The organism is Methylicorpusculum sp. (assembly GCF_030651835.1).
Lineage (GTDB): Bacteria > Pseudomonadota > Gammaproteobacteria > Methylococcales > Methylomonadaceae > Methylicorpusculum.
In genome coordinates, this window is sequence record NZ_JAUSBX010000040.1 from 1 (window position 1) to 54,528 (window position 54,528).

Consider the following 54,528-nt stretch of genomic DNA (forward strand, 5'->3'; position numbering starts at 1 on the left):
TCGCTGGTATGGCGGTGCTCGCATTCCAGCTCGTCGAGTTCTTCTTGTGTTAGATGGTAACGATTTGACATAGGTTGATTATAAACAAATCAGTCGGTTATCGCCTACTCCTAAACCTAATTTTGATTTGCGAGGAGTATATATTAAGTAGCCAAGTACAAGTTGTCCCAATTCCAGCTGCTGTATGGCTGTTTGGGACTGGTTTTTTAGGCTTATTAGGTTTAAAAAAACGTTCTCAAGCTTAATCTCATCGTCAATTAGCAGATCGTCTGTACCGAATCAGATACAAACGATCTGTCTTGAAAGCTTGGCTTGTTGGTTTTAATGGCTCATTTTTTTCATATCAGGTTTGCGTTAACAGGATCGGTCCCCTTATTCAAATTCTTGAGATTTATAGTACTTTAGAAACAAAATTTTGCCTGACAGTCTGGAGCGTAAAGTGTCGAAAGGACTGGTATTTGCCAGCATTAAAAATATAAATAGTGAATGTCGATTTAGGGTTTCTATGTTGAGATTAACATAGAAACCCTGAAGCAATCACACTGTCAATTACGATTGTCTTTGAAGACTGTAGAATCAGGTTCTGTTGACGTTTTACCAATGGTGTAAGGTCACTCAATTTGTTTGGTATGAACAGAGCGGTATTGAGTGAGGGGAATGGAACCGGATATTGGTCTATTTAAGGCGATTTCTTTATGCCTGTTTATGGATATTGCGCTCGAGGCGCAGTGGCGGCTACTCCCGCCAGCCTACGGCAAATGGAACAGTATTTTCAAAAGGTTTTCCCGTTGGTGCGCGAATGGCTCATGGGACAAACTGCTTGGCTTCGTGTCCGAAGGAGCTGATCTGTAAGACATTTCCTTGAATGGATCGAACATTAGGGCGCATGCCTGTGCCGATGGTGCGAAAAAAAGTTCAGCAACCGCGAGAGCCCTTGGGCGGTCAAAAGGTGGATTCGGCACTAAAATACATGCCCTCTGTGATGGCTTGGGGCTTCCCATCAAATTGGCCCTGACTGGCAGGCAGGAGGCCAAATGCAAGCAGGCCATCTCCCTATTGGAAAACGTCGGGGCTTTGGAGGTTTTGGCCGACAAGGGCTATGACACCAACGAGCTGCGGGAATGGCTAAAGGCACGGGGAATAAAAGCGATCATTCCGCCAAAATCGAACCGGACAGAAGAAATTGACTGCAATTATTGGCATTATAAGGAACGGGCATGTGGTCGAGTGCTTGTTCGGCAAGCTCAAGCACTACCGCAGAGTCGCCACCCGTTATGAGAAAAAAGCCATCAATTACATGGGGATGCTTTCGTTTGGGTCGGTTCTTTTATGGCTTCGATGAAACGTCAGAAGAACCTAGCCTTAGTATGTATCAAGATAAGTATCCAAAATGGCTTCTAAGTCGTAAATCATCATCGGCTTGGCGAACAAGTACCCCTGGAAAGCTTTACAGTTAAGGCTTTTTAGTAATTCGAGTGCTGTTTGGTTTCTATACCTTCCGCAACTACGCCCATGCCGAATTGTTGACCCATACTGATCATGATCTGGATCAGAAATGCATCATTGCTATTAGTGGGCGCGCGGTCGATAAAGCTGCGGTCGATCTTGATCTCCGTAAATGGCAATTGTTTTAGATAACTGAGCGACGAGTAGCCTGTGCCAAAATCATCCAGCGACAATGCGAAGCCGAAAGCGTTGAGTTGATCCATTTTGGCAATCGCGTCATCGACATTACGCAGTACAATGCTTTCGGTGAGTTCGAGCTTAAGTTTTGAACCGACAATCCCAGCCTGCTCGACAGCATTTTTCACAAGAGTGACGAAATTGTGCTGAATAAACTGAATAGCGCTGACGTTAACCGCGATTGTTAACTGTTTGCGAAATGGACATTTCTCCCATGCTTTAATCTGGGTACAGGCCGTTTCCAGCACCCACTGACCGATGGGTTCGATCAACCCGGTTTCTTCTGCTAAGGGAATGAAATCGGCTGGGGAAATCAAGCCTTTGTCCGGATGGATCCACCGAATCAACGCTTCAACACCCAAAGGACGGCTTTGACTGTCAACTTGCAGTTGATAATAAAGCTGAAATTGCTGCTTGCAGATGGCTTGTCGTAACGCATTTTCCATCGCAACTCGCTCTTCGAGGGCTTGTTGCATGGTGGGATCGAAGAACCTTAGCGTGTTACGACCGGATTTCTTCGCCTCATACATTGATGTATCGGCTTGAGTTAGCAAGTTATCCAGTTGACTTTTTTCGCCATGGAACAAGGCGATGCCGATACTGCAAGATGAAAAGTACTCATGCTCGTTCAAGCTGTATGGCTGACTGAGCGCAGTGACAATTTTGTCCCCGACCAGTTTGGCCTGGATCGCCGCATGGTCAGGGCATTGATCCTGATTTTCCAGAATCACCACAAACTCGTCACCTCCCAACCGGGCGACAGTGTCCTCTTCCCGCACGCTGGTCTTCAATCGTGTTGCCACCTGTTTGAGCAAAATATCACCGTAATGATGACCTTTAGTGTCATTAATGTTCTTGAAATGATCCATGTCCAGGTAGAGCAAAGCGCCGTATTGTTTACTGCGTGCACTGGTTAGTAATGCGTGCTCCAGCCGGTCTATCAACAAGCGGCGATTAGGGAGCTGTGTCAGTGGATCATAAAAGGCCAAGTGGCGAATGGTCTTTTCAGCTTCGCGTTGCTGGCGACGAACTACGGCATCGCGTAATTCCCGCTCAATGGCTGGAGACAAGCGCGCCATATTGTCTTTCATGATGTAATCGCTGGCGCCGGCTTTCATGGCTTTAACCGCTGCTTCCTCACCGATACTGCCGGATACGATGATGATCGGAATGTCGAGTTCGGTTTCGCGCACCATACGCAAGGCTAATTCGGAACCGAAACCCGGTAAGCTATGGTCGGTGATGATCACGTCCCATTCGTTGTGCTTTAGTGCGTTGCACAGCCCTTCGATGGTGTCGACCCGATTGATATCGGGCTGATAACCGCCTCGCTGTAGCTCCAGGCTTAATAAGATGGCATCGTCTTCAGAATCCTCGATTAACAAGACCGATAAAGGCTTTGTCATTAGTTTCTCCCTGATGTAGGTGGAGGCGTATTGACGACCAACCAATACAAGCCTAACTGGCGCACTGCTTCCATGAACTGCTGAAAATCAACTGGCTTGCGGATGAAACTATTTGCGCCGAGTTGATAGCTGGACAAGATGTCGCGATCTTCGCTGGAGGTGGTAAGAATAACCACTGGCTGCAGTTGGGTGCGAGGGTCGGAACGGATGCGTTTCAATACTTCCAAACCGTCCAGTTTCGGCAGCTTTAAATCCAGTAATACTACTTGCGGCTGGATATCGATATTGCGGTCGCTGTAAGCGCCGGTTCCGAACAAATAGTCCAGAGCCTCAACGCCGTCACGTGCAACCACTACATCGTTAAGAATATTGTTTTTACGCAATGCTCTTAGGGTCAGCGCTTCGTCATCCGGGTTGTCCTCGACCAGAAGGATAATTTTGTCATGGGTATTCATGCTTCACTCCTCGGAGGCACGTCGGTTAGGGATTCCCCGATTCGGGATCTTCGTTTGGCACAGTGAAATAAAATGTGGTTTTCTTGTCCAGTTCGCTCTCAGCCCAGATTCGGCCACCGTGACGGTGAATAATACGTTTTACTGTGGCAAGACCAATGCCGTTGCCCTCAAATTGTTCACGATGATGCAGGCGTTGGAAGGCGCCAAATAATTTATCGGCGTATTGCATATCAAAGCCGACACCATTGTCGCTGACAAAATAAATCGTCTCACCGTCTTGCTCAAAACTACCAAACTCAAGCCTTGGACAAGCTTGTTTGGCACTATATTTCCAGGCATTGCTTAACAAATTTTCCAGCGCGACCTTAAGTAATCCGCCATCGCCAGTGACTTGCAGACCGGTTTGCACAACGGTTTCAACATGGTGTTCAGGCGCGGCCTCCTGTAACTGTCGCAAAACCAGCAGCGCTAAATCGCTCAAGTTGATCCGTGAGCGCTTCAGCATGGCCCGGGTAATACGCGATAGTTTTAGCAATTCGTCAATCAGATCACCCATCCGCTGACTAGAGGCCCGCACGCGATTGAGATAGTCGCGACCCGTATTATCCAGTTTGTCTTGATAATCTTCGAGCAGTGCCTGACTAAAACCGTCTATACCCCGCAGTGGCGCCCGTAAATCATGCGATACCGAATACGCAAACGCTTCCAGTTCCTGGTTAACGGCCTCCAATTCGGCGGTACGTCTTTTTACCATAGATTCTAGATGATTTCGATACAGCAAGAGCTCATCCTCGATCAACTTGGCCTCTGTGATGTCCTGAACAGTACCTATTGAAAGAACCGGCATATTCGATTGATATAGCGTCTTGCCGCGTTCTCGAACATATTTGATAGCTCCATCGGCCATAAGCAAACGATGCACCATGTTGTAGGCCGAATGATTGTTGACTGACTCGGTGTACGTGGCATTGACCATTGCTCGATCATCGGGGTGAACGGCATCCAGAAAACCTTCGTAAGAAGCGGCAAATCGTGCAGGGTCGATTTCGAAAATACGGAAAACCTCGTCTGACCACACTAATTGGTTCTGGATTAAGTCAAGTTCCCAACTTCCAATTTGGGCCAGCCGCTGCGCCTCCTTCAACGAAGCCTCGCTGGCGCGAAGTTTATCTTCCACCCGTTTACGCTCACTGATATCGCGAATAAATGAAAAGAAACGTCCGCCTGAAACTGGCATATACACTGTACTGACTTCCACCGGCCATACAGAACCGTCTTTTGCACGATGTTGGGTCTCAAAAACAGCCTGTTTAGCCTCAATTAATTTCTGGATACGAGCCGCGATGTCCGATGGTGACATGGTGACATGGTGGCATCGACATCCCTGAGGCTCATGGACGTCAACTCTTTTTGAGTGTAACCGGAGCGCTGGCAATAGTTGTCACTGACTTGAAGCAGACAGCCGTTGCTGTCAAACAACCAGAAACTGTCAGAGGAGGCTTCGATGACGCCACGATAAAATGCCTCCCGCTCGATCAATTTTTGTTCTGCCAGCTTGCGTTGAGTAATGTCCCGGACAATGGCAATGAAACGTGGTGATTCATTGGCGGGTGCCACATACTGCAAGGCAATTTCCACATTGATGTCGTGGCCGTCTTTGTGTCTATGTACCGTCTCGAAATGATGGCCGGAGATTTCGCCGGCCAACATCGGGGCAATCATGGTCCTGAAACGGGTTTCGTCAAATTCGGGTTTGATATCCAGTGGCGTCATATCCATCATTTCATCGACTGTGTATCCGACTTGGTCGAATGCGCCTTTGTTGACGAAGAAAAACTTCAAGGTTAGCGGGTCGAACATAAACACGCAGTCCTGGGTCAGATCCAGTGTGGTTTTAAAACGCTGTAATTCTGCTTGGATTTGCTTATTCTCGCTAATATCCAGACACGAACCTATGTAACCTACGAACACACCATCCGCGTCATAACGCGGCAAACCTTGGTCGATGATCCACCGATATTCACCGTCATGGCGACTCAGGCGGTATTCCATAGAAAAAGGCTGCCGGGCATCAAAGGCATTAAAATAAATTGAAAGGCAGCGTTCTAAATCGTCCGGATGTACTCCTTCAGTCCAGCCGTTGCCCGTTTCCTGTTCGATCGTACGCCCGGTAAACTCCAGCCAGCGCCTATTAAACCAATCACAGCACTTATCGAGACCGGAGTGCCATAGCAAAGCCGGTGAGGCGTTGGCAATCGTATCGAGTCTATGCAGCATTTGACGTTGTAGTTCTTCACTCCGTTTACGTTCGCTAATATCCAGAAATGACGCCATCATGGCGATGGGCTTGTCATTTGCGTCAAAGGCAAGGCTTGCCGAAATATCGACATCGAACAACTCACCCTTTTTATTTAGTCCTGTGAACTCCCCACGCCAAGACCGGCCGCTGTTTACCAGGGCCACCATGATTGCTTGTGCTTTGTTGGGATCCTGCCAAAAGACCGTCGCGGATTTACCCAGGATTTCCTCGGCGTTTTGATAGCCCCAAAGTGCTACGAAACTGTCATTAACGTAAGTCAGGTTACCTTGCAAATCAGCCATGGCAATGGCATTTAGCGACGTCCGGATGGCATTATCACGAATACGCAAAGCCTTCTCGGCGTCTTTGCGTTCACTGATGTCGGTAACACTACCGCGGATCAGTTGGCGGCCGTCTGATGGCATACGCAATAGCCTAACTTCTGTAGGAAACGGTTGTCCGGCCGCATTGACATGGACAAATTCGAAAATAGGCATGCCTCCAGCCAGCGCCTCGTGAATTTTTTCAGAGGCAAAATCCATTGTCTGGCGGTCGTTGGATTGGGTAAGCGGCATGACATCTTTGAGTCCGCAGCGTAAAAATTCAGCGCGGGACATACCAAACATTTTCAGTGCTTCACTGTTGGCATCCACAAATAAACAGGAGTCAGTATCCAGAACCACGATGCCCTCCGGGGCATATTCAACTTGAAGACGGTAGCGCTGTTCGCTTTCAGCCAAGGCTTTTTGTGCGCTCCTCAGTTCGCTGATATCACGCATCAACGTGGACAGGAATTGGATGTTACCCTCTTCGTCACGGTGCACCAAGATAACCTGAGAAACGGGGATTTCACGCCCATCCGCGGCTAACAGCGCAGTTTCCCCCTGCCATGAGCCATAAAGTTTGGCGCTAGGTATCCCTTGTTCCAGGATCAATTCGTAAGCCCAGTTGGGATGGACATCGGGAATATTCAGTTCGGCAACAGACCGGTCACCAAGCCCCAGCAAGGCGCGACCAGCGCGGTTTATATAAGAGATGTTGTTGTTTAGATCAGCGGTGCTGATAAAGTCAGTGGTTGTCTCCAGGATGGCAATCAAACGGCTGCGCTCAGTTTCGGCCATTTTACGCTGGTTTGCTTGCCGTCTCGATTCGGCCATTACCAGTACTAGCAAACCAAGACCGGTTACCAGTGTAAATGACAAAGCGATTAACGTAGTCTTTTGGTTAGTATAAGCCTGGTTCTGTAGTTGCTCGACCATTTTCGTTTCGGATCGGATGAAATCATCAATTTGTGTCCGGATCTGTTGATTTAAGTGTTCACCTTGGCCAGCCGCAACGGCTTTTGCCGCGTCCTCAAGTCCACGGTCTTTGCGTAACTGAATTTTCTCATCGCACAATTGGATACGATGCTTGATCAAGTATTTTAGTTTAGACAGCTTTTCCTGTTGATTTTCACTGCCAATCAATTGCCGAATTTCCGCAAGATTTGAATCTAATCGGTTTCGAGATGATTCAAGCGGAGCGATAAATTTTTCTTGGCCGGTCAGCACAAAGCCACGGTAAGCGGAAATGTTGAATTCGATCTCGGTAGCAATATTTTCCAGTCTCAATACGATCTCGTGCGTTCGGATGTGACGGGCATTAACCTGAGACATATGCCTCCAGTTGGCGACTGTGGCTGCGACGCACAGTAACAGCAATATCAGCGCAAAACCGAAAATGATGCTCGGCAGTTTTTTGCGTAATTTAGCTAATACGCCCACGTCGATTGTGGCCGCTAATATGCCAGTCGACACAACCAGAAATCCCAGGACGGTATGGATTGCCATGGGTTTATATGCGGGAACAAACGGCACTGAATCAAAGCCTAACAGATAACCGAGGATAGTTATAAACGGCACTATGGCGAACACCAGCGTCAAATATTGGGCGATTGCCAGGGTTTGACGAGACCTGAGCAGCAAAAGCATACTGCCTAAAATTGAAAAGCCTAAGGCGGATTGCGGGGTCATCCGTGCCGGATGCAAATCATCAAAAGAAGCGCCGGGCGCTACCCGGAATAACAGTTGATCGACGCCAAGATCTTGGTCAAAAAGATATTGGCTGAGAGTAATGACTCCCAAGAGCAGCAGCAAAAAGGCTGCAGTTCTACTTAGCCGTTGAGGAATCCACCCGAATTGAGTGGCAGGCGAAATACTCAAGGCAATGCCGCTTAGCAAAAAACCGGCAGCGGTATTGGGTTTCATGGAAATTAATCCAGGCATTACGCTTTTTAGCGCAACGATATTAAACACCCAACCGCTTAAAACTATGAGCCCCAGGCCTGCGCTAAAAATCCCGGCTGCGCGGCTGATGAACAATGGAGAAGTGAAATGCATGTTACGACGCCGTTATCTGAAGAATATGAAATTCCTTGGCCAAGAACCGATTAAATCCTCAGGCAAGCATGCATCATCTGACAACACGAAGCAAGCGGTTATGGGTTTATTAATCCGGCGGTTAATTGCCCTCTTCCCCTTCGAAGACATTGCCCTTTAAAGCTTAGCCGAGTTTAGTCGGAACGGGATGCCGGGAAAAAATAGGATCCGGTTAATAGTCGTATTTTCCATTACACGGGCTCCTTACCCTCCTGTTGCCGCCTAATAAATGTTGACTTGAGTTTAAATGACTTTTTTGGTTCCGGCTTAGTGAGTGCATGTCCGCATTGGCGCCACTCCCCTTTGTGAAGCAATACCGCGATTCTTTGGGCATCACCTACATTTTTCCTTCACGCAGAACAATATCAATGGCTGGGTTTCCTCTAGCTAGCTGAATACCGCGCCTTTCGCCCCCCACCGCTGCAAGCGAAAAGCTGAGCTGTAAGTTGTTGAATGACACCTTCCAGCATTGCACCCGACATTAGGCGTAAATCCTTGAATGACTCTTTTGGATCGTAACAAGACGTTCTAGTCCTATCCAACCTAGCCATGAAATATCCGAAAGTCAAATTCCAACCACTTGATCAAGTTCAAGGATCAAGCTTGTCGGCCTTCATTCCAACCTCATTTTGCAAATAGCCGTAATAAGAATGGCCGCCATGCATACACATGCTCTTCCCTAACCGATTTATCCAATACTGCTTTAAAAGCGATATCGGCGAGCTGATAGGGAACAATTTTCGTCAATCCGTTCAGAGATACCGCTTTTAACGTTATCATGCACGCGGATATTTACATTTTGTGATTATTCAGCGATGCAACAAAACAAAGGTAATGCGATGTGTTGGTTGGATTGGCGATAGTCAAGCCAACATTTCAAGGCCGTGGGGTTAATTGTTGGGTTGCGAAAAACATGCGACCTATGCTGAATAATTACTACATTTTTTCTGATCTAAGGTTTATTTATGCAGATATGGGTTGATGCGGACGCTTGTCCGAAAGCGGTCAAAGACATTTTGTTCAGGGCTGCCGAGCGCACTACGATCATAACGACCCTGGTCGCCAATCAGTTTATTCAAACGCCGCCCTCGCGCTATATCAAATTCATGCAGGTCAGATCCGGCTACGATGAAGCTGATAACGAAATTGTCAAAAGTTTAAGCGCGGGCGACCTGGTTATTACGGGCGACATTCCGTTAGCGCACGATGTCATTGGCAAGGGCGGTCACGCAATCAATCCTCGTGGAGAACGTTACACCCTGGACAACATCAAGGAGCGCTTGAACATGCGTGACTTCATGGATACGCTGCGGGGCAGCGGAATCGATACCGGTGGACCGTCTGCATTAAATTCGCGCGATATACAGGCATTTGCCAATCAACTGGATAAGTTTCTGGCTCAATTCGGCAAAAATTAAAGGAATCCAGCAATTCCCAGTTTGAACTTTTAATATGGCTTTAAGGAGTGACGTAAGCCTTGCGAGGAACGCCAAAGACTCATCCATGAGGGCTTGACGGCAGCATCCCTGATGCCGACATCCTCGCAAAGCTTATGCCACCCCTTTTTTATCGTCAAACTGGGAATTGCTGCTAGCCTAGCCTTCTGTACAAGGTGCTGCGATCGACACCTAGCAATTTGGCCGTCTGTATTTTGTTGCCGGCGGTTTTCTCCAGCACATAATTGATATAAGCGCGTTCAACATCGTGTAAAGTCCACCCTTGCTGCAACGCATTTTGCAAAAAGCCTTCGGATTCCGGAAGCTGTGAAGCTTGCGCCAAATCTTCCAATAACAACGTATCGTGCTCTGTCAGTGCGATAGCGCGTTCCAGAATATTAGCCAGTTCCCGTACGTTACCCGGCCAATGATAAGCTCGAATCCAGCGTAAAACTTCAGTTGAAATAAGAACCGGCGAATTTTTTCCCATCCGCAAACTGATGCGCTGGTTCAAGGAATTAACCAACTCATCAAGATCTTCCTTGCGTTCCCGCAGGGGTGGAATGGTGAGATTGATCACATTCAGACGATGATAAAGATCCGCGCGGAATAAGCGCTCGTTAATCCTCTGCTCCAGAGGTTGGTGTGTAGCAGCAATCAATCTGACATTGATAGCTTTTTCTCGGGTATCTCCCAAAGCACGCACTTTTCCTGTTTCTAGTACTTGCAGCAATTTGGGTTGAACTTCCAAAGACAATTCGGCAATTTCATCAAGAAACAATGTTCCTGAATCGGCTTGCTCGAACAATCCAGCCCGGTCCTCCCGGGCATCGGTATAAGCCCCCTTACGGGCGCCGAACAACTCACTTTCCACCAGCGCATGCGGCAGCGCAGCACAGTTGATTGCTATAAACGGGCCGTGACTACGAGGACTTAAATCATGAATCCAACGCGCTATCGCACTCTTTCCTGTGCCGCTCTCGCCGGTTAACATCACCGTTGAATCGACCGCTGCAGCACGTTCGGCTAACTTCAGCATCTGCCGCATGCCCAGGCTTCTGGCAATAAACACGGAACCACTACTGTTGCCTTGATTAGATCCTAATCTCACCGCGGTTCTGCGCATTTGCCTATCCTGTAAGGCTCGCTCAATAGCCTTTAACAACTCCTCTATACGAAAAGGTTTAGCGATAAATTCGCAGGCACCGGCTCTGACACTCTGCATGGCCAAATCGACGCTGCCAAAGGCTGTTATTAATAAAACCAATTGTTCAGGGCGACGCTGATGAATCGCGGCCATTAAATCCAGCCCTCGCATTCCAGGCATTTCCACATCGGAAATGACCAGATCAAACGGCTGTGCGGCTATGGCATCCAGGGCCGCTTGGGTTTCAGTAAAGCCCGCTACTTTATATTTCGCAAGTAGCAACATGTCCACCAGATAATCAACCATGGCGGCATCGTCGTCGATGACTAACAAGCGGATTTGTTGATCACTCATGGATAAGCCTTTAATGGAATGTCAACTGTAAAACAACTTCCTAAACCTAAATTTGACTCCGCAGCCACTGATCCACCCATTTCAGTCACAATCGTTTTAACCACGGCCAAACCCAAACCGGTTCCTCCACAATCAGCTCGAGTCGTAAAAAAAGGCTCAAAAAGCTGGGTCAAATGTTCGGGAGTTATGCCTTTACCGGTATCGCTCACCTTGAGTTGTAAGGAGGGAATAGTCGACCCGGCTTTAAACATTAAGTCTTGATGTAAATCAACCCTGATGCTCCCGCCCGGAGCTCCAGCGGCCAAAGCGTTACTGACCAGATTCAGCACGATTTGCTGAATGCCATCTTTATCGATCTTAACCCTTGGCAAATCATCGGCTTGATTGAATTTCAACGCGATGTCTTTGTTACGCGCTTCATAAGTCAACATGTCCAACACTTCGGTTATTACCATCGCCACATCGCAAGGAGCCGGATCAAGAGGACGATGACGCACAAAATCCAAAAGGCGTTTCACGATCCTGGTCATCCGATCAGTTTGAGCAACCAATATCTGCGCAATACGGCGAACATCGTCAGGTGTTGTATCGGATTCAACCAGCGCCCGGGCTCTTCCGTTGATAATTTGCAGCGGCGTACCGATTTCATGAGCCAAACCGGCCGATAACTGTCCAATGGTAATCAATTTATCAGCATTCTGCAGCGCTCTCTGCAAACTGCGTTTATGTTGAGTTTCGACCTCTAATTGCCGATAGGCCTCACTGAGCTCAGCAATCATCCGGTTAAATTCTCGAATCACACGGGTAAGTTCATCATTACCGGCCACTGGCAAAGGTAACGGCGGCAGATTGCCGTCTCTAAAATCACGCATTCCCTGCCCAAGCCGCTCTAAAGGCCTTGCAACAGTCAGCCGCACCAGCACAAAACAAAACCCTGACGTCACCAATACAAAACTTGCCAGCGTAATCAAAATAGTGCGCTCTGTAGCTTGTAAATCCTCATTCATGGGATCCAATGAACGAACGACCGTCAGATTACCGAGCGTCACGTTTTTCCGGTCGATAAAAGGCTGGGAAAGAAACAACAGATTGGGTTTATCAACAGGAAAATACAACAAGCGCGTTTCACCATTCCGTGCAATCTCTAACAAAGTCTGTTCAAGGCTATCAGGCCAGTCCCGGATTTCGGCATCGGAATGAAGCACTTCGCTATCACTGATATAAACGCGAATATGAATGGCCGGATCTATGCGTTCCAATTGTTGAAGTAATTTCTGTACATCCTCTATCTGCTGGTCGCGCAAGGCATTTTCTACCGACACCTGAATACTGGATGCTAAAATTTGCGTTTCTTGTTCCATCGCTATCCGCAAATCCTGGCGCTCAGCACGCAAATGAATTGCGCCGTAGATGCCGAACACAAAGAAACTCAGTGCGACCAGGGAGAGTGTCAGTTTTTGAACGATGGACATGCGTAACGCCGGAAACCATTAAAGTGATGTATTTTGAAACAGGCATGTTGCAAAATACAACAGTCTTTTACAAGTTATTTTTCGTTACCCGCCTATTCAACGATCACAAAAGCCCATTTCTTTATGGCATAAACTTTGCCTTTATTTGATTACTTTATGAACACATCAAAAAATATTTCCTTCTCTTATGCCATTTGCTTTTAAACGTCCAGCCGTTTTAGCAGGATACTTTTTGCTGATAAAACGAGCCCTGATGATTTTCTTTTTTTTCCTTTCATCGGCGGCCAGTCATGCTAATACACCGGCTAATGATCCAGGCGATGCTGCCATTAGCAGTGGAGCCCCTCATATTCCGGAACCCATGGTGTTTGACCTGGTAAGGCCACTTGGCGTCAAGCAAGGTGAAGCTGAAGCAAACGTTCTGGTCAGTCATTCGCTCAGAAACGGCTTTACCGAGTGGGCCCCTGAATTTGAATTCAGTTTTTTGGACGATTATGCAATTGAATTTGAATTACCCTTCGACAACTTGTCGTTGAGCGAATACAAACTCGGCTTGCAGGGAACAATAGGCACACTATTTAGTAATCATTTTATTCATGGGTGGCAGATTCTTTTTTACCACGACCGGCACCAACAAAAATACAGTGCTGATTGGCTCTATCTGGCCGGCTACCGCTGGAGCACAGGCATCAGCACATTTAATATGCTAGGTTTACGGCGCGATGATTTTGAGAAAAACGGTAAGTATGTCGGCGTCTTTAACACCAGTGTGTTTTATGACTATTCTGAAAAACTGACATTGGGTATTGAATTAAACACCGAGTTTGAAGAACACTCACATTGGAAATATCTACTGACACCCCAAATACATTGGGATTTCAACCAGAATGCGACACTGCAATTTGGCTTAGGCGCCAGCCAAACTGACGGCAAAAATACCGAATGGTCAGGCACTTGGCGCATGGTTTATGCTTTTTAAAGCGGTGCTGTTTAAATGGATCTTCTGTAATATTTGATGACTCACTGAAATATGCCCCCTGCGGATGAAAAGCGCCATTCAGCCCCCACATCACCATTACTTTGCCATCGACTCGTAGAGAAACGGCCTCACAACAACCCGCCCACTGTTTTCCATCCTTTTTCGAAATTTTCGTGAACCTTGACAGTGAGTAATGTCATTTGATAATAAGAAAATAATGTGTTTATCCTGATATCCTAAGAGACAGTTACATGAAATGAAACTGAACCGTTTTAATAATTTCCTTTAGCAATTTACAGAATTGATTAGGCACTCAGGACTTTTCACACTTAAAAACTGAAGCTTACAAAATATTTTTCAGCTATAAGCAACTGATTTTAAATCCATAAATACTCCTTGAGAACACTTCGAAACAAAGTTAAATCACTTCTTTTACACCTTTTAGCAGCGCGAAGATTCGACACCATTTGAGTATATTTATTCTGCGATATCGCCTAAACTGACTACCAAGTTTTATTTATAACAGGACTTTTTACCGCTATGACTACACGTCGTTTGATTCACAAACCAATCCTAACGTCAATCAGTGCCGTATTTTTAGCTGCATTACTCAACGGTTGCAGTTCCAATCCAACTAATCCGGATGACCCATGGGAAGGCTGGAACCGTGGCACACATGACTTTAACGATGGCGTCGACCGGTACGTATTGAAACCGGTTGCCAAAGGCTATGAAACAATTACACCGGATATTGTCAGTCAGGGTGTAACCAACTTTTTCAGCAACATCGATGATATCGGTGTTTTCATCAATGATGTGTTTCAGCTAAAAATGCTGCAAGCGGGCAAGGATTTCAGCCGCTTCCTGATCAACACATCTGCCGGCGTAGCCGGTTTTGTCGATGTCGCCAGCATGGTCGATTTACCTAAAAACAATGAAGACTTTGATCAGACCTTAGGTTATTGGGGCGTTCCATCAGGTCCTTACCTGGTACTGCCGTTTTTTGGTCCCAGCTCACCGCGTGGCGTGGCCGGCCTTATGGGCGATGCATTGATGGATCCGCTTAACTATGCCATGTTTGCCGGTGCGGCAGTCAGCGCAGCCTCATCAGCCGCCAATGCATTAGAGGTCACTGATCAACGCGCAGGATTGCTTTCTACTGAAAAAATGGTGAATGAAGCATCCGTCGATCGCTACGATTTTATTCGTTCCTCTTATCTGCAACGCCGCAACTATCTGATACATGACGGCAATGTGCCGGATGAAGAAGGCGATTTATTGAGCGCTGATGATCTGAATGGCGACTTTGGTGAGGGGGATGACGATGACAGCGCCCCGCACCATCTCGAATTGAGCAGCCCGCCTCAAGAATAATGGGAAACTATGCCCCAAACCTCCTATCCTCTTGACTGGTTTGATATAGACCCGGCGGTTTACGAAAGAACAGCATCGCTATTCGGGTCAGTCAAAAGCATGCTCGGCGTAAAAATGAAACTGCACGCGCAGAATCAAGCCGAGCGAGGGGATATTTTTTTATTCAACCATTTTTCTCGTTTTGAAACATTCATTCCGCAAATCCTGATTCACGAAAAAACCGGCGCATACAGTTGCGCCGTAGCTTCGGGCGAATTTTTCAAAGAAGACACTCTCCTGTCCCGCTACTTAAAATCAGCGGGCGTTTTTCCCCATGATCACCCCCGTCTCTTTCCTCTGCTGGCAAGTCAGATTTTTCGTGGCCGCAAAGTCATTATCTTTCCGGAAGGCGGCATGGTTAAAGACCGGCGTGTTATGGACAAGGAAGGCCGTTATAGTATTTTTTCTCGGATAACCGGGGCTCATCGTAAACATCACACCGGCGCGGCCGTATTGGCTCAGGGTATTGAAGCGTTTAAAGCCACCATCCGCAATGCCTATTCGAACAAGGACTATGCTCAGTTACAGCGCTGGAAAGACGAACTGAGACTCGACAGCCTGGAACAACTTTTGATTGCCGCAATCAAGCCCACATTGATTGTTCCGTCCAATATCACTTTTTACCCTATCCGTGCTTCGGAAAATTTATTACAAAAAGGCGTGGAGTTGATATCCAACGGCCTGAGCCTACGCCAAACCGAGGAGCTTTTGGTCGAGGGCAACATTCTGCTGAAAGATACTGACATGGATATTCGCATGGGCACGCCGGTTGATCCTTATGAGGATTGGCATTGGTGGAACCGCCATCTGCTGACAATGGTCAAGTCCGAGTTCAAATCCTTGGACGATGTATTCAAACTACACACTGCCCCCAAAAACTGGAAACAAAGACTGCTGGGGTTTTACTTTAAAAAAAGCGCCAGCAACACACGCAACCGGTATATGGTTAACATCTACGCCAATGTGACGATCAACTTAAGTCATATTGCCGCAAGCCTGATTATGCATTGCGTCAGAACCGGCCAGCAAAAAATCGACAAGGACCGCTTTTACAAAACGCTTTACATTGCGGTTAAACACCTACAAAACAACACGCGTATCAACCTGCACAGAAGCCTTCTTAATCCTGACGACTATATTGACCTGACGCAGGGACTCAGCAAACGTTTTAAACAGTTTATTTGCGTCGCCAAAGAGAGCAAACTGATCACTGAAGATGAAACAAACTATCATTTTCTCCCGAAATTATGTCAGGCGTATGATATCGATACCATACGCATGGAAAACCTGATCGCTGTCTATAACAACGAAGTCTGGCCGATTTACGATGTCCGAAAAACCGCTATTCAAGCATTGACTGAATATCCTCATACTTCTGCCCGGCAAATGGCCAGTTGGCAGTTTGAAGATGAACTTCGGGCTTTGCTGTGGGAACAAAAGACCTACCGAAAAGCGCGTTACGACGATATCAACCGGAAAGAATCAGCAACAGCCGATGCATCCCCTTATTTGCTGCATCCCGCCCATTCAAATGGCAAAGGGGTGCTTCTTATTCATGGTTTGCTGGCAAGACCTGCAGAACTGCGGAATTACGGCGAACATCTGGCCCAGCAGGGCTATACGGTAATGGGCGTTCGCCTGAAAGGTCATGGCACCTCGCCTTATGCGCTTAGGGCACAGGCGATGGAAGACTGGTTTGCGTCCGTCGTTCGCGGTTTTAAAATTCTCAGCGCTTATACAGACCGGATAGCCGTGGCCGGTTTTTCTACCGGAGGTGCGCTCGCACTTAAACTGGCGGCGCACTATCCGGAGCACATCATCGGTGTGATTGCATCCTCTGTCCCGATCAAATTCATGCGCAAATCTTTTATGCTGGTGCCTTTTTTACACGGCACCAATAAACTGGTCGAATGGGTTTCAAGCTATGAAGGCGTAAAGCCTTTTATCGAGAACGATACTGAACACCCGGATATTAACTACCGTAACACACCGATTAAAAGCCTTTACGAATTAAGACGTTTGATTTTTGACATGTATGAACTGCTTGATGCGGTTACCGCGCCAACGCTCATCATTCAAGCCGATGAAGACCCCATTGTTGCAGCCTCCGGGGCCAAGGAACTATTTTCTCTAATCGGGTCAAAAGAGAAAGAAATGGAAGTGATTCAAGCACACCACCACGGGATTTTAATGGACAACACCGCCGGCACATGGGCATTAACAGACCGTTTTCTTAATCAATTATAAAGCCACAGCCCAATTTCAGTTCGTTACAGCCCATCCTTTGCTAGCAATACTTCATAAATTAACGTTTTTCCAGGAATTTAATTATAAAAATCAGGAGACGGATCATGAAACAGGTTGTTATTGCAGGTTACTGCCGCTCACCTTTTACCCCTGCCCACAAAGGCCAACTTTCCCAAATCAGGCCGGATGATTTAATTGCACAGGTCATCACTGCACTCGTTAAACGGACCGGTGTTAATCCTGATGATCTCGAAGACCTGATTCTAGGCTGCGCATTTCCCGAAGGCGAACAAGGCCTCAACCTTGCCCGACTGGTCGTTCATTTGGCTGATCTTCCGGTTTCAGTAGCCGGTATGACGCTGAACCGGTTTTGCGGATCGTCCATGCAGGCTATACATATAGCAGCCGGTGCCATTCAAATGAATGCCGGTGAAGCTTTTATTTGCGCCGGTGTGGAATCGATGACACGCATTCCGATGGGCGGATTTAACATGATGCCTAATCCTGATCTTTATCAACGATTTCCCCAAGCGTATATCAGCATGGGTGATACTGCTGAAAATCTGGCTAAACACTATCAAATCGACCGGATAGACCAGGAAACCTTTGCACTGGCCAGTCATCAAAAAGCCTTTACCGCTCAACAGAACGGCGGTTTTTCAGACGAAATGGTGTCCATTTCTCTACCCAACGGTTTGCATATCGCTCAAGATGGCTGTATTCGTCCTGACACCTCGCTGGCCGCTTTGGCAAGTTTAAAACCCGCGTTCTTTAGCCATGGCAGTATTACAGCGGGTACAGCGTCACCGGTCACCGATGGCGCTGCCGCTCTGCTGGTTTGCAGCGAAGATTACGCCGACAGGCACAAACTCAGTAAACTAGCCCGTATCAAGGCCATTGCCGTATCCGGCTGTCTGCCCGAAATCATGGGCATAGGCCCTATCAAAGCGACTCATAAAGCACTCCAACGCGCCGGACTGACGCTTGACGATATCGATATCGTCGAACTGAATGAGGCTTTTTCGGCTCAAGTGCTGGCAGTGCTCAAAGAACTGCCTATCCCTCTGCAAAAACTAAACATCGATGGCGGCGCCATTGCCTTGGGGCATCCTTTAGGCGCAAGCGGCGCACGGATTACCGGCAAGGCGGCCAGTCTGTTGACAAGGGAAAACCGCCGTTATGCATTGGCAACCCAGTGCATCGGCGGAGGCCAAGGCATTGCCACTATTTTGGAGGCTATCTCATGATTATCGAAAAAGCCGCGGTGATTGGTGCCGGCGTCATGGGTGCAAGCATCGCCGCTCATCTCAGTAACGCCGGCGTTCCTGTCCTGCTCTTAGATATTGTGCCGGAAGGCGCTTCACAGCGAAATCAACTGGCCGAATCAGCCATCGCCAAACTACTCAAAACCGAGCCTGCCGCCTTTATGCTGGCAAAAAATGCAAGACTGATCACGCCCGGCAATCTGGATGATGATCTTGAAAAGCTGGCTACGGTCGATTGGGTTATTGAAGCGGTCATTGAAAATCTGTCCATCAAACAAAAGCTCTACCAGCAATTGGAGGGCATTTGCCCCGAAACTACCTTAATTTCGTCTAATACGTCCACTTTGCCACTCAAATTGCTGATGGCAGATGCGCCGGAAAGTCTTAAACGAAGATTCATGATTACTCATTTTTTTAATCCGCCTCGCTATATGAGGTTACTTGAACTGGTTTCCGGCGCGGAAACCTTGCCCGAATTCCAGCAGGCAGTGACCGAATTTGCCGATTTACGCCTGGGAAAAGGTTGTGTGATATGTAACGACACGCCCGGTTTTATTGCCAACCGCATAGGTACTTTCTGGATTTTATGCGGATTACAGGAAGCCCGCAAACTGGGCCTTAGCGTTGAAGAAGCCGATTTGGCTATCGCCAAACCTTTCGGCATTCCCAAAACCGGCATTTTTGGCTTGCTGGATCTGGTCGGTATCGACCTTATCCCTTTCATAGTCAAAGGCTTCAACACGATGTTGCCGGAAAACGATGCATTTCGGAAACTGGCTCCTCTGCCTGATTTAATCCCTAAAATGATAGAGGCCGGCTACACAGGCAGAAAAGGGAAAGGCGGATTTTACCGCTTGCTGCAGATCGAGGGGCAACGCATCAAGGAATCCATCAATCTTAAAACCGGCGATTATGCTATCAGCATTAAACCGCAGATGGACTTAGCCCACGATCTGAAGATACTGCTGTCCGGTAACGATAAAATCGCCACGTTCTGCTGGAACGTCATCTCTCAAACGCTTTGTTATGCCGCCTCCCTGCTGCCTGAAATTGCAGAGGATCCCGTTGCCGTGGATACGGCAATGAAACTGGGCTTCAATTGGACTTACGGACCGTTTGAATTGATTGATCGCATCGGAGCCACCGGATTTTGCGATCGCCTGATTCTGGAAAACAAATCGCTTCCTGCCTTGCTCGCAGATCGCAAACCGTTTTATACCGCTGACAATGGCAGGCTTTACTGCAAGGATTTAGCGCGACAGTATCAGCCGGTTAGACGACCGGACGGGGCTTTGCTGTTGTCGGACTGTAAATTAACAAACTCACCGGTTTTACAAAACCGGTCAGCCAGCCTCTGGGATTTGGGCGACGGCATTGCCTGTCTGGAGTTCCACAGCAAAATGAACACGCTGGACATGGACACCATGACCATGATCCGAAAAACCATCGACAAAATCGGTAAAGAATTTGCTGGCTTAGTGATTTACAACGAAGCCGAACATTTTTCTGCCGGTGCGAATCTGTCATTATTGGTCAACGCCATCAAGGAAAAAAACACTGTCGCTGTTGCCGATCTGATCCGCGTCGGCCAACAAACCTATCAAGCCTTAAAATACGCCCCTTTTCCTGTGGTGGGTGCGCCTTCCGGGCTGGCATTGGGCGGTGGCTGTGAAATTCTGCTGCATTGCGATGCGATTCAAGCTCATGCGGAACTTTATATGGGTCTCGTCGAAGCGGGTGTCGGTTTACTACCCGGATGGGGTGGCTGCAAGGAATATTTGCGCAGACAGTTAGACAACAAAAAACGATTCGGAGGTCCGATTCCTCCAGTCAGTCAGGCATTTGAAACCATAGGCATGGCAAAAGTCTCCAAATCGGCATTCGAAGCGAAAACGTTGCTGTTTTTATCACCCAGCGACGGCATTACAATGAATCGCAACCGCCTTTTAGCCGACGCAAAAGCCAAGTCATTAGCCATGTCCTCCGAATATCAGCCGCCAGAGCCTTATCACTACAATCTTCCGGGTAAAACCGCAGCCATTTTATTGAATATGGCAACTCGGGCGATGCATCTCGTTGGAAAGATCACTGCCTACGATACCGTCATCGCGGATCATTTGGCCCAGGTTTTGAGTGGCGGCGACTGCGATATCACCCTGCCATTAACTGAAGAAGACCTGTTGTCTCTGGAGCTGAATGCTTTTTTGGCACTCACTCAAAATCCTGAATCGCTGGCAAGATTGGAACATATGCTGCAAACCGGCAAACCGCTCAGAAATTAGCTGATAAATCAGTGATGCAAAAGCCTGGGGTACACCCGATTAAGGAACTCACATGAAATGGTTATTTACATTACCCGCTGTTCACTTAAGCACCGCATGGATACCTGCCCTGCGTCGCTCGTTGATCAGCAAGCCGGTTTACAAGGCAATGAAAAAGGCCTTGCCGCCCCTATCGCAAACCGAGTTGGAAGCCCTGGAAGCTGGCAATACCTGGTGGGATGCAGAACTCTTTTCAGGCAGGCCCAACTGGCAGGTCTTGCAAAATCTACCCGCTGCCAAATTGACGACCGAAGAACAGGCCTTTATTGAAGGTCCAGTAGAAACCTTATGCCGGATGCTTGATGACTGGGATATTACTTTCAACCGGAGGGTTCTTCCGCCTGAAGTATGGGATTTCATCAAACGCAACAGATTCTGCGGCATGATAATCCCCAAAACCTACGGAGGTCTGGAATTTTCTGACTATGCTCATTCGCAAGTCGTCATGAAAATCGCCAGCCGCAGCATCAGTGCCGCAGTCACGGTCATGGTGCCCAACTCATTGGGCCCTGCCAAACTATTACTTGATTACGGCACTGACGCGCAAAAAAAGCATTATTTATACAAACTCGCGGCTGGTGAAGAAATACCCGCTTTTGCATTGACGGGGCCTTACGCCGGAAGCGATGCCGGGGCGATGCGCGATACGGGTATTGTTTGTTATGGTACGTTCGAAGGTCAGGATAAGGTTCTGGGTATTCGTCTCAATTGGGAAAAACGTTACATTACTCTGGGGCCGATCGCCACCGTTTTAGGGCTGGCGTTTAAATTGTATGACCCTGATCATCTGTTAGGCGAGAAGGAAAACTTAGGCATCACCGTTGCTCTGATTCCAACCCATACACCGGGAATTTCAATCGGACGCCGACATTATCCTTTGGACTCGGCTTTTCAAAACGGACCCAACTGGGGCAAAGACGTCTTCATTCCCTTGGATTGGATTATCGGTGGCGTTGAACAGGTGGGTAAAGGCTGGAAAATGCTGATGCAAAGCCTGTCGACGGGGCGTGCCATTTCTTTGCCTGCGCTAAGTACCGGTGGCGCTAAATTTGCCTGCCGCAACAGCGGCGCTTATGCGCGTATCCGTAAGCAATTTAACCTGCCCATCGGTGAATTTGAAGGCGTAGAGGAGCCTTTGGCGCGCATGGCTGGTGAAGCCTATATTCTGGATGCCGCGCGCTCTGTAACGGCTGCGGCGATTGATCACGGCGAAAAACCCTCAGTTATCTCCGCCATCATCAAATATGAACTGACCGAACGCATGCGCCGCGTTATCAATGATGCGATGGACATCCAAGGCGGCTCAGGCATCTGTTTGGGGCCGCGCAACTTCATGGGCCGTTTGTATCAGGTGATTCCGGTCAGCATTACAGTGGAGGGCGCGAATATATTAACCCGCACGATGATGATTTTCGGCCAAGGCTCGGTAAGATGCCACCCGTTGATTCAGCAGGAAATGGCCGCGTTGCATTTAGCCGATAACGGGCAGGGCTTGCTTGAGTTTGATAAATTGTTGGCTCAGCACATCCATTTAACACTGCGCAACCTGATTTACAGCGCTTGGTACGGTTTCAGCAATGCCTGGTTTTCAGAAGTTCCCGGCGATAAAAATACTCGCCGTTATTATCGCCAGATTGCCAGACTCAGCGCCGGTTTTGCCGTATTAGCCGACTATGCATTACTGACATTGGGCGGTGCTTTAAAACGGAAAGAACGTTTATCCGGACAATTTGCCGATGCATTGAGCCATTTATATTTATGTTCCGCTGTACTTAAGCATTACCAGAATCAGGGCAACCGGGTTGAAGATTTGCCATTAGTCGATTGGGCCTGTCAGACAACGTTATACAGTGTCCAACAATCCTTGTTGGCCATTTTACGAATAGTACCTTACCGAACCTTATCCTGGTCTCTCAAAATCTTGATGTTTCCATTAGGCACTCCCAATGAACCACCTGACGATGAACTCATTCATAGAACGGCCTCTATTTTATTATCGGACTCTTCAAGCCGTGATCGACTGACGCAGGGCATTTATATCAATACCCAAGAAGACGACCCTACCGGCCGTATCGAAATCGCGTTCCAAGCTGTTCTTGCTGCCGCTCCCGTAGAAATCAAAATTCGCCGAGCACAAAAAAATCGCCAGCTAACAAAAGGCGCAATCGAGGATGTAATGCTAGATGCAATAGATAAGCATATCATCAGCCGGGAAGAGGCTGAATTACTTCATCAAGCAGAAAGAGCCCGGTTTAAAGCCATCAGTGTCGATGATTTTGCCAGAAACGATCTGGAGCACCCATAGCGCTTCCAGGTGAATGACGAAATGTCCGGGAGGGAAGCAGCAATTCTCAATTTGAAGGGAAAAAAGGGCGGGGGGAAGCTTTTTGAGGATGTCGACAGCAGGGATGCTGCCGTCAAGCACCCATGGAAGGGTTTATGGCGTTCCTCAAAAGGCTTTTCCCAGCCCAAAATGACGCCGAAAAGATCAAACTGAGAATTGCTGGGAGGGAAGCTCAAATCCCATTCCCTAATTTTGATGTACTTAGATGTCATTAAACCAGCCACGCTCTTTATCGGAAGCGTGGCTGGTTTAAGAAGCTTTCCTGTGGCGAACTTCAATCTACCAGTTGTTCGTTGTTCAGACCGCTTAACTGAGACAACTCTTCCAACGATAAAACATGGTTTATCGCCAACAGAATAATGAACACATCACCCACACGAGCCATAGCTTGAATAAAGTCAGTACGAATGTCGGTACCAAAATCAGGAGCGGGCTGGATATTGGTTGGCGGGATTTCCAGAATTTCCCTTACTTCATCCACCAGCATTCCTATCATCTGCGGGCCTTCCAGCACGTCCACTTCGACCAGAACAATGCAACTGCGCTTGTTGACCTCCGCGCTATGATGTTTAAGCCGCGCAGATAAATCGATTACCGGCACAACATTACCTCTTAAGTTAATGACACCATGAATATAGTCAGGCGTCAGAGGCACATGTGTAACGTTGGCTATCTCTATGATTTCCTTGACATCGAGTATATTGATAGCAAAATTCTCCTTGTCAACCAGAAACGTAAGGAATTGTCCAATTTGTTCCTGTACCGCTACTGCATTTTTGCCATTTTCTTTTCGGATCAGATTACTCATGGTCTGTTCTCCAGGAACTAGAAACGCTCAAAATCCGAATCATTAAACTCAAGCGAGGTATCAGCAACGGCATTTTTTACCTCCGGCTTAGTACTGTAATTTGCTTTGGCAGGAGACCGGCTTTGACGATAAGGAGGATTATTTCGAGCACCGCCTTGAGGTTTGGCGCCGCTTGAATCGAGCTTGAAGAACGCTACTGCGTGTTGTAATTGTGTCGCCTGCCCGTTTAATTCTTCGGCAGTAGCCGCCAATTCCTCGGAGCTGGCCGCATTTTGCTGGGTGGCTTTATCCAGTTGCCGCATTGCATCATTGATTTGATTGATACCACTGGATTGTTCAATTGACGCCGCATTGATTTCCTGAACCAGATCGGCCGTTTTAACAATATTGGGAACAACTGCAGCAATTAAAGCACCGGCCTTCTCGGCTATAGCCACACTATTGGTTGCCAGTTCATTGATTTCTTCTGCAGTAACCCGGCTGCTTTCCGCCAACTTACGCACTTCGGCAGCAACCACGGCAAAACCTTTACCATGCTCACCGGCAGATGCGGCTTCAATTGCAGCATTGAGTGATAGCAGATTGGTTTTGTAGGCAATATCTTCGATGAGACCGATTTTTTTGGCTATATTTTTCATCGCTTTAACAGTCTCATTTACGGCTTCACCGCCTTCTCGGGACTCATTGGCTGACTTGGTCGCCATTTGTTCCGTGACATGGGCATTTTCGGTGTTCTGTTGCACTGAAGCATTGAGTTGCTCGATGGCCGAAGTGGTTTCCTCAACACTTGAGGCCTGCTCAGTAGCCGCCTGACTCATGCCCTGGGCTGTAGAACTGACCTGCTGCGAAGCACTGGATAAGGTGTCTGAGTTGGACCGGACCTGCTCAACAACATGACTCAACTGGTCGCGCATGTCACGTAAAGCCTGCGCCAACTGACCAATTTCGTCTTTACCGTTTACTTCCAGTTTTGCGGTCAAATCGCCCTTGGATAAAGATTGCGCAAATTTAACACCGACAGTTATAGGTACTGTGATGAGATTGGCAAGGAACATCGCAATTAAAATGCCCAAAATCAATGCAACGATAATGGTGCCGATGATGATTTTATTGGCTTCGCTGACTAATTCTTCAGCTTTATTGCGCGCTACTTCCAACTGTGTGTATCCGGATTCTTCTGCAGTTTGTGCCTGTTTAATGACATCAGCGCCGAGATCGGCCATTTCCTTCAGAATATTCTTAAGCTCGTCATCATTTTTTATCCAGGCCTGTGCCGAAAGCTGATAATCGCGAGTTGCTTTTCGTGCCGCATCAATCAAGCGTAAAGCCTCATCACTATAAACGATTTTTTGCAGGTTATCATACAGTTGCATCAATTCGGGAAGCCAGATTTCCATTTTCTTCCAGGCAACTCGATTCTTGTAGTTAACTTCCTCCTTTTCAGCCCGCATGATTTCCATGGCTTTAACATAGATGTTGGTAGCTATGATGTAGCGCTGCACATAAGGATCAAGCTCTTGTGCACTCGCGCCTTTCTTCATTGCTTCCTGATAAAGACTTACTTGTCGATTTAAAAAGTCATCGGCGGCAGAGGCAACGGTTGCGCCACGCTCGACCATTTCATCAACCGCTCTTTTGTTGGCCTTTAATGCCTCGACACCAGCACGGTATTTGTCCGCATATTTTAAAGTACCCTCACGAGCAGTCTTTGACTGATTCAGTAATTCAGTATTGTTATATTTTTTTCCAACCTGATCAACTTGGTCCAGGTAGCCCATCAATTTCTTAACATTCTCTTCAGCGCGCTGGTAAATTTCATCCTTTTCATATAATAAATAATTTTTTTCTTCCATGATGGTTGCGAAGGCCATTCTTTCAACGCCGGTGGCGTATTCCACCGATTTGCCGTTATTGTCTGTAATACCGAACAATGCATCGGAGACATCACCTATATAAATTTTGGCCAATAGACCAAAACCAATAGTAATCGCCACCAACAACATTGCCCCAGTAAGAATTTTTGTTTTTATCTTGAGGTCATTAATGTTCATTGAGTTTTTCCTGTATAACAAAAGTTATGTCTGAAACCGTTTTAATCTTTATTGCGTGCGCTGTGAGCTTAAAAAGTTTGCCGATCGGGTTTTGTTTTTGATCGCCGCTTGAATAAGCCCTTGAACATCGAGGATCAGCGCAACATTTCCATCACCCAATACCGTCGCACCGGTAATCCCTTTGAGATTTTCAAATACCTTACCCATAGGCTTGATAACGGTCTGATGCTCGCCGTGTAATTCATCGACGACAAAACCGGCTTTGTTTTGGCCCGATTTAACGACGACGACACTCTCACGGCGCTTGACGGTATCGCTCTTCCGGCTATTAAAATAATCGCCCAATCGTAAATAGGGCAGAACCTGACCGCGCAGATTAATGTAGTGTTGCACTTCATCGATCTGACATTCATGGGGATCCATTTCAATACATTCGTCGACCATGCTTAGTGGAATGATGTAGCGCTCTAGCTCTGTACCTACCATAAAACCGTCAATGATCGCCAGTGTCAGCGGCAGATTGATAGTGATTGTCGTTCCCTGCCCTTCTTCACTATCAATACCTACCGAGCCACGGAGTGCTTCGATGTTTTTCTTGACCACATCCATCCCAACGCCGCGCCCCGATAAATTGGTAGCGGCCTCTTTTGTGCTGAGACCGGCAGCGAAGATCAGGTCGAATATTTCCTGCTGAGATAAGCCATGATCAGGCTTGATAAGTCCATTTGCGACGGCCTTGGCGACTATTTTTTCGCAGTTCAAGCCCGCACCATCATCGGCAATCTGAATAACAATATGTCCTGATTCGTGATAGGCGTTGAGCTGAACGATACCCTCTGCGGGTTTGCCAACGGCTAGGCGCTGTTCCGGGCTTTCGATGCCATGGTCCAATGAATTACGAATCAAGTGCATGAGAGGATCGTTGATTTTCTCAACAACCGTTTTGTCCAGTTCCGTTTCGCCTCCGCTTATTTGAAGCTCGATGGTTTTACCCAGTTCATTGCTCACATCGCGCACGATCCTGCGAAAACGTGAAAAAGTTTCTCCGATCTGCACCATCCGTAATTCCAATGCGGTGTCTCGGATACTGCTGACCAAAGTATTCATGCTGGCGGCAACATCGCCTGCATCGGTCAAGCCATGCCGTTCGACGATCAGATTCATGGCCGCGCTGGAAATCACCAGCTCGCCAACCAGGTTAATTAGCTGCCCCAGTTTAGTGGCATCGACACGAATATAATTAGCTTCAGCCGCCAATTTTTGCTTGGTTTGTTCCTGCTTTTTCAAGGCTTGTTCAACAACGGGTTCCTGAACCACTTGCTGTTCAACCAAAATTTTTCCTAACGGTTTGCCCGGTTGATCTTCACTCTCCCGCGATTCATTTTGTTTTTGCAGTGCACGATTGACATCGTTTTGTGTCAGCGCACCGACTTGCACCAGCATTTCGCCAATGCGTTTGACATGACTCTCATCCTGAGCGTCCAGCAGGTTAAGGTATTCTTCAACTTTGGAATTGGGCGGTAAAATATTGATATCGCAGTCATCGGAGGCAAACTCGAACACACTCTCTATGTTTTGCTTACTGGCATCGCTTTGAAAGGCAATCTTGAAATGCAGGTAACAGCTTTCCGGGTCCATCTCATCACCGCCCGGCATGTCGGGCGTCAGCGTAATGATTTCCTTAATTTCGCCCAATGTTTGCAGATAACGGATAAAGGACAGCGGATCCATGCCATTTCTCAACGCATCTGACTGAAATTTCAAAGAAATAAGCCAACTTCCATCAACGGAAATGTCACCGCCACCTTCACTTTCCAGTTTTGAAGTTTCTGTCTCATTGGCCTGAATAGCGGTTTCCTTTTTTCCAGAAAGCTGCTTTATTAATCTCATGCTTGCCGCTTCCAGTTCCGGCGGTAAGGGAGCATCCTTTTGTGTCAGGCAGTGTTCTATCAATCGCGCAGTTAAATCTTTGCTGTCCAACAAAACAGAAATCAATTCAGCATCAATAGCTCGCTCGCCATTACGGACTTTATCAAGTACCGATTCAGCTTCGTGAGTAAAAGCGACTATGGCATTAAAACCAAACAATCCGGCGCTGCCCTTTATCGTATGCATCGCTCTAAATACGCTGTTAATGGTCTCGCTATCATCCGGCGATGACTCCAGAGACAGCAGCGCATCTTCCATAGAGATCAAAAGCTCTTCTGATTCCTGGGCAAATGTAGTTAACGCGGCATCAAATTCACTCATGAGGATTTCCTGTCTGCAGAGATCACAATGGGATCGCCGAAATATTTACTGAGATTAAGCAGTTCCATCACATCCAGCACAGCCTGACTATGCTGAATCAAACTCAGTTTAATCTCGTGATGACCTGCTTCACGCTTTAGAAACAACAATAACTGTAAGCCTGCACTGTCGATTTCACTGACACCTGCCAAATCGATTTGTAATGTTTTTGCAGAAATGAGATGACTGAAAAGTAATTTTTTTTGCTGAAGGGCCGTGTAGATGGTCATTTCATCTTGAATAGCCAGGCGAACGGTGCCTTTTTTGTCTTGCTTTACTTCAATGGACATGTACACATCCTATTTGCGTTTCGTATGGATTAGGGCAACACCAGTTTGGATACTGCATCCAATAGTGTCGGCGCCTGAAATGGCTTGGTCAGCCAGGCTTTAGCGCCGGCCGCTTTACCCGCCTGCTTTTTATCGTCGGCGGATTCTGTGGTCAGCATCATCATTGGTGTAAATTTATAAGCCGGTAATTTTTTGGCCTCCTGCACAAAGGTAATTCCATCCATATTAGGCATATTGACATCTGTAATGATCAGATTGATTTTTTGCCCCGTCAGTTTTTTAAGCGCATCCTTGCCGTCACACGCTTCAATTACTTCGTATCCTGCGCCTTTTAGTGCAATAGTGACTACCTGACGAATGGAAGCAGAGTCATCAATAATCATGATGGTTTTTGCCATAGTTTTAATCCTGGTTGATGTTTAGAAAAATGTTAAATCGTTATCTTGGGCGGCACTTTGGTGAGAAACAGCGCTATTAGCCTGGTGATTAAGCAATTCCTCGGGCATCGTGTAATTAAGCTCCATTCCGGAAAGCGTTTGGTCGACATTGATCATATTGGCGTGACGCTGGGCACCTGCATTGGTGGCACTTTCCACCGTACCCTGAAGACTGTTAAGGTTATGCTCGACATGCGACAGCATTTGACTGACTCGATCCTGAAATTGGAACGCTGTCAGTACTGTGAATATTTCATCCCGTATTTCAGAACTGCTGGTTCTCAGCGTCTCAGCATCATTTTTAAAAACATTCAGCGCGCCCTGCAAATCAGTCAGCGTGTTTTGGATTGCCTGTTCGGCCTCATGGATCGTTTGGTCATCATTCGTTCCCGAAGCAACCGACATCTTTAATGTGTTGGTCATTGCAGAATTGATATCTTCTATCGCGGCACTGATCTTTTCACCCGTCAAAGATGAAAAACCGGCCAACTTACGGACTTCATCGGCCACCACGGCAAAACCACGGCCATTTTCTCCGGCTCTAGCAGCTTCAATTGCAGCATTTAATGCCAATAAATTGATTTGTTCGGCGACTTTTCGCACTTCCTGAGCCATTGAATCCAATTGATGCGTATGTAAAGAGAGTTTACGAACTTCATCGACAACCGCATGCTCAACATTCTGAATCTCGGCAAGTGCTTTCAATACCTGATTCAAAGCTTTGTGCGTATCTGAAAACAAGGTATCGATTCCGCGGCCATCCTCAGCATGACCTGTACCGTTAATGATATTGCTCAACTGATCAACCATCACGCCAAATCGCTTTGTTAGTACCGTGATTTCCTGCTCAGTATGGCTACGGGAGGTTTGCACTTGTCGCAGCAGAATTGGCGCCACATGGATGAATAACCGTTCCAGCTCGGTAGCGTAAGCGTTGACATCATCAAGCTTATCCATTTCATCCTGTTGCCAGCGCTCATTGTTTAGCCGGAGCAGAGTTTGCTGTTGATTTAATAAGAGGTGACCAATCGAAAAGCCGGCCAGGATTAACACCAGTGTCACGGCAAAACTCAACAAACCAAACCCCGATAAGAACAACAACAGCAAACCAGACATCAATCCCAATCCGGCCGGGAGCAAATAGAAACTGGCTTTCCCTACACCGGCTTCAGCAGCTTGGTAATTAGCTGTGCTTGACATGAAATTTCCTCTAGAATTTGCTCAATAACAGCGTTGATAGTAGTTGCTTTTCCGTTCCATACAACCACCTACCACGCTAGGAAATAGAAAAATGCTAACCGGTCGACTCTTTTTTAATTTGCTTGTTTCTTTTTACACTGTGAGGACTGTTTGAGTATTTCGCCGATTACACCTGAAGAATTTGATCGGTTCAGGCGCTTGATTTACGACCATGCCGGTATTTCACTGATACCGGAAAAAAAAGTAATGGTGGCCAGCAGGCTTGCTAAAAGACTGGATTACTATGGCGTTTCGACTTATGGAGAATATTTCCAATTAGCCACACAACGTGACCATCCTCACGAGTTTCAAACGATGGTCAATATTTTGACCACCAACGAAACCTATTTCTTCCGTGAACCGAAGCACTTTGACTTTTTCCGCGAAGAGATTATGAAAAACTGGCGGGGCGAGCAGTTCAGGCTCTGGAGCGCAGCCAGTTCATCCGGTGAAGAAGCCTACAGCCTGGCCATGGTGATGGCTCAGGAACTGGGGATGAGGCGCTGGGAAATTTTAGGCTCCGATTTAAGTACGCGCGTATTGGATATCGCCAAACAAGGCGTCTATACAATGGATAGACTGGAACAAATGGACATGTCACTGATGGCGAAATATTGTCTGAAAGGCGTGCGATCGCAAGCCGGTTTATTTAAAGTTGACCAAAAGCTGCGAGCCAGGGTGAACTTTCAACAAGTTAATCTGATGCAGCCGTTGCCGACCGGCATCGGCAAATTTGATGTTATTTTTTTACGTAATGTGTTGATTTACTTTGACCAGGATACTAAAAAGCAGGTAGTTGAGCGGCTCGCAACCGCGCTAAAACCCGGTGGATATTTCTTTGTCAGCCATTCCGAAAGTCTGCATCGTATTACTGACAAATTACAAAGCATCAAACCTTCGATTTATCGGAAACCATGAAAGTCCAGCCTTTCAAAAACACGCAGCGGATCATTATCGACCCGGGCGAATATTATGTAACACGCCGTAAAGAAGTCATTTCTACACTGTTAGGCTCCTGCGTATCAGCCTGCCTGTTCGATCCGGTCAATCAGGTGTTTGGTATGAATCATTTTTTGCTGGCGTATCGGTTTCACGCGCATAACATGCCGATCATTCAGTCTGAAGAAGGCCGTTATGGCGTATATGCGATGGAATTACTGATCAACGATATGATGAAATTGGGCGCGAACAAGCTACACTTAAAAGCCAAATGTTTCGGCGGCGGCAATGTTTTGAAATTGCGTGAGGACAGGGAAAATAAAGATACGGTCGGCGATGTCAATGTCATGTTTATTAAGGAATTTCTAAAAAATGAAAGAATTCCGATAGTCGGCTCCTGTTTAGGAGGTAATCACGGCAGGAATGTTCATTTTGTCGGCACCGATTATTCGGTCTTCATAAAAAAAATCGGTGGTCAACAAGTACGGCTGTTGGAAAATGAAGAGCGGCGATACTGGAAACAAAGTATTGACGAGCATGAAAAGACAAAAAGCACAACCGATTTCTGGTAACGTTTCTCGTTATTTAAACGGCTGACACTTTTATAAAACACATCAATACAACAGGTTTTATGGCGGACATCAAAGTATTCATCGTCGACGATTCAGCCGTGGTCAGGCAGGTCTTGACTGCCCTGATGAGCAGCATAGCGGGTATCACAGTGATTGGCGCCGCACCCGATCCGCTATTTGCACTGAAACGAATGGAAACGGACTGGCCTGACGTCATTGTCCTGGACATTGAGATGCCTCGCATGGATGGTATCATGTTTCTAAAAAAACTGATGCAGGAACATCCGACGCCCGTGGTGATTTGCTCAACACTCACGGCAAAAGGGGCGGAAGTCACCATGCAGGCGATGAGTGCTGGTGCAGTTGACATCATTACCAAACCGACTGTCAATCTGAAAGGTTTTCTCCAGGACTCAAAAACCCTGCTGGCCGATGCAATAAAAGGCGCGTCCCACGCCAGAGTCGGACGAATGAGCGCCGACAGTCCGAAAAAATCAATCATGGAATCACAGCCTAAACTCAACGCCGATGCGATCATCGCTCCCCATGCAAGCAGCATTCACGAAACGACCGATAGAGTGGTTTCCATAGGAACGTCTACAGGCGGGACCCAGGCATTGGAATATGTGCTGACCCGTTTGCCGCGCTCTGTCCCTGGAATTATCATCGTCCAGCATATGCCGGAAGCCTTTACCGCAGCCTTTGCCAAACGTCTGGACAGTCTTTGCCAAGTCACCGTTAAAGAAGCCGAGCAAAACGACAGGGTCATTCCCGGTTTGGTTTTAATCGCTCCGGGCGGCAAACACATGCTGTTAAGACGCAGCGGCGCGCAGTACCGGGTAGAAATTAAAGACGGCCCCTTGGTCAGCCGTCATCGCCCGTCCGTGGATGTCCTTTTTCGATCTACCGCTCAAGCCGCCGGTCAAAACGCGCTGGGCATCATTATGACCGGCATGGGAGATGACGGTGCGCGCGGCATGAAAGAGCTACACGATACCGGCGCATTGACGGTCGCTCAAGATGAAAACAGCTGTGTCGTCTACGGCATGCCTAAAGAGGCCGTCAAACATGGCGGTACCGATGGCGAACTGCCCTTATCGGCAATCCCCAACCTGATTATCCAATCTCCCAACCGGGTTCGTTTTCTCAAAGGATCTTAGTCAACCACTCCCAGTTTGATGATAAAAAAGGTTAGGCTTAAGCTTTGCTGGGATGGGTTTACGGCGTTCCTCGCAAGGCTTACAACTACTTTCAAAATCACATTATAAGTTCAAACTGGGAATTGCTGGGTTTTAGCCCCACACTAAGATAGCGAATCAATACCAGTTTGACAAATTAACGGAATAGGATTAAAACATTCAATAGTTTCGTTTCGAAACTATTGAATCAATCCACCTGATGGGAGATAACATCATGAAAAACAGCATTTTGATCCTCATCTCATGCGCCCTATTTTCTCTTTCAACCGCCGCATCTGCCCAGGAGCAAAGCGTTCCATTTCCGGATGGCTACAGAAACTGGCTACACGCCAAATCCATGCTGATACAACCGGGCCATGCCCTGGAAAATCCCTTTCAAGGTATTCACCACATCTATGCCAACGCATTGGCTGAAGCCGGACTAAAAACAGGTAAATACGAAGATGGCGCAGTACTCGTATTCGATCTGCTCAATTACCAGGAAAAAGATAAGTCTATTCACGAAGGCGAAAGAAAGCTGGTCGGCGTCATGCATAAGGATTCCAAAAAACATGCCGCAACTGGAGGCTGGGGATTTGAAGGATTCTCTGGTGACAGTAAAACAGAGCGTCTGGTTAAAGATGGCGGCGCCTCATGCTTTGCTTGCCACACCTCAGAAAAAGACAAGGACTATGTCTTTTCCGAATATCGTAAATAACGGATTACATTTTTATTATCAAGAGTTTGATAAGCCGCTCGTGCGAAGCCCCCCTCAAGGCTTGAGCGGCTTGTCACCTGTCTAATAGCTCTGAAAGCCATGAAGCACTATACGTTCTTCACAAAAACAGAGCGAATCGTTCGCGCACCGAAACCCTCTTCCCCAATGGCAATATGTCCGAAACTCTCAGCATTAAAAACTGTTAGAGTATTAATCAGTGACCCTGTTATTGCCATCAATTGTTAGCGGCATAAAAACTGGTCATTGGATAATATAAGCATTGTTTTTCTGGCTAGATGACGCCTTCGTTCCCAACCAGATTCAATCCGGATCAAATAGAATTTAGTTTAAAACCAACGTGGAGAAAAAATGAAACTGCGTGAGAAATTTTCAAATTTGGAATATGCCGGAACGGATTGGCGCAGGCTGCTGTTTCGGGGAATAGTCATGTTAATTGCCGGAACATTATTGGTTTTCTCCACCTTATTTAAACCTGATGTCATCATCATGCAGATACGGGATTTCTCCTGGCTGCCTGTTTGTGGCGTAGTTATTTTTATTGTCGGTTGCCTGGAATGTTTCGATGCGGCTATCACGACGGATTTGAGAAGCTTTTTTCTTAACCTGCAAAACGGTGTTTTGGATGTCGTCGTTTCTGGTTTGATCATTTTCAGCATCGGGGACGATCCCATCAGGCTGAGTCTTTTGATTGCGGCATTTTTAATTATCAAAGGGATTTTTCGACTGACTCTGACCTATGCCACACAGTTGCCGAATAGTGTATCGACTTCAGTAGGCGCGGTAATATCTATTTTCCTAGGCCTGCTCATCTGGCTGGAATGGCCGTCGCAAGCCACCTGGTTTCTTGCCTTATGTCTTAGTGTCGAAATCGGGTTAAGAGGATGGGCCGGCATGATGTTTGCTTATTGGGTTAAAGCTCATAAAAACCAGGAGTCCGTAAACTCCTGATCGTTATGCTTCTTGGATACCCCGCACCTTGGCGGTTGTGGACATTGCTCATGTAAGTCGATTACCGTCAAGAAACAGCTTAACCTTTCAACTTCGCCATCAGCATCTTATTGACTTCGGCAGGATTAGCCTTACCCTGGGTCTCCTTCATCACCTGCCCGACGAAAAACCCAAACACCTTATCCTTGCCGCTGCGGAATTGTTCGACCTGACCCTGGTTATTGGCAATGATGGTATCGATGATAGCTTCGATCGCCCCCATGTCGGTGATTTGCACCAGACCTTCCTGCTCGATGATCTCATCGGCTGTGGCGGTGCCGTTCCACAATTTGTCGAATACCTGTTTGGCAATTTTGCCTGAAATGGTGTTATCGGCAATACGTTTGATCAAACCTGACAAGCGCTCAGGGCTGACCGGACAATGGCTGATATCCAAACCGGCTTTGTTGAGCGCGCCCAACACATCACCTGTCATCCAGTTGGTAGCCAGTTTGGCTTCCCCTGCTGATAGCTGAACTACTTGTTCGTAAAAATCGGCTAACTCGCGCGATGAGGTCAACGTGGTGGCACTTTCATCATCCTGACCGTATTGCTCGATAAAACGCTGCTTTTTAGCGCCCGGTAATTCCGGCAGAGTGGCTTTGATTTGTGCTTTCAATGCTTCGGAAATAAACACCGGCAGTAAATCGGGATCCGGAAAATAACGGTAATCATTAGCTTCTTCCTTGCTGCGCATGGACCGCGTTTCATCTTTATTGGCATCGTATAGCCGGGTTTCCTGGACGACTCTGCCGCCCGCATCAATCAAATCAACCTGCCTTTCAATTTCATGGTTGATGGCTTTTTCGACAAATTTAAACGAATTGATGTTTTTAATTTCGGCGCGGGTTCCGAATTCTTTTTGACCTTTGGGGCGTACCGAGACATTGGCATCGCAGCGGAAAGAGCCTTCCTGCATATTGCCGTCGCAAATTTCCAGATAACGCACCAGCTCATGCAATTGACGCATATAAGCCACAGCCTCTTTGGCTGAGCGCATGTCCGGCTCGGAAACGATTTCCAACAGCGGTGTGCCGGCGCGATTCAAATCGATCCCGGTCAAACCATGAAAATCCTCATGCAGAGATTTACCGGCATCTTCCTCCAAATGCGCTCGGGTTACGCCAATGCGCTTTTTGACGCCATCCACCTCTATATCCAGATAGCCCTTGCCGACAATCGGCAGTTCGAACTGACTGATCTGATAGCCTTTGGGTAAATCCGGGTAAAAATAATTTTTTCGCGCGAAAACTGAATAAGGCGCGATCTCGGCTTCAATGGCCAGACCGAATTTAACGGCCATTCTGACGGCTTCTTCATTTAAAACAGGCAGCACACCCGGCAAGCCCAAATCAACGGCACAAGCTTGGATATTGGGCTCGGCACCATAAGCAGTAGATGCTCCTGAAAAAATTTTGGATTGGGTGGCCAACTGGGTATGAATTTCCAGGCCGATCACAACTTCCCATTTTTGATTGTCCATGTGTTCTCCTTACTCAAAACCTTTAGGGGACCGCTGATGCCAATCGGTGACTTGCTGATACTGATGTGCAACATTAAGCAAGCGGTCTTCAGCGAAATACTGGCCGATGATTTGCAAACCCACCGGCATGGCATTTAAAAAACCGGCCGGGATCGAAATAGCCGGAAGACCGGCCAAGTTAATCGCAATGGTGTAAATGTCAGACAAATACATCTGAATGGGATCGCCCGTTTTTTCGCCTAAGCCGAACGCGGTAGACGGGGTAACCGGCCCCATGATGACGTCGACGTCTGACAAGGCCTTTTTAAAATCTTCGCTGATGAGACGCCGCACCTTTTGGGCTTTTAGATAATAAGCATCGTAATAACCGGCCGACAGCGCATAAGTGCCTATTAATATCCGCCGCTTGACTTCCTTGCCAAAGCCTTCGCCTCGTGAACGGGTGTAAAGATCGGTCAGATCTGCCGGATTTTCACAGCGATAACCGAATCTGACTCCGTCAAAACGGGATAAATTAGCCGAGCACTCGGCAGGCGCAATAATGTAATAAGCCGGAATCGCATATTTCAGGTTGGGCATGGACACTTCCTTGACTGTTGCCCCAAGCCGACGGTATTCATCGACAGCAGATTCGATAATAGCCGCAATACCGGCATCTAATCCTTCGCCAAAAAACTCTTTAGGCAAACCTATGGTCAGTCCGTCCAGTTTCTGAGCAATACTTGCCAGATAATCAGGTACCGGCTTATCAACGCTGGTGGAGTCTTTTTCGTCAAATCCGGCCATGGTTTGCAGCAGAATGGCCGCATCTTCAGCGGTTCTGGTCATAGGACCGCCCTGATCCAGACTGGATGCATAGGCGATCATGCCGTAGCGTGACACCCGGCCATAGGTTGGTTTCAATCCGGTAATCCCGCATAATGCCGCAGGTTGCCGGATCGAACCTCCGGTATCGGTGCCTGTTACACCAGGGACCAGACGAGCGGCCACAGCAGCGGCAGAGCCACCCGATGAACCCCCCGGCACTGCATTGGTGTCCCAGGGATTTAAGACAGGACCGTAAAAACTCGTTTCATTGGAGGACCCCATCGCAAACTCATCCATGTTTAATTTGCCCAGCATCACTGCCCCGGCATCATTGAATTTGGTTACAACGGTCGCGTCGTAAGGAGCGATAAAGTTATCCAGCATTTTTGAACCGCAACTGGTTTTCACCCCGTCAGTGCAAAATATATCTTTTTGCGCGATGGGAATACCTGTCATCAAACCAGTGGAACCTGCCGCTAACTTTTTATCAGCCGCTTCCGCTTGCGCCAAAGCTTGATCCGCAGTTACGGTGATAAACGCATTGAGATTTTGATATTGGGTAATTCTGTCAAGAAAATTCCGGGTCAGTTCGACGCTCGAAAATTCGCCGCTGCGTAACCCTCTAGCCAGTTCGGCGATGGTTTTAGTATGCATGGTCAAGATAATCTCGGTTAATTTGGATTAATTTTGTAACTGTTCAGCGTATAGGTTTCAGAGCCCTGTCCGTAGGGAAAGAAACGGCTTCCGCGTTGAATGCAAGTTAGATTATTTTTGAAATGGATATAAATCGTCCCGTCCAAGCGACTTCAGACAACACTTTTTAATCCTTTTATTCAATGACTTTGGGAACCAGGTAAAGACCTTCCTCAACCTGAGGCGCAATGGCCTGAAACTTTTCCCTTTGATTTTGTTCGGTCACCTTATCAGGACGCAAACGTTGTGATTGATCCATCGGGTGCGCCATGGGCAGTACCTCGCTGGTATCAAGCGAGCCCATTTGCACCATCAAATCCAGAATACCCGACAGATCCTGGGCATAGTTGTCTTCATCTTGAGGATTAATCCCCAAACGCGCCAAATGCGCGATTTTTTTTACATCATCAGCCGTTAACGACACTTTCTCACTCCATTAACAATTAATGACGATATGATACTTTATATCTTGCTCAAATACCCGCTTGATTGATAAAGTAATGCAATTTACTCGCTAAGGAAACCGGTTAAGATGTTCAAAAGAATTCGCGGTCTTTTCTCAAATGATCTATCGATTGATTTAGGCACCGCAAACACATTGATATACGTGCCTGGCAAAGGGATCGTATTGAACGAACCCTCCGTAGTCGCTATCAAGGAAGACAAGATTCGCGGCCATAAAACCATCGCAGCCGTAGGTACTGAAGCGAAAATGATGTTGGGCCGGACACCAGGCAACATCACCGCAATTCGCCCTTTAAAAGACGGCGTTATTGCCGACTTTGCAGTGACCGAGCGCATGTTGCGCTATTTCATAGAAAAAGTGCATGAAAACAAATTATTAAGACCCAGCCCTCGCATTTTAATCTGCGTACCTTGCGGATCAACGCAAGTGGAACGCCGGGCTATTCGCGAGTCCGCCTCGATGGCTGGAGCACGGGAAGTATACTTGATTGAAGAACCCATGTCGGCAGCGGTTGGCGCGGGATTACCGGTAGATGAAGCGCAAGGCTCAATGGTTTTGGACATTGGCGGCGGCACTTCCGAAGTGGCTGTTATTTCATTGAACGGCATTGTTTACTCGGCATCGGTCCGAATTGGCGGAGATCGTTTCGATGAAGCCATCATTAATTATGTTCGCCGTAATTACGGCACCCTGATTGGTGAAGCAACTGCCGAAAGAATTAAGCACGAGATAGGCGCAGCCTACCCCGGCAGCGAAGTAAGGGAGATTGAAGTCAAAGGTCGTAATCTGGCTGAAGGCGTACCCAGAAGTTTCTCATTAAACAGCAATGAAATTTTAGAAGCATTACAAGATCCGTTAGCGGGCATCGTAGGCTCGGTCAAAGTCGCGCTGGAACAAACACCCCCTGAGTTAGGTGCGGATGTCGCGAATCGCGGCATCGTCCTCACTGGCGGCGGCGCATTGCTTAAAGATATCGATAGATTGATTGCTGAAGAAACAGGTTTGCCGGTTTATATCGCTGACGATCCGCTGACTTGCGTGGCCAGAGGCGGCGGCATGGTTCTGGAAATGCTCGATAAAAAAGGCGCGTCGGCATTCTCTTTGGAATAATCGGCGTCCCGGCAATTAAACAAAAGGATGGTTACACATCAAAATCCGGCTTATATATCGCTCGCTACGGCAGATTACGGAGCGGAAAAATAAGTTGCCGGATTTAGAAATGACTATTCTAATAGGTGTTTTTTGTAACTACTCGCTCGCTTGGAATAGAGGATGTAGATGATTGAAAAGGCTTCTGCAACAGGGATGCTGCAGAAACAAATTCATCCCACCCTTGAAATAAAGCACCTGCGTCCAATAAAATGGAAGGGGTGAGTAGCTACTGTTTTTTCTAATAAATAATTGAAGCGGCCTTTTAGGGCTTGCTTGCTGTCCTGTTTTTGCTCCCAGAGGCATATCGCTATCAATCCATTATTTGCCACCGGCCCATCGCTTAACACACGCCTGCTGGTCGCTGTATTGTTCTCATTGACCCTCTTGATTACAGAGCACAGAGGAACGCGACTTGAGAGCGCTCGTGCCGCTCTTTCGGTCCTGGTTTACCCTATCCACAATCTGGTTGACGCGCCTGTCCATCTGGTTTCTTCTACAGTTGAAACCGTGAAAAACATGCACAAGCTAAAAGAGGAGAACGAAAAACTCAAACAGGATGAGTTGATTTATAAAACCCAGTTATTGAAATTTGCGGCACTGGAACGTGAAAATATCCGCTTGCGCGCTTTACTCGAAAAATCTTTCAAACTGGGCGAACAGGTATTGGTAGCCGAACTGCTCTCGGTCAATCTGGCCCCTTATGAACATGTGGTTCTGGTCAATAAAGGTTCTCGCTTTGGTGTCCATCCGGAACAACCGGTGCTCGATGCCTACGGGGTTGTGGGCCAAATCATTCGGGCCTTACCCTTTAGCTCTGAAGTCATGCTCATCACCGATCCCAGCCATGCAATACCGGTTCAAGTCAATCGTAACGGACTGCGAACCATTGCCGTGGGCAGCGGTCAGATCAACCGCATCAAGTTGCCTTTTTTACCCAACAATTCAGATATTAAAAAAGGCGACCTACTCATAACCTCAGGATTAGGCGGGGCGTTTCCTCAAGGCTATCCTGTAGCTGTTGTTGATGAAATTAATTATCAACCCAATAAACCGTTCGCAGAAATTTATGCAACCCCTAAGGCGCAACTCAACAAAAGCCGTGAATTACTGATTGTATGGAGCAACAGAGAACCCGTGCCCTTGTTCAGCCAGGAAACGCCCGAAATAAGCATCGAGCCAAACCATGAATAACCCATCCAGCCTACTCCGGTTTGCTCTCTCCATTATTCTCGCGATGTGCCTAAGGATTGCGCCTTGGCAGGAACCCTTAACGGCCTATAATCCTGACTGGATTCTTCTGACCGTCATTTACTGGTCACTAGCTTCGCCTGAACGGCGCGGCATATTCACAGGACTGACGGTTGGCATCCTCACCGATGTATTAACCGGGCGAATGCTGGGATTACATGCATTGACTTATTCACTGGCGGCCTTTTTTAGCCTTAAACTGCACAAACGGTTACGCCAATACCCTCTGCCGCAGCAAGGTTTGTTTATTATGTTATGCCTGCTCTGTTCACAGTTCCTGTCCTTTTGGCTGGAAAATCTGCATGCACCACTCAGATTTCAGGCATCATTCTGGCTACCCGTAATAACCGGGACCGTTTGCTGGCCATTGGTTTACTCCTTTCTTCGGGTAGTCAGACTGCATAATCGCTCCCGATAAGCGCCATGTCGAGATCGCACACCATAAAAAACACCCATGAAGAAAATCGCATTTTTGTGCGCCGAGCGGCAATTGCGTTAATTTTTATCGGCTTGTTAAGTACCGGACTCATCGTCAGATTAATCTACCTGCAAATCATCGGCCACGATCATTACTCGACACTGGCCAATAACAACCATATCAAGATAGCGCCGCTTCCCCCCACTCGCGGCATTATTTTCGATAGAAAAGGAAGAGTGCTTGCCGAAAACACGCCGACCTTCAGCCTGGAATTGATTCCGGAACAAATAAAAGACATGGATGACACGCTCGCCCGTCTTCAGAAGTTGCTTGAAATCCCGGACGAAAAGATTGAGCTTTACCAGAAACTCAGAAAACGTGAAAAGCGCTTCACCAGCATACCCTTATTGCTGCGCATGTCCGAAGAGGAAATAGCCCGGTTTGCAACCGTCAGACCTTATTTTCCCGGCGTTGATATACAAGCGCGACTGGTCAGAAATTACCCTTACGATGTCTTGACATCCCATGTGATTGGTTATGTCGGGCGCATCAACGAAGAAGAACTGAAAAGCTTGCCTGCTTCGGAATACAGAGGTAGTCACCACATCGGTAAAGCAGGCATTGAACTGGCCTACGAAACTGCCTTGCATGGCAAATCAGGCTATGCTGAAATTGAAACCAACGCCCAATCACGGCCCATAAGCACAATTAAAACAATCGATCCGATAGCCGGGTCCAATCTGTATTTAAGCCTGGATATAGATTTACAAAAAACGGCTTATGATGCGCTGGACATATACAACGGTGCAGTGGTTGCCATTGAGATCAAAACAGGTGGTGTGCTGGTGTTTGCCAGCCGCCCCGGATTCGACCCCAACCCCTTTGTTTACGGCATAGACAGCAACAGCTATAACGAACTGCAAACCTCAGACGCAAGACCCATGTTCAACCGGGCACTGCGGGGGCAATATCCGCCAGGCTCAACCATCAAGCCCTTTATGGCGCTGGCCGGCCTTGAATACCAGGCAATCACACCGACACAAAGAAAGTTCTGCCCGGGTTACTTTCAATTACCGAATGTTAAGCATAAATACCGTGACTGGAAAAAAGGCGGCCATGGCACGATAGATATGAACGCCGCAATTGTTCAATCCTGCGACGTTTATTTTTATGAACTTGCGTTGGCCCTGAGCATAGACAAGATTCATTCGTTTCTGACTGAATTTGGTTTTGGGGAATTGTCCGGCATTGATCTGGTTGGAGAAAAACCCGGCCTGCTCCCTTCCAAACAATGGAAACGCAAAGCCCGGAATCAGTCCTGGTACCCCGGCGAAACCGTCATCACCGGAATAGGCCAAGGCTATACACAATTTACACCACTGCAACTGGCCAGAGGAACAGCAACGCTTGCCAACAAAGGTAATGTCGTCAATCCCCATTTAGTCGAACATTTGGTGACAAACGGCATCACTTCGCTGCCCCCTGCTGCTGAGCCCAAAATGCTGCAGTTGAAACCGCAAAATGTAGACACAGTCACTTCAGCCATGGTCAGCGTTGTGCATAGCGCCAGAGGCACAGCCAAAGTCATCAGCCGAGGCATAGACTATCAAATCGCCGGAAAAACAGGGACCGCTCAGGTTTTTACCGTTAAACAGGACGCCAAATACAATGAAAATCAAATCGACTTTAAGCTACGCGACCACGCCTTGTTCATATCGTTTGCACCCGCCCACGACCCCCAGATTGCTGTCGCCGTTGTTGTTGAAAATGGCGGTCACGGAGGCACCGTTGCCGCCCCGATTGCCGGACAAGTGATTCGCCAGTATTTGAAGGACAAAGCCAATGAAAACTGAACTACGCAGCGAACAACTGGATCCGCCTTCTCTGATCGGCGATATTCTTAGAAAGCTTCATATTGACGTGCCTTTACTCGCCGGACTTTTGATGGTCACCGGTCTGAGTTTTCTGGTGCTTTACAGCGCCAGCGGACAAGATATTCAGGTGCTCGTCCGTCAAGGCGCCCGCATCGGCGCAGCCTTTGTGCTGATGACGGTTCTGGCTCACATTAATCCTTATCAATTCAAACGTCATTCGCTCTTGCTCTACGGTATTGGAGTAGCTCTTCTGATCGCCGTTTTGATAATGGGCGAGATAGGCAAAGGCGCACAACGCTGGCTGGATCTGGGATTTTTCCGATTTCAGCCATCGGAAATGTTAAAAATCACAACGCCCATGATGATCGCCTGGTATCTTTCCGAAACGGCACTGCCACCTAAATGGAAACAACTGGGCATAGCCGGTTTGTATATTCTTATTCCAACATTGCTGATAGCCAAACAACCCGATCTTGGCACGTCCATTTTGGTCGCCAGTTCCGGCGCTGCCGTCATTTATTTTGCCGGCCTTTCCTGGAAGTTCATCATCTCTGTGACCATAGTAATGGCATCGTTAACACCGGTGCTTTGGCATTTCATGAGGGACTACCAGCGGGATCGTGTTTTGACGTTTCTAAACCCTGAAGCGGATCCTATGGGCAGAGGCTATCATATCATCCAGTCAAAAATTGCAATCGGCTCCGGCGGCCTCTATGGCAAGGGCTGGCAGGGAAGCACACAATCCCAGCTTGATTTTCTGCCCGAAAGTTCCACCGACTTTATTTTTGCCGTCTTTGCCGAAGAATTCGGCTTAATCGGCTGTATCGTTTTGCTGCTGATCTACCTCGCGATTATCTGCCGCTGTCTTTATATCGCCTTGCAAGCTCAGGACACCTATTGCCGGCTGTTAGCAGGGAGTTTGTCATTTACCTTTTTTGTCTATGTTTTCGTTAATATGGGCATGGTAATCGGCATATTGCCTGTTGTCGGCGTCCCCCTCCCGCTCGTCAGTTACGGCGGCACATCAATGATTACATTGCTGGCCGGATTTGGTATTCTCATGTCCATTCATACTCATAAAAAATTTTTAGCCTCTTGACCATGATAAATAAAATAAAAGCATCCTCTCTGATAGGTATTACCGGTTTAATTCTATGCAGCTGCTCAACACTTCCTGACCGCACTAAAACTGCGGCAGCAACGCCCGCTCAGGAACCGGCGACGATTGAACAAAATGCCCGCATTGCCAGACCTCAGGCAAACCAGCCCGAACAGGCCGTGGTTACTCCTCTTGGAAAGCCGGAGCTAGTCAATGCCTTTATCAAAAAAATGGTCACTAAACATCACTTTGATGAACCGACTTTAAATCAATTGTTTAACTCCGTGTCTATGCAATCCAAGATTATCGATTCCATGAACCGGCCAGCCGAAGCGATGCCCTGGCACAAATACCGCAAGATTTTTATGACCGAAGCACGCATTGATGGTGGTTTGAAATTTTGGCAGGCAAATAGCGAGACACTAAGAAAAGTTGAACAACAAACCGGAGTACCGGCAGAAATCATAGTGTCCATTATCGGTGTCGAAACCCAATACGGCAGCAACAAAGGCAGCTACCGTGTTATTGATGCGCTATCAACCCTGGCTTTTCACTACCCAAAGCGCAGCCCCTTTTTTACCGGCGAGCTGGAACAGTTTTTACTGCTGTGCCGCGAAGAAAACATGGATCCGCTAAAGCCAGTGGGCTCTTACGCCGGTGCAATGGGCTTACCCCAATTCATGCCCAGCAGTTACCGGTCTTTTGCAGCCGACTTTGAAAATGACCGTCGGAGGGATATATGGAGTAATCCGGCTGACGCAATTGCCAGCGTCGCTAATTACTTAGCCAAGCACAAATGGAAACAAGGTCAGGCTATTGCCTATCAGGCAACCGCTATTGGTAACAAACACAAAACCTTGTTAAACAGCGCGCTTAAAACCGACACTACAATTGGTAAACTTAAAGCGTATCAAGTTCAGCCTCTAGCTACTTTGCCAGCTAATCTTCCGGTTAAACTCATGGCGTTTGAGCAAACTCATGGCGATGACTTATGGCTGGGCCTTGAAAATTTCTTTGTCATTACCCGCTACAATCACAGTCCGCTTTATGCCATGGCCGTATTTCAACTGAGTCAGGCGCTGACCAATCGCCAAGAGGTGACCCGGTCTAAACCACTCTGATGAATGAGGGGGTTAAGGCGCGTGAATTGATACCGTCACGACCTTTAGCCTTTAACTGAAATGAAAAACACCGCTCAATTAAGTGAATATTGAGCGCGTCAAAACGCCGCATCAGCTAAGCAAAATGAAACACGACCCGTCATTTTAGGTCAATCACTGGTACAATAACGCAACCATTCCAATAGCTTAAGTTTTTAAAAAGATGACACTTTTACAGATTTACCGAACCCTGTATTTTTTTATCGTTGTCGCCTTCATGATGACCTTGCCGCCTCTGACATTAGCCGCAGCCGGAGGGCAAGGTGAAGATAAAATTCTGATCCCGCCTCCCCCGACTATTGCAGCGTCCTCGCATATTCTCATTGATGCCAACAGTGGACGTGTTCTAGCCGAAAATAACGCAGACAGCAGACTGCCGCCGGCAAGCCTGACCAAAATCATGGCCGTCTATGTTGCGTTCAATGAGCTGAGTAAGGGCCATCTGCAGTTGGATGAGAATGTTAATGTCAGCCCCAATGCCTGGCGCACACCCGGGTCACGCATGTTTATTGAAGTCAATAAACAAGTCACGGTCAGCGAACTGCTGCATGGCGTGATCATTCAATCCGGTAATGATGCCAGCGTGGCGCTGGCTGAACATATCGCCGGAGATGAGTCCACCTTTGCGGAAATGATGAACCAGCAAGCTGCTAGACTCGGCTTGACTAACACTCATTTTACCAACAGCATGGGCTTACCCAATCCGGAGCACTATACCAGTGCTCGTGACCTAGGAATCTTAACCCGCGCGCTGATCAAAGAATATCCTGAATATTACAAATGGTTCTCTTTGAAAGAATTTACCTATAACAAAATTACGCAACGTAACCGGAACAAACTGCTGTGGTCCGATGAAACGGTTGATGGCGTCAAAACAGGCCATACCGAAGAGGCAGGATTTTGTTTGGTCGCATCTGCTGTCCGCGACAATATGCGGTTGATATCCGTCGCAATGGGCACTAAAAGTGAGCGCGCACGTACAGCTGAAAACCGCACATTACTGAATTACGGTTTTCGGTTTTATGAAACTCATCATCTGTACAAAGGCCGCGAACCGCTTAAAGAGACCCGCATCTGGAAAGGTGACGAAAAATTACTGCAACTTGGACTGGCTGATGATTTGTATGTCACCATTCCGCGTCGTCAATACAAAGACCTGAAAGCCGTCATGAACTTCGATCAGAAGATTTTCGCACCGGTAAAAGCTGGAGACGCACTGGGATCAGTCAACGTGAGCCTGGCAGGCGAAGTGATAGCAGACCAAAAACTGATCGCATTGTCTACAATCGAAAAAGGCAACCTGTTCCGCAGAATTTATGATGCTGCTATTTTATTGGTAAAAAAATGATCATTGATACTAAAACTGTCTATCTGAACGGTGAATATCTGCCGCTGAACGAAGCAAAAGTCTCTGTTCTTGACCGTGGATTTTTATTCGGCGACGGTATATACGAAGTCATCCCTGCCTATTCCGGCCGATTGTTCCGCTTGCAGGAACATCTCGAACGCCTGGAAAACAGCCTTGACAGCATCCGTCTGGTCAACCCGCATAGCCGTGAGCAATGGTCAGAACTATTGCAGCCGTTACTGACACCGGATCAGGACCAATACATTTACCTGCAGATTACCCGGGGTGTAGCGCCCAAACGCGATCATGCGTTCCCCATTCCCACTGTCCCTACCGTTTTTGCGATGAGCTCTCCGATTGTGCCATTGCCTGATCTGGACCAAGGCGTTAAAGCAATCACGGTGAAAGATAATCGCTGGGGCCACTGCAACATCAAAGCAATTACTTTACTGGCCAACATTCTGCAAAGACAGGCCGCTATCGATCAAGGCTGCGCCGAAGCGATCCTGGTCAAAGAAGATTATGTGACTGAGGGTGCGGCCAGTAATATTTTTGTCGTACTGGACGGCGTGTTAATCACCCCACCCAAAGGCCCTGAAATTTTACCCGGCATCACCCGTGATTTGATTCTTGAAATTGCCGAAGCCAACGCCATATCCTATTGTGAAGATATCATTGCATTCGAAGCCTTGAAATCAGCCTCTGAAATTTGGCTCACCAGTTCGACCCGGGAAATTATTCCTGTCGTCAATCTGGATGGCGCTGATATTGCCGACGGCAAACCGGGGCCGCTGTGGCACAAAATGCATCAACTTTATCAAGCATTCAAAAAAGCACAATAATGAGTGAACAAGAGTCCGTATTACAGTTTCCCTGCCAATTTCCCATTAAAGCGATGGGAACCAGCACGATTGAACTGGATTTGCATGTCGTGGAAATTGTCCGCAGACATGTCGAAAATATTCACGAAAATTCGGTTCAATCCCGTCCGAGTAAAGGCGGAAAATACACCGCTGTCACGGTCACGATTACCGCAACCAGCAAGCAACAACTGGATGCGATCTATCAAGACTTGACTGACTCGCCTCATGTACTGATGGCGCTCTGATTCGCGGCCCTGCTCATGCAGCCCATACTCCGTTTTCTGGGTCAACAGCCTTATGACGAGGTTTTTAAGGCCATGCAGGCATTCGCTTTGAACCGTAATCCGGAAGCAACTGATGAGCTCTGGGTTGTAGAGCATGCGCCCGTTTTTACCTTGGGTCTTAACGGCAAACAGGAGCATGTGCTGGACCCTGGGGATATTCCAGTGATCCGCACTGACCGCGGCGGCCAAGTCACTTATCATGGACCCGGCCAGCTGGTTCTTTACGCGCTGCTTGATACAAAACACCATTCAATGACCGCACGCCAAATGGTGACGCTGTTAGAGCAGGCAATCATCCATACCTTATCTCAATACGGCATAGGCGCTAAAGCAAAACCCGAAGCGCCGGGCGTCTATATTGATGACAAAAAAATCGGCTCAATTGGCCTGCGCATCAAAAACAATTGCAGTTACCACGGACTCAGCCTGAACAATCGGATGGACTTAAGTCCATTTACACGGATCAACCCCTGCGGCTATGCCGGTTTGACCGTAACCCAGTTAGCAGATTTCGGCGTAGACATAACAACGCAGGAACTTGCCATACCCGTTGCCCACTTCATTTCAGAGGCACTGACATCATGACTTATCAAGCCCCCTCCCGGCTCACTCCGGAATCTCATCAACGCAATGTCGAAAAGTTATCGAGAATCCCGATTAAAGTCGAACCGGCTGAAACAACCTTGCGCAAACCTGACTGGATCAGAGTTTCGTTATCGGCTGGCGAAGAAGTCAATCGCATCAAGCAATTGCTCAGAGAGAACAATCTGCATACGGTTTGCGAAGAAGCCGCCTGCCCGAATCTTGCCGAATGCTTTAAACACGGCACGGCTACGTTCATGATCATGGGCGATCTGTGCACTCGCCGCTGCCCGTTCTGCGATGTCGCGCACGGCAAGCCTTTGCCGCTGGATCAGGACGAACCGCAGCATCTGGCCAAAACAATCAAAGCCATGGCCTTAAAATATGTGGTTATTACGTCCGTGGACAGAGATGATTTACGTGACGGCGGCGCAGGCCATTTTGCGGACTGCATCAAAGCCATAAGAGAACAGACCCCACATACCAAAATTGAAATTCTGGTACCGGATTTTCGCGGACGCATTGCCAAAGCCATCGGCATCTTAAGCGAACAACCCTGCGATGTGTTTAACCATAATCTGGAAACCGTACCCCGACTTTACAAACAAGCACGTCCCGGTGCCGACTATGCCGGCTCCTTGCAATTGCTGAAAGATTACAGACAATTAGCACCCAATACGCCTACCAAATCGGGACTGATGTTGGGCATTGGTGAAACCAAGGAAGAGGTAATTCAAGTCATGCAGGACTTGATCGATCACAACTGTAGTATGCTGACACTGGGCCAATACTTGCCGCCCAGCAAGTCGCATCTTCCTGTACAACGTTATTTGACTCCTCAGGAATTCGATGAACTGGGCGAGCATGCAAAATCGCTGGGATTTAAAAATGTCGCCAGCGCGCCATTGGTCCGTTCGTCTTATCATGCGGACCAGCAGGCAAAAACTATTGTCGAGAATTCTGTCTAGCGCTAAGCTTGTCGTTCTTTAACGATAAATCTGATGCGTTTTATTTATTGTTGAAATTTCCTTTCAAACACGGAGTAGATTATGAAAAAACTAGCCCTGGTAACTATATTAATAAGCGCTTCTTCATCCGCATTCGCTGACGCGCCCGGCGGACCCAACTGCGGTTGGGGCAATATGCTTTTTGAAGGCAAAGCCGGCGCAGGCTATCATTTTATGGCCTCGACTTTTAACAGTTCGTTTGGTAACAACACCTTTGGCATGACCAGCGGAACGAACGGCTGTTCAACTCGTGGAAGGCTCACCTATTCCGGCAAGAATGCGATGACCGTGTCGCAAATCATGACCGAATTTTCCGAAGATGTCGCCAAAGGCAATGGTGAAGCACTGGATACAGTAGCGGTCGTATTCGGCATAGAAAAACAGGACCGGTCTGTTTTTGCTGAAATTGCTCACGCTAATTTTGAAAAATTATTCCCTTCTGAAAACGTAAGCGCTGAGCACGTTGTAGACACCCTTTTTGTTCTGATGAAAAACGATGCCCGTTTAGCCAAATACGCGGTTTAAGCTGAGATCACCGGCACTCAGGATTTAGTCATATCCTCATTTAGACAGACTACTGAACAAAAGCCGGGCTATTCAATGAATAACCCGGCCTTCTATACCCATCGTAGATCGAAATTCGGCACCGGGGTGCCCGTCAAAGGACGCCGTAAATACATCCCTATAGGCTCTATGCCGAACAACCCGTTGACGCCTTAGGCACTGCCGAAATTTGAAGTGCGAAAGGTATAACTCAAGACTTGGGCTTCATGAAGTCAATTTCCAACCCAGCGTTGACTGAGATGCGGTGACGCCTGACATGTCTCATCATTTAAACCGCCTTGTCTTATCTGCTGCTGTATGTCTGTTTTTCAGCGCTGGCTCGCTAGCAGACGCCAAAACAATTGCCCCCTCATTCCTAAAACAATTGGCCGAGAGCCACGAATGGCTGTCGCTCATCCATTACCAACATAAAGCTTTGAGCGGCCAATGGCAAAGTTATGTCGATGATACCAAATTTTTTTTGGCACCAGACGGCCAACAGAACCCCTTAGCTGAACTAAGGGCAACCCTTTCTGCATTGACCGATCCAGCCCTGCAAGGCGATCAACACGCCAGCTGCCGCTTTCCGGCCCGATTGCAATGGTTATCAAAAGTGCTGCCGCAGGATGCTCAAGAATTCGTAAGACCCGCCTGCCCAACTTATGAAAAGTGGCGTAAGGAAATGAATACTGAAAGCATCAGCCTGATCTTTGCTTCAGCCTATTTGAACAGTCCCTCCTCAATGTTCGGTCATACCTTGATGAGACTGGACCCGCCAAAAGATGAAAACGATACCGATTGGCTGGCCTATGCACTGAACTTTGGCGCCATTGTCGATGAAAACGATAATTCTCTTTTTTATGCCTTCAAAGGTTTGGCGGGGGGTTACACCGGCTTATTCCAGCTGATGCCTTTTTATCAAAAAATCAAGGAATACAGCTTCATGGAAAACAGGGACTTATGGGAATACCATCTGAATTTAACCCCGGACGAAACCCATCGTTTACTCAATCATCTCTGGGAATTACAAGACATCGAATTCGATTATTTTTATATCTCAGAAAACTGTTCCTTTCGCTTGCTGGAATTACTGGAAGTCGCAAGGCCAGGCAGTCAGCTGACCGAATCATTCTCATTGACGGCGATTCCTTCCGAAATTGTGCAGGCCATTCATGACCAGGGCTTTATTCAATCCGTTCATTATCGGCCATCACAAACCGGAAAACTGAAAAGCCTCTTGGCTTCCATACCCCAGCATTACCAACCTCTTGTTGAGCAGCTATCGCATGATATGACTGTTGCCGATACCGTTACTTTTAAACAAGCACCCATTAGCCTTCAAAAACAAATGGTCTCGGCCGCTTATCAATTGATGAGTCAACGCGCCATTGGCAAAGAAAGAACGGCGGAATCAGCCAAACGCCGTTACCGCATGTTGAATCTATTGAACCGCTATCCCCAAGAAATCCAGACGGAGCCGGAAATAGCGACCCCAAGCGCCCCGCAAACCGGCCATAACTCCCAGCGTTTAACACTGGGAGGCGGATTTGACGACGGCAAAGGATATGCTGAACTCGGTTACCGGCTTAATTATCATGATCTGCTCGATAACCCGGACGGCTATTTTAAGGGCGCAGCCATCAACTTTTTTGACCTGACCGCGCGCGCTTACGAAGACAACCGGTATCGCTTACAAAAACTGGAACTGCTCAACATAACTTCACTCAGCCCTCGCGATCTTTTTTTTCAGCCCATCTCCTGGCGCCTGGCAACTGGCCTGGCTTATCAAAATTACGGTGAGGATAAATTGTCAGGCTATCTTAACGGTGGTGCCGGCTTGAGTTATGCCTGGATAGATAACAACCTGAGCTACAGCTTTATCAATGCCCACCTGGAACACAATGAGCACTTCGATCATCATCTACAACCGGGCACAGGCATCAGTCTGGGCCACTTGTATTATTCAAAATGGGGTACCAGCCAAGTGGAAATTGATTCAAAAATTTTTATCGATGGTTCCTATCTCTATCATGCCGGCTTTGAACACAACTTTGTGCTGAGCCAAAATCAGGCTTTACGGTTCTCGGTAAAACACTTTTGGAATAATCATGACGACTTCAACCAGGCGGAATTCAGCTATCGGCTGTATTTTTGATTAAACCGTAAACTCCGTAATTTTCCGCTCCAAAAAAGGACATTGATGCTCTACTTATGTGCAAATATTGAGCGTTTGAAATCATTAATTTAAATAATTTCTCACCTGATGACACAGGCTTTCAGATGGTCTTTTTTTATGCGAAAATCGAGTGCTCATGAGCCTTAATCCTCAATTTGCCTCATGGTATATGTAAGACATTTCGTAAGATTTCAGAAATTTCATCATGGGGGGGGAGGGTTATCAATTTACTGGATTATCTTTTACTGCAATGCGGCATTGTTGGCTGAGGAAAGCTTGATAATTTCCGATAAATTCATGACTAACGTGTGGTGATGTTATGTATTTGAAGTGTTACGACATCATTTTAAATGTTGTAGTTAACTAAAGAGATACGATAATGAAAAAGAAAAATCTTTTTACAGCCGCATTTATAAGCCTTCTGGCTTCGGGCTGTGCGACTCATACCAGTACCTTTGAGGCATTCCAGGCTCAAGACCTTAATCCGATGGTGGCTTCCGGGCAATATATACAAAAAGCCGATAATTTCTTTGTTCTCAATGATTCATCTTCATCAATGAATGATGATTATCACGGCTCAATCTATGTTGCTCAGCCCACTCCTAACAAGTTTTCCGTCGAAAAGGAAATCCTGAGCCGGATGAATTTGACGATTCCAAACCTGAAAATGACCACCAGCATTCGTAGCTTCGGTTATGGCGATTGTTTATCCTGGGGATTTACCCAACTCAACTACCCGCCTACCGATTATTCCCAATCAACGTTTGATTCAGGCATCAATACCTTGAAATGCGCCAGCGGCGGCACACCCATCTCCAGCGGATTAAGCGGCACAACGGAAGATCTGGCAGGCACATCCGGCAATATCGCCGTCGTCATACTCAGTGACGGTCATAATCTGGATTCAAACGGTATCGCCGAAGTCAAAGCGATGAAACAACGTTACGGTGATAGACTCTGCGTCTACTCTATTTGGGTGGGCAATCATAAAGAAAAATCCGGACAACAAGTATTGCAACAACTCTCCGATGTTGCCGGTTGCGGATTTAGCACCAATGCGGAAACTATTGCCAGCGCTGATGGCATGGCTGACTTTGTCAAACAGGTTTTTCTGAAGCAAGGCAATCCGGTTCCGGTTTGTACGACGCTTGATTCAGATTCAGACGGCATCAACGATTGCGATGATAAGTGTCCAAATACCTTACCGGGTACTCATGTCAACGAATATGGCTGCTGGATAGTCGATATCAAATTTGATAACGATTCAGCCGTGATCAAGCGCCAGTATTTCCATGAACTCGAAGATATTGCCACTGCTATTCAACAGCATCCCAATGTCAAAATTGAAGTTCAAGGCCATACCAGCAGCACCGGTTCGGCACAACATAACTTGGGATTATCCATTAGAAGAGCGGAAGCGGTTAAAAACTTCTTGGTGGAAAAATCCAATTCAAGCAACATTACGTCCAGAGGCTATGGCTTGAATAACCCCATGTACAGTAATGCAACGGAAGAAGGCCGCGCCAAAAACCGTCGCGTACAGTTGGAAATCATCAGTAAATAGTAACTCCTATCTGATCGAAAAACATCTCGTTTCCGGAAGGTGCTGGGTGTAATTGGCGAGGATTTCGGCAGCAGGGAAGCTGCCGTAAAGCTCCTATGACGGGTTCACGGCGGTCCTCGGCAGACACATTCTGCACCTTTAGATTTTCAATCTGTAAGGCGTAAAAAACATTAACTGGAGACTTCTTTTAATCAGGAGTTTCCAGTTTTTTTACCGTAAAAAGGCCATCTTGACATTACTTTTGAGTAAACTTTAATGGCTTGCTCAGTTTGGGTGAATAAATCAATAGATAGGGTTCATCCATCTCAATCCTGTGCGCCATTTTCAAAGCATCCAGATAACGATTTTCTTGTAACGATACCGCAGGAGGACACATCATTTTTGTTGATGGTATCGAGCCGTTATTTAGAACCCTGAAGCCTCCTTTTTCATCGATCTCAACCTGCCCACTGTATTGATTACAGGAAGCCCGGCCTGAAATTTTATTTTTTTCGTGGAATTTTAGCGTCACCTGAACGCGATCCAGCACACCGTGCCCGCCCAGATCTTCCAGCAGCCATTCCCGTCCATTTAAAAACTCAGCAGTTGGCACTGGATTCGTTGCAGAAACAGGACGTATTGCTCCGCACCCCGCAATCGCTGTAAACGCTAAAATCATCAGTGTCCGATTATTTCGATAAACTTTCATCGTGTTCTACCCCAATGGTTCTTTAACAATAATTAACATTCAGATCTTTATTCTGGGTTTAGTTCTAGATATCAACCTGTCCACGACCCAGGGCAAACGCATTAAAACACTATAGAAAATCAGATAGTTAAACTATTACTTTTTCCGGATTAACTATAAGATTGAGTTTATTTGAAACCTAAAAAAGGCTTTGTGTCGCTATCGCGACGCTTAAGTGGAGTCGGTTCGCGGACCGACAACCGCGATACTGCTACGAAACCCATCCCTGGGTTTCGCCCTTCGGGCCAGCTAAAGCTGTTCAAAATC

Annotated in this window: 46 protein-coding genes; 29 read left to right on the forward strand and 17 right to left on the reverse strand. The window is 47.3% G+C overall.

Annotated features, from left to right (window positions below):
* The first annotated feature begins 657 nt into the window (after nucleotides 1–657).
* Both Q7V32_RS04945 and Q7V32_RS04950 read left to right on the forward strand, forming a co-directional pair.
* Nucleotides 658–852 carry a transposase gene (locus Q7V32_RS04945; protein WP_304895871.1) on the forward strand — a complete coding sequence of 65 codons (195 nt, stop codon included), beginning with the start codon at nucleotides 658–660 and terminating at the stop codon, nucleotides 850–852.
* 9 nt (nucleotides 853–861) lie between these two features.
* Nucleotides 862–1,278 (forward strand): transposase, encoded by a 417-nt coding sequence (locus tag Q7V32_RS04950; RefSeq protein ID WP_304895872.1) that lies wholly within the window; start codon nucleotides 862–864, stop codon nucleotides 1,276–1,278.
* Nucleotides 1,279–1,463: 185 nt separating this feature from the next.
* Here the strand turns inward: Q7V32_RS04950 and Q7V32_RS04955 are convergent, their stop codons facing one another.
* Genes Q7V32_RS04955 through Q7V32_RS04970 form a run of 4 tightly spaced genes read right to left on the reverse strand, consistent with a single transcriptional unit; the run spans nucleotide 1,464 to nucleotide 8,089 of the window.
* Nucleotides 1,464–3,089 (reverse strand): EAL domain-containing protein, encoded by a 1,626-nt coding sequence (locus Q7V32_RS04955; protein WP_304895873.1) that lies wholly within the window; start codon nucleotides 3,087–3,089, stop codon nucleotides 1,464–1,466.
* Nucleotides 3,089–3,544: a response regulator gene (locus tag Q7V32_RS04960; RefSeq protein ID WP_304895874.1), complete on the reverse strand. Its 456-nt coding sequence runs from the start codon at nucleotides 3,542–3,544 to the stop codon at nucleotides 3,089–3,091. The genes Q7V32_RS04955 and Q7V32_RS04960 overlap by 1 nt, the downstream gene beginning before the upstream one ends.
* A gap of 25 nt (nucleotides 3,545–3,569) precedes the next feature.
* Complete coding sequence (locus tag Q7V32_RS04965; protein ID WP_304895875.1) at nucleotides 3,570–4,904, reverse strand: ATP-binding protein; 1,335 nt, start codon at nucleotides 4,902–4,904, stop codon at nucleotides 3,570–3,572.
* Nucleotides 4,865–8,089, reverse strand: coding sequence for a PAS domain S-box protein (locus Q7V32_RS04970; RefSeq protein ID WP_304895876.1), 3,225 nt, complete (start codon nucleotides 8,087–8,089; stop codon nucleotides 4,865–4,867). Before Q7V32_RS04970 ends, Q7V32_RS04965 begins: the two co-directional genes overlap by 40 nt.
* Between Q7V32_RS04970 and Q7V32_RS04975 the strand changes: the two genes are divergently transcribed.
* Nucleotides 8,088–8,381 carry a hypothetical protein gene (locus Q7V32_RS04975; RefSeq protein ID WP_304895877.1) on the forward strand — a complete coding sequence of 98 codons (294 nt, stop codon included), beginning with the start codon at nucleotides 8,088–8,090 and terminating at the stop codon, nucleotides 8,379–8,381. The genes Q7V32_RS04970 and Q7V32_RS04975 overlap by 2 nt on opposite strands.
* 503 nt (nucleotides 8,382–8,884) lie before the next feature.
* Here the strand turns inward: Q7V32_RS04975 and Q7V32_RS04980 are convergent.
* On the reverse strand, nucleotides 8,885–9,040 hold the full coding sequence (locus Q7V32_RS04980; RefSeq protein ID WP_304895878.1) for a hypothetical protein: 156 nt from the start codon (nucleotides 9,038–9,040) through the stop codon (nucleotides 8,885–8,887).
* A 185-nt stretch (nucleotides 9,041–9,225) separates the two neighbouring features.
* Between Q7V32_RS04980 and Q7V32_RS04985 the strand changes: the two genes are divergently transcribed.
* The gene (locus Q7V32_RS04985) at nucleotides 9,226–9,678 is read left to right on the forward strand and encodes a YaiI/YqxD family protein (RefSeq protein WP_304895879.1); all 453 of its coding nucleotides are present in this window, start codon (nucleotides 9,226–9,228) and stop codon (nucleotides 9,676–9,678) included.
* A gap of 172 nt (nucleotides 9,679–9,850) precedes the next feature.
* On the opposite strand, the gene Q7V32_RS04990 is transcribed toward Q7V32_RS04985, so the two are convergent.
* Nucleotides 9,851–11,197: a sigma-54 dependent transcriptional regulator gene (locus Q7V32_RS04990; RefSeq protein WP_304895880.1), complete on the reverse strand. Its 1,347-nt coding sequence runs from the start codon at nucleotides 11,195–11,197 to the stop codon at nucleotides 9,851–9,853.
* Nucleotides 11,194–12,669 (reverse strand): ATP-binding protein, encoded by a 1,476-nt coding sequence (locus tag Q7V32_RS04995; RefSeq protein WP_304895881.1) that lies wholly within the window; start codon nucleotides 12,667–12,669, stop codon nucleotides 11,194–11,196. The genes Q7V32_RS04990 and Q7V32_RS04995 overlap by 4 nt, the downstream gene beginning before the upstream one ends.
* A gap of 253 nt (nucleotides 12,670–12,922) precedes the next feature.
* Here Q7V32_RS04995 and Q7V32_RS05000 point away from each other — a divergent pair, with 253 nt between their 5' ends.
* The 6 genes from Q7V32_RS05000 to Q7V32_RS05025 all read left to right on the forward strand — a co-directional run bounded on the left by Q7V32_RS05000 (nucleotide 12,923) and on the right by Q7V32_RS05025 (nucleotide 23,199).
* Nucleotides 12,923–13,648, forward strand: coding sequence for a hypothetical protein (locus tag Q7V32_RS05000; RefSeq protein ID WP_304895882.1), 726 nt, complete (start codon nucleotides 12,923–12,925; stop codon nucleotides 13,646–13,648).
* A 540-nt stretch (nucleotides 13,649–14,188) separates the two neighbouring features.
* Nucleotides 14,189–15,022, forward strand: coding sequence for a VacJ family lipoprotein (locus Q7V32_RS05005; RefSeq protein ID WP_304895883.1), 834 nt, complete (start codon nucleotides 14,189–14,191; stop codon nucleotides 15,020–15,022).
* 9 nt (nucleotides 15,023–15,031) lie between these two features.
* Complete coding sequence (locus Q7V32_RS05010; protein ID WP_304895884.1) at nucleotides 15,032–17,308, forward strand: alpha/beta fold hydrolase; 2,277 nt, start codon at nucleotides 15,032–15,034, stop codon at nucleotides 17,306–17,308.
* 104 nt (nucleotides 17,309–17,412) lie between these two features.
* Nucleotides 17,413–18,555 (forward strand): thiolase family protein, encoded by a 1,143-nt coding sequence (locus Q7V32_RS05015; protein ID WP_304895885.1) that lies wholly within the window; start codon nucleotides 17,413–17,415, stop codon nucleotides 18,553–18,555.
* Complete coding sequence (locus Q7V32_RS05020; protein ID WP_304895886.1) at nucleotides 18,552–20,855, forward strand: 3-hydroxyacyl-CoA dehydrogenase/enoyl-CoA hydratase family protein; 2,304 nt, start codon at nucleotides 18,552–18,554, stop codon at nucleotides 20,853–20,855. Before Q7V32_RS05015 ends, Q7V32_RS05020 begins: the two co-directional genes overlap by 4 nt.
* 52 nt (nucleotides 20,856–20,907) lie before the next feature.
* Complete coding sequence (locus Q7V32_RS05025) at nucleotides 20,908–23,199, forward strand: acyl-CoA dehydrogenase (protein WP_304895887.1); 2,292 nt, start codon at nucleotides 20,908–20,910, stop codon at nucleotides 23,197–23,199.
* Nucleotides 23,200–23,512: 313 nt separating this feature from the next.
* Here the strand turns inward: Q7V32_RS05025 and Q7V32_RS05030 are convergent, their stop codons facing one another.
* Genes Q7V32_RS05030 through Q7V32_RS05055 form a run of 6 tightly spaced genes read right to left on the reverse strand, consistent with a single transcriptional unit; the run spans nucleotide 23,513 to nucleotide 30,313 of the window.
* Entirely contained in the window at nucleotides 23,513–24,046 is a 534-nt protein-coding gene (locus tag Q7V32_RS05030) for a chemotaxis protein CheW (RefSeq protein ID WP_304895888.1), read from the reverse strand.
* A 17-nt stretch (nucleotides 24,047–24,063) separates the two neighbouring features.
* Nucleotides 24,064–26,097: a methyl-accepting chemotaxis protein gene (locus Q7V32_RS05035; RefSeq protein WP_304895889.1), complete on the reverse strand. Its 2,034-nt coding sequence runs from the start codon at nucleotides 26,095–26,097 to the stop codon at nucleotides 24,064–24,066.
* A 48-nt stretch (nucleotides 26,098–26,145) separates the two neighbouring features.
* Nucleotides 26,146–28,347 carry a chemotaxis protein CheA gene (locus Q7V32_RS05040; RefSeq protein ID WP_304895890.1) on the reverse strand — a complete coding sequence of 734 codons (2,202 nt, stop codon included), beginning with the start codon at nucleotides 28,345–28,347 and terminating at the stop codon, nucleotides 26,146–26,148.
* Nucleotides 28,344–28,676: a lipid asymmetry maintenance protein MlaB gene (locus Q7V32_RS05045; protein WP_304895891.1), complete on the reverse strand. Its 333-nt coding sequence runs from the start codon at nucleotides 28,674–28,676 to the stop codon at nucleotides 28,344–28,346. Before Q7V32_RS05045 ends, Q7V32_RS05040 begins: the two co-directional genes overlap by 4 nt.
* 29 nt (nucleotides 28,677–28,705) lie before the next feature.
* Nucleotides 28,706–29,074: a response regulator gene (locus tag Q7V32_RS05050; protein WP_304895892.1), complete on the reverse strand. Its 369-nt coding sequence runs from the start codon at nucleotides 29,072–29,074 to the stop codon at nucleotides 28,706–28,708.
* Between the two features lie 21 nt (nucleotides 29,075–29,095).
* Entirely contained in the window at nucleotides 29,096–30,313 is a 1,218-nt protein-coding gene (locus tag Q7V32_RS05055) for a methyl-accepting chemotaxis protein (RefSeq protein WP_304895893.1), read from the reverse strand.
* A 150-nt stretch (nucleotides 30,314–30,463) separates the two neighbouring features.
* Here Q7V32_RS05055 and Q7V32_RS05060 point away from each other — a divergent pair, with 150 nt between their 5' ends.
* From Q7V32_RS05060 to Q7V32_RS05080, 5 genes are all read left to right on the forward strand, one after another.
* Nucleotides 30,464–31,270 carry a protein-glutamate O-methyltransferase CheR gene (locus Q7V32_RS05060; protein WP_304895894.1) on the forward strand — a complete coding sequence of 269 codons (807 nt, stop codon included), beginning with the start codon at nucleotides 30,464–30,466 and terminating at the stop codon, nucleotides 31,268–31,270.
* Complete coding sequence (locus Q7V32_RS05065; RefSeq protein WP_304895895.1) at nucleotides 31,267–31,863, forward strand: chemotaxis protein CheD; 597 nt, start codon at nucleotides 31,267–31,269, stop codon at nucleotides 31,861–31,863. Before Q7V32_RS05060 ends, Q7V32_RS05065 begins: the two co-directional genes overlap by 4 nt.
* Nucleotides 31,864–31,922: 59 nt before the next feature.
* Nucleotides 31,923–33,023 carry a chemotaxis response regulator protein-glutamate methylesterase gene (locus Q7V32_RS05070; RefSeq protein ID WP_304895896.1) on the forward strand — a complete coding sequence of 367 codons (1,101 nt, stop codon included), beginning with the start codon at nucleotides 31,923–31,925 and terminating at the stop codon, nucleotides 33,021–33,023.
* Nucleotides 33,024–33,276: 253 nt separating this feature from the next.
* Nucleotides 33,277–33,759, forward strand: a complete 483-nt coding sequence (locus Q7V32_RS05075; RefSeq protein WP_304895897.1) for a cytochrome P460 family protein — start codon at nucleotides 33,277–33,279, stop codon at nucleotides 33,757–33,759.
* Nucleotides 33,760–34,128: 369 nt separating this feature from the next.
* On the forward strand, nucleotides 34,129–34,728 hold the full coding sequence (locus Q7V32_RS05080; protein WP_304895898.1) for an HdeD family acid-resistance protein: 600 nt from the start codon (nucleotides 34,129–34,131) through the stop codon (nucleotides 34,726–34,728).
* Between the two features lie 79 nt (nucleotides 34,729–34,807).
* Here the strand turns inward: Q7V32_RS05080 and gatB are convergent, their stop codons facing one another.
* The 3 genes from gatB to gatC all read right to left on the reverse strand — a co-directional run bounded on the left by gatB (nucleotide 34,808) and on the right by gatC (nucleotide 38,174).
* Nucleotides 34,808–36,250, reverse strand: coding sequence for an Asp-tRNA(Asn)/Glu-tRNA(Gln) amidotransferase subunit GatB (gatB, locus tag Q7V32_RS05085; protein WP_304895899.1), 1,443 nt, complete (start codon nucleotides 36,248–36,250; stop codon nucleotides 34,808–34,810).
* Nucleotides 36,251–36,259: 9 nt separating this feature from the next.
* Complete coding sequence (gatA, locus tag Q7V32_RS05090; RefSeq protein WP_304895900.1) at nucleotides 36,260–37,711, reverse strand: Asp-tRNA(Asn)/Glu-tRNA(Gln) amidotransferase subunit GatA; 1,452 nt, start codon at nucleotides 37,709–37,711, stop codon at nucleotides 36,260–36,262.
* Between the two features lie 175 nt (nucleotides 37,712–37,886).
* Nucleotides 37,887–38,174, reverse strand: coding sequence for an Asp-tRNA(Asn)/Glu-tRNA(Gln) amidotransferase subunit GatC (gene gatC / locus Q7V32_RS05095; protein ID WP_304895901.1), 288 nt, complete (start codon nucleotides 38,172–38,174; stop codon nucleotides 37,887–37,889).
* A gap of 108 nt (nucleotides 38,175–38,282) precedes the next feature.
* Between gatC and Q7V32_RS05100 the strand changes: the two genes are divergently transcribed.
* The 14 genes from Q7V32_RS05100 (at nucleotide 38,283) to Q7V32_RS05165 (ending at nucleotide 53,534) form a co-directional block, all read left to right on the forward strand.
* Nucleotides 38,283–39,326 (forward strand): rod shape-determining protein, encoded by a 1,044-nt coding sequence (locus tag Q7V32_RS05100; protein ID WP_304895902.1) that lies wholly within the window; start codon nucleotides 38,283–38,285, stop codon nucleotides 39,324–39,326.
* Between the two features lie 291 nt (nucleotides 39,327–39,617).
* The gene (gene mreC / locus Q7V32_RS05105; protein WP_370691420.1) at nucleotides 39,618–40,559 is read left to right on the forward strand and encodes a rod shape-determining protein MreC; all 942 of its coding nucleotides are present in this window, start codon (nucleotides 39,618–39,620) and stop codon (nucleotides 40,557–40,559) included.
* Entirely contained in the window at nucleotides 40,552–41,034 is a 483-nt protein-coding gene (gene mreD / locus Q7V32_RS05110; protein ID WP_304895903.1) for a rod shape-determining protein MreD, read from the forward strand. The genes mreC and mreD overlap by 8 nt, the downstream gene beginning before the upstream one ends.
* Nucleotides 41,035–41,039: 5 nt before the next feature.
* The gene (mrdA, locus tag Q7V32_RS05115; protein ID WP_304895904.1) at nucleotides 41,040–42,887 is read left to right on the forward strand and encodes a penicillin-binding protein 2; all 1,848 of its coding nucleotides are present in this window, start codon (nucleotides 41,040–41,042) and stop codon (nucleotides 42,885–42,887) included.
* Nucleotides 42,877–44,007, forward strand: a complete 1,131-nt coding sequence (rodA, locus tag Q7V32_RS05120) for a rod shape-determining protein RodA (RefSeq protein WP_304895905.1) — start codon at nucleotides 42,877–42,879, stop codon at nucleotides 44,005–44,007. The genes mrdA and rodA overlap by 11 nt, the downstream gene beginning before the upstream one ends.
* 2 nt (nucleotides 44,008–44,009) lie before the next feature.
* Entirely contained in the window at nucleotides 44,010–45,128 is a 1,119-nt protein-coding gene (gene mltB / locus Q7V32_RS05125) for a lytic murein transglycosylase B (RefSeq protein ID WP_304895906.1), read from the forward strand.
* A 202-nt stretch (nucleotides 45,129–45,330) separates the two neighbouring features.
* Entirely contained in the window at nucleotides 45,331–46,515 is a 1,185-nt protein-coding gene (locus Q7V32_RS05130; RefSeq protein ID WP_304895907.1) for a D-alanyl-D-alanine carboxypeptidase family protein, read from the forward strand.
* Nucleotides 46,516–46,517: 2 nt separating this feature from the next.
* Nucleotides 46,518–47,357: a D-amino acid aminotransferase gene (locus Q7V32_RS05135; RefSeq protein ID WP_304895915.1), complete on the forward strand. Its 840-nt coding sequence runs from the start codon at nucleotides 46,518–46,520 to the stop codon at nucleotides 47,355–47,357.
* Nucleotides 47,357–47,623, forward strand: coding sequence for a YbeD family protein (locus Q7V32_RS05140; RefSeq protein ID WP_159651670.1), 267 nt, complete (start codon nucleotides 47,357–47,359; stop codon nucleotides 47,621–47,623). Before Q7V32_RS05135 ends, Q7V32_RS05140 begins: the two co-directional genes overlap by 1 nt.
* Before the next feature lie 15 nt (nucleotides 47,624–47,638).
* Nucleotides 47,639–48,247, forward strand: a complete 609-nt coding sequence (gene lipB, locus Q7V32_RS05145) for a lipoyl(octanoyl) transferase LipB (protein ID WP_304895908.1) — start codon at nucleotides 47,639–47,641, stop codon at nucleotides 48,245–48,247.
* Complete coding sequence (gene lipA / locus Q7V32_RS05150) at nucleotides 48,244–49,212, forward strand: lipoyl synthase (RefSeq protein WP_304895909.1); 969 nt, start codon at nucleotides 48,244–48,246, stop codon at nucleotides 49,210–49,212. The genes lipB and lipA overlap by 4 nt, the downstream gene beginning before the upstream one ends.
* Before the next feature lie 81 nt (nucleotides 49,213–49,293).
* Nucleotides 49,294–49,776 carry a DUF3015 domain-containing protein gene (locus Q7V32_RS05155; protein ID WP_304895910.1) on the forward strand — a complete coding sequence of 161 codons (483 nt, stop codon included), beginning with the start codon at nucleotides 49,294–49,296 and terminating at the stop codon, nucleotides 49,774–49,776.
* Between the two features lie 295 nt (nucleotides 49,777–50,071).
* The gene (locus Q7V32_RS05160) at nucleotides 50,072–51,949 is read left to right on the forward strand and encodes a DUF4105 domain-containing protein (protein WP_304895911.1); all 1,878 of its coding nucleotides are present in this window, start codon (nucleotides 50,072–50,074) and stop codon (nucleotides 51,947–51,949) included.
* Between the two features lie 400 nt (nucleotides 51,950–52,349).
* Entirely contained in the window at nucleotides 52,350–53,534 is a 1,185-nt protein-coding gene (locus tag Q7V32_RS05165) for an OmpA family protein (protein WP_304895912.1), read from the forward strand.
* Nucleotides 53,535–53,769: 235 nt separating this feature from the next.
* On the opposite strand, the gene Q7V32_RS05170 is transcribed toward Q7V32_RS05165, so the two are convergent.
* Complete coding sequence (locus tag Q7V32_RS05170; protein ID WP_304895913.1) at nucleotides 53,770–54,222, reverse strand: META domain-containing protein; 453 nt, start codon at nucleotides 54,220–54,222, stop codon at nucleotides 53,770–53,772.
* Between the last annotated feature and the right edge of the window lie 306 nt (nucleotides 54,223–54,528).

Bases quoted from the DNA above. Each gene is read 5' to 3' on its own strand.
- mreD (WP_304895903.1), top strand. From the start codon at position 40,552: ATGAATAACCCATCCAGCCTACTCCGGTTTGCTCTCTCCATTATTCTC.
- Q7V32_RS05170 (WP_304895913.1), bottom strand. From the start codon at position 54,222: ATGAAAGTTTATCGAAATAATCGGACACTGATGATTTTAGCGTTTACA.
- Q7V32_RS05045 (WP_304895891.1), bottom strand. From the start codon at position 28,676: ATGTCCATTGAAGTAAAGCAAGACAAAAAAGGCACCGTTCGCCTGGCT.
- Q7V32_RS05055 (WP_304895893.1), bottom strand. From the start codon at position 30,313: ATGTCAAGCACAGCTAATTACCAAGCTGCTGAAGCCGGTGTAGGGAAA.
- Q7V32_RS04995 (WP_304895881.1), bottom strand. From the start codon at position 12,669: ATGTCCATCGTTCAAAAACTGACACTCTCCCTGGTCGCACTGAGTTTC.
- rodA (WP_304895905.1), top strand. From the start codon at position 42,877: ATGAAAACTGAACTACGCAGCGAACAACTGGATCCGCCTTCTCTGATC.
- Q7V32_RS05025 (WP_304895887.1), top strand. From the start codon at position 20,908: ATGAAATGGTTATTTACATTACCCGCTGTTCACTTAAGCACCGCATGG.
- Q7V32_RS04990 (WP_304895880.1), bottom strand. From the start codon at position 11,197: ATGAGTGATCAACAAATCCGCTTGTTAGTCATCGACGACGATGCCGCC.
- Q7V32_RS04980 (WP_304895878.1), bottom strand. From the start codon at position 9,040: ATGATAACGTTAAAAGCGGTATCTCTGAACGGATTGACGAAAATTGTT.
- Q7V32_RS05100 (WP_304895902.1), top strand. From the start codon at position 38,283: ATGTTCAAAAGAATTCGCGGTCTTTTCTCAAATGATCTATCGATTGAT.
- Q7V32_RS04970 (WP_304895876.1), bottom strand. From the start codon at position 8,089: ATGAAACCCAATACCGCTGCCGGTTTTTTGCTAAGCGGCATTGCCTTG.
- lipB (WP_304895908.1), top strand. From the start codon at position 47,639: ATGCAGCCCATACTCCGTTTTCTGGGTCAACAGCCTTATGACGAGGTT.
- mrdA (WP_304895904.1), top strand. From the start codon at position 41,040: ATGTCGAGATCGCACACCATAAAAAACACCCATGAAGAAAATCGCATT.
- Q7V32_RS04965 (WP_304895875.1), bottom strand. From the start codon at position 4,904: ATGTCACCATCGGACATCGCGGCTCGTATCCAGAAATTAATTGAGGCT.
- Q7V32_RS05050 (WP_304895892.1), bottom strand. From the start codon at position 29,074: ATGGCAAAAACCATCATGATTATTGATGACTCTGCTTCCATTCGTCAG.
- Q7V32_RS05155 (WP_304895910.1), top strand. From the start codon at position 49,294: ATGAAAAAACTAGCCCTGGTAACTATATTAATAAGCGCTTCTTCATCC.
- Q7V32_RS05040 (WP_304895890.1), bottom strand. From the start codon at position 28,347: ATGAGTGAATTTGATGCCGCGTTAACTACATTTGCCCAGGAATCAGAA.
- Q7V32_RS05005 (WP_304895883.1), top strand. From the start codon at position 14,189: ATGACTACACGTCGTTTGATTCACAAACCAATCCTAACGTCAATCAGT.
- Q7V32_RS05015 (WP_304895885.1), top strand. From the start codon at position 17,413: ATGAAACAGGTTGTTATTGCAGGTTACTGCCGCTCACCTTTTACCCCT.
- Q7V32_RS05165 (WP_304895912.1), top strand. From the start codon at position 52,350: ATGAAAAAGAAAAATCTTTTTACAGCCGCATTTATAAGCCTTCTGGCT.
- Q7V32_RS04985 (WP_304895879.1), top strand. From the start codon at position 9,226: ATGCAGATATGGGTTGATGCGGACGCTTGTCCGAAAGCGGTCAAAGAC.
- gatB (WP_304895899.1), bottom strand. From the start codon at position 36,250: ATGGACAATCAAAAATGGGAAGTTGTGATCGGCCTGGAAATTCATACC.
- Q7V32_RS05130 (WP_304895907.1), top strand. From the start codon at position 45,331: ATGACACTTTTACAGATTTACCGAACCCTGTATTTTTTTATCGTTGTC.
- Q7V32_RS05000 (WP_304895882.1), top strand. From the start codon at position 12,923: ATGATTTTCTTTTTTTTCCTTTCATCGGCGGCCAGTCATGCTAATACA.
- Q7V32_RS05035 (WP_304895889.1), bottom strand. From the start codon at position 26,097: ATGAACATTAATGACCTCAAGATAAAAACAAAAATTCTTACTGGGGCA.
- Q7V32_RS05020 (WP_304895886.1), top strand. From the start codon at position 18,552: ATGATTATCGAAAAAGCCGCGGTGATTGGTGCCGGCGTCATGGGTGCA.
- Q7V32_RS05160 (WP_304895911.1), top strand. From the start codon at position 50,072: ATGTCTCATCATTTAAACCGCCTTGTCTTATCTGCTGCTGTATGTCTG.
- Q7V32_RS04960 (WP_304895874.1), bottom strand. From the start codon at position 3,544: ATGAATACCCATGACAAAATTATCCTTCTGGTCGAGGACAACCCGGAT.
- Q7V32_RS04975 (WP_304895877.1), top strand. From the start codon at position 8,088: ATGGAAATTAATCCAGGCATTACGCTTTTTAGCGCAACGATATTAAAC.
- Q7V32_RS05010 (WP_304895884.1), top strand. From the start codon at position 15,032: ATGCCCCAAACCTCCTATCCTCTTGACTGGTTTGATATAGACCCGGCG.
- Q7V32_RS05075 (WP_304895897.1), top strand. From the start codon at position 33,277: ATGAAAAACAGCATTTTGATCCTCATCTCATGCGCCCTATTTTCTCTT.
- gatA (WP_304895900.1), bottom strand. From the start codon at position 37,711: ATGCATACTAAAACCATCGCCGAACTGGCTAGAGGGTTACGCAGCGGC.
- Q7V32_RS05070 (WP_304895896.1), top strand. From the start codon at position 31,923: ATGGCGGACATCAAAGTATTCATCGTCGACGATTCAGCCGTGGTCAGG.
- lipA (WP_304895909.1), top strand. From the start codon at position 48,244: ATGACTTATCAAGCCCCCTCCCGGCTCACTCCGGAATCTCATCAACGC.
- Q7V32_RS04945 (WP_304895871.1), top strand. From the start codon at position 658: ATGGAACCGGATATTGGTCTATTTAAGGCGATTTCTTTATGCCTGTTT.
- Q7V32_RS05080 (WP_304895898.1), top strand. From the start codon at position 34,129: ATGAAACTGCGTGAGAAATTTTCAAATTTGGAATATGCCGGAACGGAT.
- mltB (WP_304895906.1), top strand. From the start codon at position 44,010: ATGATAAATAAAATAAAAGCATCCTCTCTGATAGGTATTACCGGTTTA.
- Q7V32_RS05030 (WP_304895888.1), bottom strand. From the start codon at position 24,046: ATGAGTAATCTGATCCGAAAAGAAAATGGCAAAAATGCAGTAGCGGTA.
- Q7V32_RS05065 (WP_304895895.1), top strand. From the start codon at position 31,267: ATGAAAGTCCAGCCTTTCAAAAACACGCAGCGGATCATTATCGACCCG.
- Q7V32_RS04955 (WP_304895873.1), bottom strand. From the start codon at position 3,089: ATGACAAAGCCTTTATCGGTCTTGTTAATCGAGGATTCTGAAGACGAT.
- Q7V32_RS05140 (WP_159651670.1), top strand. From the start codon at position 47,357: ATGAGTGAACAAGAGTCCGTATTACAGTTTCCCTGCCAATTTCCCATT.